Annotated in this window: 79 protein-coding genes and 3 pseudogenes (2 of these 82 cut by a window edge); 40 read left to right on the plus strand and 42 right to left on the minus strand. The window is 23.6% G+C overall.

The features are described from left to right. Positions 1-1,775, plus strand: partial view of a hypothetical protein gene (locus AACL22_RS07710; RefSeq protein ID WP_338991043.1) — the 3' portion only. 1,447 nt of this gene lie to the left of the window's left edge; only the last 1,775 of its 3,222 coding nucleotides appear in the window; its start codon lies beyond the left edge, outside the window; it ends in the stop codon at positions 1,773-1,775. A 34-nt stretch (positions 1,776-1,809) separates the two neighbouring features. On the opposite strand, the gene AACL22_RS07715 is transcribed toward AACL22_RS07710, so the two are convergent. The 4 genes from AACL22_RS07715 to AACL22_RS07730 form a co-directional block, all read right to left on the minus strand. Further along, positions 1,810-2,718 (minus strand): IS3 family transposase, encoded by a 909-nt coding sequence (locus AACL22_RS07715; RefSeq protein ID WP_338993040.1) that lies wholly within the window; start codon positions 2,716-2,718, stop codon positions 1,810-1,812. Next, positions 2,664-2,927, minus strand: a complete 264-nt coding sequence (locus AACL22_RS07720; RefSeq protein ID WP_338991045.1) for a hypothetical protein — start codon at positions 2,925-2,927, stop codon at positions 2,664-2,666. The genes AACL22_RS07715 and AACL22_RS07720 overlap by 55 nt, the downstream gene beginning before the upstream one ends. 85 nt (positions 2,928-3,012) lie before the next feature. After that, on the minus strand, positions 3,013-3,522 hold the full coding sequence (locus AACL22_RS07725; protein ID WP_338991048.1) for a lipoprotein: 510 nt from the start codon (positions 3,520-3,522) through the stop codon (positions 3,013-3,015). A 7-nt stretch (positions 3,523-3,529) separates the two neighbouring features. Beyond that, positions 3,530-4,447, minus strand: coding sequence for a hypothetical protein (locus AACL22_RS07730; protein WP_338991051.1), 918 nt, complete (start codon positions 4,445-4,447; stop codon positions 3,530-3,532). A 346-nt stretch (positions 4,448-4,793) separates the two neighbouring features. On the opposite strand from AACL22_RS07730, the gene AACL22_RS07735 reads away from it, so the two are divergent. The 7 genes from AACL22_RS07735 (at position 4,794) to AACL22_RS07765 (ending at position 9,859) form a co-directional block, all read left to right on the plus strand. Then, positions 4,794-5,123 carry a hypothetical protein gene (locus AACL22_RS07735; RefSeq protein WP_338991054.1) on the plus strand — a complete coding sequence of 110 codons (330 nt, stop codon included), beginning with the start codon at positions 4,794-4,796 and terminating at the stop codon, positions 5,121-5,123. Continuing rightward, the gene (locus AACL22_RS07740; RefSeq protein ID WP_338991056.1) at positions 5,086-5,256 is read left to right on the plus strand and encodes a hypothetical protein; all 171 of its coding nucleotides are present in this window, start codon (positions 5,086-5,088) and stop codon (positions 5,254-5,256) included. The genes AACL22_RS07735 and AACL22_RS07740 overlap by 38 nt, the downstream gene beginning before the upstream one ends. Before the next feature lie 17 nt (positions 5,257-5,273). Continuing rightward, a complete protein-coding gene (locus tag AACL22_RS07745) occupies positions 5,274-6,374 on the plus strand; it encodes a hypothetical protein (RefSeq protein ID WP_338991057.1) in 1,101 nt (366 codons plus the stop codon). A gap of 6 nt (positions 6,375-6,380) precedes the next feature. Then, positions 6,381-7,274 carry a hypothetical protein gene (locus tag AACL22_RS07750; RefSeq protein ID WP_338991059.1) on the plus strand — a complete coding sequence of 298 codons (894 nt, stop codon included), beginning with the start codon at positions 6,381-6,383 and terminating at the stop codon, positions 7,272-7,274. A 34-nt stretch (positions 7,275-7,308) separates the two neighbouring features. After that, complete coding sequence (locus AACL22_RS07755) at positions 7,309-8,769, plus strand: hypothetical protein (RefSeq protein ID WP_338991062.1); 1,461 nt, start codon at positions 7,309-7,311, stop codon at positions 8,767-8,769. Positions 8,770-8,792: 23 nt separating this feature from the next. Beyond that, a complete protein-coding gene (locus AACL22_RS07760; protein ID WP_338991064.1) occupies positions 8,793-9,428 on the plus strand; it encodes a hypothetical protein in 636 nt (211 codons plus the stop codon). Positions 9,429-9,568: 140 nt separating this feature from the next. Next, complete coding sequence (locus tag AACL22_RS07765) at positions 9,569-9,859, plus strand: hypothetical protein (RefSeq protein ID WP_338988712.1); 291 nt, start codon at positions 9,569-9,571, stop codon at positions 9,857-9,859. A gap of 25 nt (positions 9,860-9,884) precedes the next feature. Here the strand turns inward: AACL22_RS07765 and AACL22_RS07770 are convergent, their stop codons facing one another. From AACL22_RS07770 to AACL22_RS07830, 13 genes are all read right to left on the minus strand, one after another. Further along, on the minus strand, positions 9,885-10,061 hold the full coding sequence (locus tag AACL22_RS07770) for a hypothetical protein (protein ID WP_338988709.1): 177 nt from the start codon (positions 10,059-10,061) through the stop codon (positions 9,885-9,887). A gap of 6 nt (positions 10,062-10,067) precedes the next feature. Beyond that, positions 10,068-10,541, minus strand: coding sequence for a hypothetical protein (locus AACL22_RS07775; RefSeq protein WP_338988706.1), 474 nt, complete (start codon positions 10,539-10,541; stop codon positions 10,068-10,070). After that, positions 10,541-11,209 (minus strand): ERF family protein, encoded by a 669-nt coding sequence (locus AACL22_RS07780; RefSeq protein ID WP_338991067.1) that lies wholly within the window; start codon positions 11,207-11,209, stop codon positions 10,541-10,543. The genes AACL22_RS07775 and AACL22_RS07780 overlap by 1 nt, the downstream gene beginning before the upstream one ends. Next, positions 11,193-11,846, minus strand: a complete 654-nt coding sequence (locus AACL22_RS07785) for a hypothetical protein (protein ID WP_338988702.1) — start codon at positions 11,844-11,846, stop codon at positions 11,193-11,195. Before AACL22_RS07785 ends, AACL22_RS07780 begins: the two co-directional genes overlap by 17 nt. Next, positions 11,837-12,253 carry a single-stranded DNA-binding protein gene (locus tag AACL22_RS07790; protein WP_338988701.1) on the minus strand — a complete coding sequence of 139 codons (417 nt, stop codon included), beginning with the start codon at positions 12,251-12,253 and terminating at the stop codon, positions 11,837-11,839. The genes AACL22_RS07785 and AACL22_RS07790 overlap by 10 nt, the downstream gene beginning before the upstream one ends. A 2-nt stretch (positions 12,254-12,255) precedes the next feature. Next, positions 12,256-12,393: a hypothetical protein gene (locus AACL22_RS07795; protein ID WP_338988699.1), complete on the minus strand. Its 138-nt coding sequence runs from the start codon at positions 12,391-12,393 to the stop codon at positions 12,256-12,258. Between the two features lies 1 nt (position 12,394). Further along, positions 12,395-12,568, minus strand: coding sequence for a hypothetical protein (locus tag AACL22_RS07800; RefSeq protein ID WP_338988935.1), 174 nt, complete (start codon positions 12,566-12,568; stop codon positions 12,395-12,397). 13 nt (positions 12,569-12,581) lie between these two features. Beyond that, on the minus strand, positions 12,582-12,749 hold the full coding sequence (locus AACL22_RS07805) for a hypothetical protein (RefSeq protein ID WP_338991069.1): 168 nt from the start codon (positions 12,747-12,749) through the stop codon (positions 12,582-12,584). Positions 12,750-12,758: 9 nt separating this feature from the next. Beyond that, positions 12,759-13,043, minus strand: coding sequence for a hypothetical protein (locus AACL22_RS07810; RefSeq protein ID WP_338991072.1), 285 nt, complete (start codon positions 13,041-13,043; stop codon positions 12,759-12,761). A gap of 517 nt (positions 13,044-13,560) precedes the next feature. Further along, on the minus strand, positions 13,561-13,800 hold the full coding sequence (locus tag AACL22_RS07815) for a hypothetical protein (RefSeq protein WP_338991075.1): 240 nt from the start codon (positions 13,798-13,800) through the stop codon (positions 13,561-13,563). 277 nt (positions 13,801-14,077) lie between these two features. Next, positions 14,078-14,404, minus strand: coding sequence for a hypothetical protein (locus AACL22_RS07820; RefSeq protein WP_338991076.1), 327 nt, complete (start codon positions 14,402-14,404; stop codon positions 14,078-14,080). A gap of 67 nt (positions 14,405-14,471) precedes the next feature. Then, positions 14,472-14,771, minus strand: coding sequence for a hypothetical protein (locus AACL22_RS07825; RefSeq protein WP_338991078.1), 300 nt, complete (start codon positions 14,769-14,771; stop codon positions 14,472-14,474). 2 nt (positions 14,772-14,773) lie between these two features. Further along, a complete protein-coding gene (locus AACL22_RS07830; RefSeq protein ID WP_338991081.1) occupies positions 14,774-15,256 on the minus strand; it encodes a hypothetical protein in 483 nt (160 codons plus the stop codon). A 412-nt stretch (positions 15,257-15,668) separates the two neighbouring features. Between AACL22_RS07830 and AACL22_RS07835 the strand changes: the two genes are divergently transcribed. The 6 genes and pseudogenes from AACL22_RS07835 (at position 15,669) to AACL22_RS07860 (ending at position 18,596) form a co-directional block, all read left to right on the plus strand. Beyond that, a complete protein-coding gene (locus tag AACL22_RS07835) occupies positions 15,669-15,818 on the plus strand; it encodes a hypothetical protein (RefSeq protein WP_338991084.1) in 150 nt (49 codons plus the stop codon). Next, the gene (locus tag AACL22_RS07840; RefSeq protein ID WP_338991086.1) at positions 15,818-16,036 is read left to right on the plus strand and encodes a hypothetical protein; all 219 of its coding nucleotides are present in this window, start codon (positions 15,818-15,820) and stop codon (positions 16,034-16,036) included. Before AACL22_RS07835 ends, AACL22_RS07840 begins: the two co-directional genes overlap by 1 nt. A 416-nt stretch (positions 16,037-16,452) precedes the next feature. After that, the gene (locus tag AACL22_RS07845) at positions 16,453-16,887 is read left to right on the plus strand and encodes a DUF3627 domain-containing protein (protein WP_338991089.1); all 435 of its coding nucleotides are present in this window, start codon (positions 16,453-16,455) and stop codon (positions 16,885-16,887) included. Between the two features lies 1 nt (position 16,888). Continuing rightward, positions 16,889-17,242 (plus strand): hypothetical protein, encoded by a 354-nt coding sequence (locus AACL22_RS07850; protein ID WP_338991091.1) that lies wholly within the window; start codon positions 16,889-16,891, stop codon positions 17,240-17,242. A gap of 151 nt (positions 17,243-17,393) precedes the next feature. Then, positions 17,394-17,596, plus strand: a pseudogene (locus AACL22_RS07855) (DUF2649 family protein). Further along, a pseudogene (locus AACL22_RS07860) lies at positions 17,596-18,596 on the plus strand (hypothetical protein). Before AACL22_RS07855 ends, AACL22_RS07860 begins: the two co-directional pseudogenes overlap by 1 nt. Before the next feature lie 5 nt (positions 18,597-18,601). Here AACL22_RS07860 and AACL22_RS07865 read toward each other — a convergent pair. After that, a complete protein-coding gene (locus AACL22_RS07865; RefSeq protein WP_338991096.1) occupies positions 18,602-18,871 on the minus strand; it encodes a hypothetical protein in 270 nt (89 codons plus the stop codon). Between the two features lie 285 nt (positions 18,872-19,156). Between AACL22_RS07865 and AACL22_RS07870 the strand changes: the two genes are divergently transcribed. The 4 genes and pseudogenes from AACL22_RS07870 to AACL22_RS07885 form a co-directional block, all read left to right on the plus strand. Then, positions 19,157-19,591 carry a hypothetical protein gene (locus AACL22_RS07870; protein WP_338991099.1) on the plus strand — a complete coding sequence of 145 codons (435 nt, stop codon included), beginning with the start codon at positions 19,157-19,159 and terminating at the stop codon, positions 19,589-19,591. 18 nt (positions 19,592-19,609) lie between these two features. Beyond that, positions 19,610-19,873, plus strand: coding sequence for a hypothetical protein (locus AACL22_RS07875; RefSeq protein ID WP_338991102.1), 264 nt, complete (start codon positions 19,610-19,612; stop codon positions 19,871-19,873). Continuing rightward, positions 19,858-20,166, plus strand: coding sequence for a hypothetical protein (locus tag AACL22_RS07880; RefSeq protein WP_338991104.1), 309 nt, complete (start codon positions 19,858-19,860; stop codon positions 20,164-20,166). Before AACL22_RS07875 ends, AACL22_RS07880 begins: the two co-directional genes overlap by 16 nt. Before the next feature lie 130 nt (positions 20,167-20,296). Then, positions 20,297-22,378 (plus strand): annotated as a pseudogene (locus AACL22_RS07885) (spiroplasma phage ORF1-like family protein); the annotation flags it as partial. 19 nt (positions 22,379-22,397) lie between these two features. Here AACL22_RS07885 and AACL22_RS07895 read toward each other — a convergent pair. Continuing rightward, on the minus strand, positions 22,398-22,847 hold the full coding sequence (locus tag AACL22_RS07895) for a lipoprotein (protein ID WP_338991113.1): 450 nt from the start codon (positions 22,845-22,847) through the stop codon (positions 22,398-22,400). 338 nt (positions 22,848-23,185) lie between these two features. Between AACL22_RS07895 and AACL22_RS07900 the strand changes: the two genes are divergently transcribed. Then, positions 23,186-23,872 (plus strand): DDE-type integrase/transposase/recombinase, encoded by a 687-nt coding sequence (locus tag AACL22_RS07900; RefSeq protein ID WP_338991115.1) that lies wholly within the window; start codon positions 23,186-23,188, stop codon positions 23,870-23,872. Between the two features lie 66 nt (positions 23,873-23,938). After that, positions 23,939-24,115, plus strand: a complete 177-nt coding sequence (locus AACL22_RS13835; RefSeq protein WP_422397505.1) for a hypothetical protein — start codon at positions 23,939-23,941, stop codon at positions 24,113-24,115. A 132-nt stretch (positions 24,116-24,247) separates the two neighbouring features. Here AACL22_RS13835 and AACL22_RS07905 read toward each other — a convergent pair whose 3' ends face one another. From AACL22_RS07905 to AACL22_RS07920, 4 genes are all read right to left on the minus strand, one after another. Continuing rightward, positions 24,248-25,765 (minus strand): phage terminase large subunit, encoded by a 1,518-nt coding sequence (locus AACL22_RS07905; protein ID WP_338991117.1) that lies wholly within the window; start codon positions 25,763-25,765, stop codon positions 24,248-24,250. Between the two features lie 46 nt (positions 25,766-25,811). Then, positions 25,812-26,135, minus strand: coding sequence for a hypothetical protein (locus AACL22_RS07910; protein ID WP_338991120.1), 324 nt, complete (start codon positions 26,133-26,135; stop codon positions 25,812-25,814). Positions 26,136-26,226: 91 nt separating this feature from the next. Further along, positions 26,227-27,141, minus strand: a complete 915-nt coding sequence (locus AACL22_RS07915; protein WP_338993041.1) for an IS3 family transposase — start codon at positions 27,139-27,141, stop codon at positions 26,227-26,229. Further along, entirely contained in the window at positions 27,108-27,401 is a 294-nt protein-coding gene (locus AACL22_RS07920) for a hypothetical protein (RefSeq protein ID WP_338991123.1), read from the minus strand. Before AACL22_RS07920 ends, AACL22_RS07915 begins: the two co-directional genes overlap by 34 nt. A gap of 555 nt (positions 27,402-27,956) precedes the next feature. On the opposite strand from AACL22_RS07920, the gene AACL22_RS07925 reads away from it, so the two are divergent. From AACL22_RS07925 to AACL22_RS13840, 4 genes are all read left to right on the plus strand, one after another. Beyond that, complete coding sequence (locus AACL22_RS07925) at positions 27,957-28,220, plus strand: hypothetical protein (protein WP_338989576.1); 264 nt, start codon at positions 27,957-27,959, stop codon at positions 28,218-28,220. A gap of 140 nt (positions 28,221-28,360) precedes the next feature. Beyond that, a complete protein-coding gene (locus AACL22_RS07930) occupies positions 28,361-29,101 on the plus strand; it encodes an IS3 family transposase (protein WP_338993042.1) in 741 nt (246 codons plus the stop codon). A 269-nt stretch (positions 29,102-29,370) separates the two neighbouring features. Then, a complete protein-coding gene (locus AACL22_RS07935) occupies positions 29,371-30,159 on the plus strand; it encodes a hypothetical protein (protein ID WP_338991126.1) in 789 nt (262 codons plus the stop codon). 27 nt (positions 30,160-30,186) lie between these two features. Next, entirely contained in the window at positions 30,187-30,321 is a 135-nt protein-coding gene (locus AACL22_RS13840) for a hypothetical protein (RefSeq protein ID WP_422397506.1), read from the plus strand. A 425-nt stretch (positions 30,322-30,746) separates the two neighbouring features. On the opposite strand, the gene AACL22_RS07940 is transcribed toward AACL22_RS13840, so the two are convergent. Both AACL22_RS07940 and AACL22_RS07945 read right to left on the minus strand, forming a co-directional pair. Further along, positions 30,747-31,631, minus strand: a complete 885-nt coding sequence (locus AACL22_RS07940; protein ID WP_338993043.1) for an IS3 family transposase — start codon at positions 31,629-31,631, stop codon at positions 30,747-30,749. After that, on the minus strand, positions 31,598-31,861 hold the full coding sequence (locus AACL22_RS07945) for a hypothetical protein (protein WP_338989576.1): 264 nt from the start codon (positions 31,859-31,861) through the stop codon (positions 31,598-31,600). The genes AACL22_RS07940 and AACL22_RS07945 overlap by 34 nt, the downstream gene beginning before the upstream one ends. Positions 31,862-32,402: 541 nt before the next feature. On the opposite strand from AACL22_RS07945, the gene AACL22_RS07950 reads away from it, so the two are divergent. After that, positions 32,403-33,605, plus strand: coding sequence for an ETX/MTX2 family pore-forming toxin (locus AACL22_RS07950; protein ID WP_338991128.1), 1,203 nt, complete (start codon positions 32,403-32,405; stop codon positions 33,603-33,605). 237 nt (positions 33,606-33,842) lie between these two features. Further along, the gene (locus AACL22_RS07955; RefSeq protein ID WP_338991130.1) at positions 33,843-34,118 is read left to right on the plus strand and encodes a hypothetical protein; all 276 of its coding nucleotides are present in this window, start codon (positions 33,843-33,845) and stop codon (positions 34,116-34,118) included. A gap of 24 nt (positions 34,119-34,142) precedes the next feature. Here AACL22_RS07955 and AACL22_RS07960 read toward each other — a convergent pair whose 3' ends face one another. From AACL22_RS07960 to AACL22_RS07985, 6 genes are all read right to left on the minus strand, one after another. Continuing rightward, entirely contained in the window at positions 34,143-34,349 is a 207-nt protein-coding gene (locus AACL22_RS07960; RefSeq protein ID WP_338991131.1) for a hypothetical protein, read from the minus strand. Positions 34,350-34,380: 31 nt separating this feature from the next. Beyond that, entirely contained in the window at positions 34,381-35,979 is a 1,599-nt protein-coding gene (locus AACL22_RS07965; RefSeq protein WP_338991133.1) for a hypothetical protein, read from the minus strand. A 352-nt stretch (positions 35,980-36,331) separates the two neighbouring features. Further along, positions 36,332-37,339, minus strand: coding sequence for a hypothetical protein (locus AACL22_RS07970; protein WP_338991134.1), 1,008 nt, complete (start codon positions 37,337-37,339; stop codon positions 36,332-36,334). A gap of 259 nt (positions 37,340-37,598) precedes the next feature. Then, positions 37,599-37,868 carry a hypothetical protein gene (locus tag AACL22_RS07975; RefSeq protein WP_338991136.1) on the minus strand — a complete coding sequence of 90 codons (270 nt, stop codon included), beginning with the start codon at positions 37,866-37,868 and terminating at the stop codon, positions 37,599-37,601. 15 nt (positions 37,869-37,883) lie between these two features. Next, positions 37,884-38,819 carry a hypothetical protein gene (locus AACL22_RS07980; RefSeq protein ID WP_338991138.1) on the minus strand — a complete coding sequence of 312 codons (936 nt, stop codon included), beginning with the start codon at positions 38,817-38,819 and terminating at the stop codon, positions 37,884-37,886. Between the two features lie 12 nt (positions 38,820-38,831). Next, positions 38,832-39,737: a hypothetical protein gene (locus tag AACL22_RS07985; RefSeq protein WP_338991141.1), complete on the minus strand. Its 906-nt coding sequence runs from the start codon at positions 39,735-39,737 to the stop codon at positions 38,832-38,834. Between the two features lie 618 nt (positions 39,738-40,355). Here AACL22_RS07985 and AACL22_RS07990 point away from each other — a divergent pair. The 10 genes from AACL22_RS07990 to AACL22_RS08035 all read left to right on the plus strand — a co-directional run bounded on the left by AACL22_RS07990 (position 40,356) and on the right by AACL22_RS08035 (position 44,270). Beyond that, positions 40,356-40,520, plus strand: coding sequence for a hypothetical protein (locus AACL22_RS07990; RefSeq protein WP_338991144.1), 165 nt, complete (start codon positions 40,356-40,358; stop codon positions 40,518-40,520). A gap of 591 nt (positions 40,521-41,111) precedes the next feature. After that, complete coding sequence (locus tag AACL22_RS07995) at positions 41,112-41,396, plus strand: hypothetical protein (protein ID WP_338991147.1); 285 nt, start codon at positions 41,112-41,114, stop codon at positions 41,394-41,396. A gap of 9 nt (positions 41,397-41,405) precedes the next feature. Next, on the plus strand, positions 41,406-41,573 hold the full coding sequence (locus AACL22_RS08000) for a hypothetical protein (protein WP_338991069.1): 168 nt from the start codon (positions 41,406-41,408) through the stop codon (positions 41,571-41,573). Between the two features lie 13 nt (positions 41,574-41,586). Next, entirely contained in the window at positions 41,587-41,760 is a 174-nt protein-coding gene (locus tag AACL22_RS08005; RefSeq protein ID WP_338988935.1) for a hypothetical protein, read from the plus strand. Between the two features lies 1 nt (position 41,761). Further along, on the plus strand, positions 41,762-41,899 hold the full coding sequence (locus AACL22_RS08010) for a hypothetical protein (RefSeq protein ID WP_338988699.1): 138 nt from the start codon (positions 41,762-41,764) through the stop codon (positions 41,897-41,899). A 2-nt stretch (positions 41,900-41,901) separates the two neighbouring features. Then, positions 41,902-42,318: a single-stranded DNA-binding protein gene (locus AACL22_RS08015; RefSeq protein ID WP_338988701.1), complete on the plus strand. Its 417-nt coding sequence runs from the start codon at positions 41,902-41,904 to the stop codon at positions 42,316-42,318. Then, positions 42,309-42,962, plus strand: a complete 654-nt coding sequence (locus AACL22_RS08020) for a hypothetical protein (protein ID WP_338991149.1) — start codon at positions 42,309-42,311, stop codon at positions 42,960-42,962. Before AACL22_RS08015 ends, AACL22_RS08020 begins: the two co-directional genes overlap by 10 nt. Continuing rightward, the gene (locus tag AACL22_RS08025) at positions 42,946-43,614 is read left to right on the plus strand and encodes an ERF family protein (protein WP_338991151.1); all 669 of its coding nucleotides are present in this window, start codon (positions 42,946-42,948) and stop codon (positions 43,612-43,614) included. Before AACL22_RS08020 ends, AACL22_RS08025 begins: the two co-directional genes overlap by 17 nt. Then, positions 43,614-44,087, plus strand: coding sequence for a hypothetical protein (locus AACL22_RS08030; RefSeq protein WP_338991153.1), 474 nt, complete (start codon positions 43,614-43,616; stop codon positions 44,085-44,087). The genes AACL22_RS08025 and AACL22_RS08030 overlap by 1 nt, the downstream gene beginning before the upstream one ends. Before the next feature lie 6 nt (positions 44,088-44,093). Then, the gene (locus AACL22_RS08035) at positions 44,094-44,270 is read left to right on the plus strand and encodes a hypothetical protein (RefSeq protein ID WP_338988709.1); all 177 of its coding nucleotides are present in this window, start codon (positions 44,094-44,096) and stop codon (positions 44,268-44,270) included. A 25-nt stretch (positions 44,271-44,295) separates the two neighbouring features. Here AACL22_RS08035 and AACL22_RS08040 read toward each other — a convergent pair whose 3' ends face one another. The 8 genes from AACL22_RS08040 to AACL22_RS08075 form a co-directional block, all read right to left on the minus strand. Beyond that, on the minus strand, positions 44,296-44,631 hold the full coding sequence (locus AACL22_RS08040; RefSeq protein ID WP_338989736.1) for a hypothetical protein: 336 nt from the start codon (positions 44,629-44,631) through the stop codon (positions 44,296-44,298). A gap of 94 nt (positions 44,632-44,725) precedes the next feature. Next, a complete protein-coding gene (locus AACL22_RS08045) occupies positions 44,726-45,361 on the minus strand; it encodes a hypothetical protein (protein WP_338988713.1) in 636 nt (211 codons plus the stop codon). Positions 45,362-45,384: 23 nt separating this feature from the next. Next, positions 45,385-46,845, minus strand: coding sequence for a hypothetical protein (locus AACL22_RS08050; protein WP_338991155.1), 1,461 nt, complete (start codon positions 46,843-46,845; stop codon positions 45,385-45,387). 34 nt (positions 46,846-46,879) lie between these two features. Next, positions 46,880-47,773: a hypothetical protein gene (locus tag AACL22_RS08055; protein ID WP_338991059.1), complete on the minus strand. Its 894-nt coding sequence runs from the start codon at positions 47,771-47,773 to the stop codon at positions 46,880-46,882. A 6-nt stretch (positions 47,774-47,779) separates the two neighbouring features. Further along, the gene (locus tag AACL22_RS08060) at positions 47,780-48,880 is read right to left on the minus strand and encodes a hypothetical protein (RefSeq protein ID WP_338988719.1); all 1,101 of its coding nucleotides are present in this window, start codon (positions 48,878-48,880) and stop codon (positions 47,780-47,782) included. A 17-nt stretch (positions 48,881-48,897) separates the two neighbouring features. After that, entirely contained in the window at positions 48,898-49,359 is a 462-nt protein-coding gene (locus tag AACL22_RS08065) for a hypothetical protein (RefSeq protein ID WP_338991158.1), read from the minus strand. A 24-nt stretch (positions 49,360-49,383) separates the two neighbouring features. After that, positions 49,384-50,298 (minus strand): IS3 family transposase, encoded by a 915-nt coding sequence (locus AACL22_RS08070; protein WP_338993044.1) that lies wholly within the window; start codon positions 50,296-50,298, stop codon positions 49,384-49,386. After that, entirely contained in the window at positions 50,265-50,528 is a 264-nt protein-coding gene (locus AACL22_RS08075; RefSeq protein ID WP_338988774.1) for a hypothetical protein, read from the minus strand. The genes AACL22_RS08070 and AACL22_RS08075 overlap by 34 nt, the downstream gene beginning before the upstream one ends. Before the next feature lie 412 nt (positions 50,529-50,940). Between AACL22_RS08075 and AACL22_RS08080 the strand changes: the two genes are divergently transcribed. From AACL22_RS08080 to AACL22_RS08095, 4 genes are all read left to right on the plus strand, one after another. Next, entirely contained in the window at positions 50,941-51,849 is a 909-nt protein-coding gene (locus AACL22_RS08080) for a hypothetical protein (protein ID WP_338991161.1), read from the plus strand. A gap of 12 nt (positions 51,850-51,861) precedes the next feature. After that, entirely contained in the window at positions 51,862-52,353 is a 492-nt protein-coding gene (locus AACL22_RS08085; RefSeq protein ID WP_338991164.1) for a lipoprotein, read from the plus strand. A gap of 86 nt (positions 52,354-52,439) precedes the next feature. Next, positions 52,440-52,703 (plus strand): hypothetical protein, encoded by a 264-nt coding sequence (locus AACL22_RS08090; RefSeq protein WP_338991167.1) that lies wholly within the window; start codon positions 52,440-52,442, stop codon positions 52,701-52,703. Beyond that, positions 52,694-53,524: a DDE-type integrase/transposase/recombinase gene (locus AACL22_RS08095; protein ID WP_338991170.1), complete on the plus strand. Its 831-nt coding sequence runs from the start codon at positions 52,694-52,696 to the stop codon at positions 53,522-53,524. The genes AACL22_RS08090 and AACL22_RS08095 overlap by 10 nt, the downstream gene beginning before the upstream one ends. A 34-nt stretch (positions 53,525-53,558) precedes the next feature. On the opposite strand, the gene AACL22_RS08100 is transcribed toward AACL22_RS08095, so the two are convergent. The 3 genes in view from AACL22_RS08100 to AACL22_RS08110 are tightly spaced (at most 16 nt apart) and all read right to left on the minus strand, a layout consistent with a single transcriptional unit that may run on beyond the window. Then, complete coding sequence (locus AACL22_RS08100) at positions 53,559-56,768, minus strand: hypothetical protein (protein ID WP_338991173.1); 3,210 nt, start codon at positions 56,766-56,768, stop codon at positions 53,559-53,561. 3 nt (positions 56,769-56,771) lie between these two features. Then, positions 56,772-57,110 carry a hypothetical protein gene (locus AACL22_RS08105; RefSeq protein ID WP_338991175.1) on the minus strand — a complete coding sequence of 113 codons (339 nt, stop codon included), beginning with the start codon at positions 57,108-57,110 and terminating at the stop codon, positions 56,772-56,774. Positions 57,111-57,126: 16 nt separating this feature from the next. After that, on the minus strand, positions 57,127-57,671 hold the 3' portion of the coding sequence (locus AACL22_RS08110; RefSeq protein ID WP_338991178.1) for a hypothetical protein. It continues 493 nt past the right edge of the window; the window shows 545 of its 1,038 coding nt (coding positions 494-1,038); the start codon falls outside the window, past its right edge; its stop codon occupies positions 57,127-57,129.

The following is a 57,671-nucleotide window of genomic DNA, read 5'->3' on the forward strand; positions in this document are numbered from 1 at the left end:
TTATTAGTACCCACGCATCATCATATTTTAGAAGAAAAGATGAATTTGGTAATACTGTTGGTCAAGTTCAAATTGAATATAATAAAATGGGTGCATGTAATGTTTGAGATATCTTAAATATGAATAATTTTATTAATCGTCAAATTACAGTATTACCTTTAAACTATACGCAAAAATTAGTATTTAATCCTTTTACGATACCTGCTATTGGAAAGTTTTTAAACTTTGTTTCGTTTGGTATTCCTTGGGACTGAATTGGTAATTTAACAATTACACAAGATGATAAATGACCTAATTTTCCATGACTTAATGGTTTTATGAGTGCTAATGTTTATAGTTTTTATAATGATGCCTTTTGAGGTGATAAGGCTGCTGGTAAAGGTTATTTACCATTTGAAATATTTAGAGAACAAGGAAATGATAAAATTGGTGCTATGATTGGTGCTAATGCTACTAGTTTTAGTTTTACTACTTTATTAACTGATAAAATACAAGGCAATGTTTTTGAAAAAGATGGTAAACCAACAGAACGAATAACTTATTCAACTTATAATTTAAAACAATTAAACCCTAAAACTAATCGTATTTATTTAATTAATGAATTAGTAAGAGCAGTTGATGCTCAAACACCAGTTAGTGATAGTGAAAAAGATAATGATTGCGAATTTTTACAAACACCTGATGGGACAAATTGTAGTTATATAATTGATATGTTTTCTATTCAAGCTTTATATAAAGGTAATTTTGAAATTATATTTTATGCTGATAACCCATATACAAATAATGAAGAAGATTATTTAAAATTATCAGTATGAAGTTTTCGTGGAAAAACAAAAAGCGTATTAAATAATTATTTACGCGATATGACAACTAACTATAAAACTAGTTTCTTATTACCTCATGATTATGAAATACCAACATTTAATTACCCACAGTATGTATTACCGCCAGTTTCATATAACTATTCAGAATATACAAAAGATATCTGAGATGCTAATGCAATTCAACCATTAAAAACTAAAATTACAGCACCAGCACAATGTAGAAAAGTTAACACTACATTATACTCTGATGTTAATTTGTTCTATAATGAATTTAATTCTGCTTATTATGAAACTGAAATAGATTTAAAACAAATCGATCCAACAATTCAAAGTATCAGTAAATTCCAAGATTCTTATAAAACGATTGAAATAAGTAATCTAGATAATTTACAAGTTGAATGTGGGCCACCAAATATAGGAAATTTTATTCCTAATAGAAATATTAATATTACTTTTGGTGGAGTTTCTGGATGTACTAATAAAAATCCATTGTCTAGTATAAAATTACTAGAAAGTGGTCATTCACAAACCGATAAAGTTAATTTTGATAATACAATAACTTTATATACTGATAATATCAGAGTAAATGATATTCAAACATTTTCTACTGCATATACTAATGGATTACCAAGTTATGATGATTATTTTAACAAATATATATCAAAAAATGAATTAACTATTAGAGTTTCTTTTACACTTAAATCAACAAAATTATTTAATAGTGATAAAGATGAAATTAAAAAAACAGAATTACAAGCATATTATACTAATGATATGAAATTAAAAATTAGATTTACAAAATTAATTTATGCAGAATTAATTTTAGGGGCAGATAGTTATTTAAGTTTTGGTAATGATAAAGATATTGTATTAGATGTTAATAACCCTAATGTTTTAGGTATTAGAAATAAAAGTGATAATCCAGTTAAAATTACAATAAAACCAATATAAAAATAAAAAGAGATGTAAATAGAGTGCACCCATTTTAGTAAGTACTAATAAAAAAAGTATTTACTATTTTTTTAATTATATCTTTTTCTTTACGATTTGAATATCATGTATTTCATTTTATAACATCTTGTATATATTCTTTATGTGAATTATATATTTTATTATGGATTGTAGCTTTCTTAAGTAATGAATGAAAACTTTCTATAACAATATTATCTGCACAGTGGTAATTTTTTCCCATTGAAATTGTAATACCGTTAGATAAACATTTATCGTGATAAATAGTGGATGTATATTGATATCCGTGATCTGAGTGAATTATTATTCCATTCAGATCTTTTTTTATTAATTTTATTTTATTAATTGCATCATTTAAATTATCCATTACTAATTTATTGTCATTATATTTAGATCACTTTACATCAACTATTTCTTTAGTATATCCATCAATAATTGTTGATTGATAATATCTTTCTCCTTTTCAAATTAAATATGTTACATCAGTATATAGTACTGAAAACCTTGTTTTTATATCATTGAATTTACGATTAATTAAATCAGGATATTGCAATAAGCTTTTTTCTTTATTCTGTTTATATTTCATTTTTCTTCTCATTTTTCTTACATATTCAGATTGTATTTGATTATCACGCATAATTCTTAAAACTTTTTTTGAATTATATTTTATACCATAATCTTCCTTTAAATATTTAGTAATTCCTCGATAACCAAATTGTTTTAAATTTTCTTCATAGACTTTTACAATATCATTTATTGCTTTTTTATATTTATCTCAATAACTACGTTTTAACCCTGTTACTTCTAGTAATAATTTTATTGAATATTCACAAAAATTTTGTTTAATAAAAGAGACAATTCTTAGTTTGCTTAATTGTAAAAGTCATGGAGCTTTTTTAATAATTCATACCTTGTTATATAATATTCTAAATTTCTTTTGGCAAAAGAAATTTTAGGTCCTTTAGGATTGTTTAATTTTCCTTTTTTATGATTTGCTCATCAAGATTCTACTGTATTTGCATTTATATTATATTGTTTTGCTACTATTCAACAACTTTTTTGTTTAATTTCCTCAATGATTTTTGTTCTAAATTCTGATGTATATTTGTTATATTTTTGTCCTTTTTTTGCCATATAAAAATGCACCCCCTATAAAAATTTAGCAAAATCTTTTTTTATTTTACTTACTTTTTGGGGTGCACTCTAAAAATCTCTTTTTCTATTCTCCATTAACTTTTACATTACCTTTATCATCAATAATTAAGGCAGGTACATTATCGGTTAAATTTCAACGATAAACTGATTTAAAATATGAACCATCATCAGCATATAAAGTATTATTTGTATTAATAATTCCGTATTTAATTAATAAAGTATAATAACGAAATCGTGATGGTTTAAAAATAAGACTATATTTAGCATAATTATCTATTTTTTTTTCATTATCTGTATAATTTAAAAATTTAATAATTCTTCAATCATTATTTTTATTACCACGCCATACTACATAATATCATTTATTATCAACATTATTAAATGGTTTTTCTTGTGATGCTATTCATTCTAAATTGTTTTTAATAGTTTCATTAGTTGTATTTATTTGGTTTTCTTTTTTTAATTTTTCTAATTCTTCTGGTGTATATTCTTGTGGTGTATTACAGGCAACTAAACTTGTTGTACTTGTTCCAATTAAAGTAATTGTTCCCAAAAGACTTAATATTTTTTTCATATTTTAATTATATTATACTATAGCCTATAGCTGCCATTAATTCTGGTTCTGTTATTTCTCAAATTGATGAAAAAATACTAATAGCTTTTTCACAAAATAATTGAAAAACATCTTCATGTATTAATACGCTACCGTTTTCTATTTGATTAAATAAAATATTAAAAATTTGTTCCCCCGTCATTGAAATTTCTGTAGTTTGATCTAGAATAAATTCACCTTCACTGTCTCTTCATGGATCTCTAACATAATAAGTATCTTCAAGTATATTTTCTTTATTTGGCTTGATTCCAACAATTAATGCAGAATGAGAAGCGTTATTAAATATTTGGCCATAATATTCTAAATCAAAAAAACCACCAAAAATAACAGGGACTTGTCTAGAAAGAGATTCCCATATTAAATGTCTTATCCACATTCTTTTTTCTATATCATTTAATCTATTTCAAAATAATCGAGTTAAATCAATTTCCTTTAAATTATATCCCAAACTTTCCTTAATTATCGGATTTGTGTTAAATAATTCAATTACATCTGATAACGAAACACCTTCATCATTTATGCTGTCTGAAAAAAAACTTGTAATTTCTTCTTGTTCCATTTCTTTAAGATCTTTATTATTAAGAATATTATTATCAAATATATTTTTTAAAATTGCAATAACACATCATAAATTAGCTATTTGAAATTGCATTGGTTTTTTCATGCTAGTTTTTCTTAAATCAATTAACACATCTTCTAATATTGGATATGTTATTTCTTGTCTTTTAACTCTATTTAAATTTTTTAAATTATTTGTTTGTAAATAACTAATTTCATTATTTTCTAATTTAGTTTCTTCTTTTTGATAAGGACTAGCGGCAATTGTTGTTGATACAGCAGTGCCACTAATTGTTAATACACTTAATAAACTAAGTAATTTTTTCATACTTGTTTTTCTCCTTTTTTTAGTCTTGAAACATTACTCAAGATCTACCTGCATTATATATATATATATATATATATACAAGCAAAATTAGCGCTTATTTTAATAAATTTATCTTTTAAAATACTCTTAATTACGCGTTTTAAGGGCTAAATTAGCAGTAAAATATATTAAGTTATATTTTCTTCTTCTCTATATTAATAGTTGTATTATTAAAATAATAGTGTAAAATAATATTAATGGTTTATCCTTTTAACAAAAAAGTAATTTACGGTTTATGCTTTCCGCCTTAAAAAGACTTATGCTGACTTGTTATTCGAACAAGAATAAAAAAAGAGAGGTTTATAAAATGGCACTTACAAAAGAACAATTAATCGAACAAGGTTTAAGTGAAGAAATTGTAGATAATATTTTAAATGAATTTCATAATGAAACAAAACAAATTATTGAAGGTATACAAAAACGAAAAGATACTATTTCAAAAGAAGATTATTTAAAAGTTGCTAATGAATTAGATGAATTAAAAGCATTTAAAGATGTTCCATCTACTAAAATTGAAGATATTAAAACTAATTTAGAAAAAGTTAGTGGTAGTTCTTTATCTGAAAAAAATGCAAACTTTAAAAGAATTAAAACCTGATTTGTTTGTACAAGAACAACCAGCAGTTTCACCAACTAATTTTATTAAAGATATGATTGAAAAGTCTACTGAAAATAAGAATGATGAAATTGAAACTATTAAAGAAAAAGGAGCATATACTCCTGATGAAATTAAAAAAATAACTGATTATACACTTAAAAACCTTAGATAATAAGGGAGTGAAATATTATGGCAACAATTAATTTGCCACAAGTACCTTTTATATTACAAGGTAATACAACAGACCAAAAAGCGTATGTTGATATGGTTAATGCTTTATTGCGTGGACCTTTATATAATGAATATGCAAGTATTATGCAGTATGCTACTGCAACCGCAGAACAAGTTGCTTGATTACCAAATGCTGGTCAAGCACTATATAATTTAACTCATCGTGTGGTATGACAAGATGATTATTCATTACCAAATGGTGGGACAACTCAAACAATGGGATTAACAAGAATTCCAGTTCCTATTGATAAAAGATTTAATTTAAAATTAATGAATGAAGCTTTTGACTTAGCATTAATAGAACAAAATATTAAAAATGGCGTTATTGCTGATGCTATTTCTAGTGTTGTACAGAATAAATTTGTTAATTTAGAATGTGAATTAATTCAGGCTATTTATGATTATTGTTTAGCAGATGGTCAATATGAAGTAATTCCATTTTGTAGTTATACAGCTGAAAATGCTGATGATGCAAATAGAGCATTCTTTACATTAAATGAAACTTTGATTGAATTAACAAATCAAATTAGTAATTTATATTTTGGTTTGCCAACTGATAAAATGTTTATGGTTTTAGGTCGTAGGGCGTATTTAGGATTAACACCTGCTTATTTAAAAGTAATTGGTTCACAAGCTCAATTAAAAGCAATGGTTAATGGTGAATTATATGAAAATACTGCAATGGGTATTCCTGTATCAAAAAGTTTTCATTTAGAAAAAACATATACAAAAGGACAAGTTAACCGTGATAAAGGTTATAATTTTACTAATGTAAATGGTTTATTTTTAAATAAACAAGTATGAGCATATCCAATTAATATGGATACTATTCAACAAGTTTTAGATAATGATACTGCTAACCCTAAATGAATTGGTAAAGTTCAATATGCAACACCAACTATTTTATATCCAAAAACATGTAAAATTATTTTGGAAAAACAACCAAGCCAAGATGAAATTACTGCCGCTAAAAGTAATCTAAATAAAACTTTTAGAGTTCCAGTTGATTATCTAATTTCAGCAACAAAACCAGAATCAAAACCAAATAATCAAGGTTAATATAAAATGAATTTACTAATATTACGCGTTTTAACTTTATTAGTATCTAATTTAGAAAATAAACCTTTAATAAGTAAATTTGTAAATTTAATTAATAGAGTTAATCAAGTTAAAAATAAAATATTAAAGCCAATTAATTATATTAGTGATAAATATAATAAAATTACAAATAAAGTTGAAGATATTTATCAGTGATTAAATCCATTTACTTATTTAGATTTAATTAAAAAAGGTCATAAAAAAGAAATACAACAAATATTAAGTCAATTAGAAAAAGATAATAATATTAAAAATAGAGAACAATTTAAAAATGAAAATTATTTAAATACTAATTGACAACCTTTAAATAGTAGTTGGCTTGATAGTGGTATGTTTAATATTACAAATAAGTTAACTTTAACAGGTAATTTAACTATTTTAATATATACAAAAACAGCAAAACATCCGAAATTTTATGGTCCATATGTTTATCCTAGTGTTCCAGTTGAAATTTGAAAATTATTAAGTAATGCTGTATCTAATGCAGGAACTTTATTTTGGCGTTATTGATTAAGAAAATGATTACCTAGTCATTTAAGAAATTATATTAAAAAACGATTACCACAAGCATTAAAAGAAAAATATCCCAAAGGAACTACTAAATTAACATTACCAACAGTTCAAAAATTACAACAAATTAAAAAGTTTATTAATAATTTTAAAATTGGACATTTTAATTTTAATTTTGCTGGTGAAATTAATAATAAAAAATGATATTGTGAACGCCGAAGTGATGTTAAAAATATTAAGAATTTATATAAAACACCAGTTAAAAATATGTTTTACAAAACTAATCAAACTATTAAAACAATTAAGAAAACAAAAACAAGAGTTAATAGTTATAAGCCAAGTAATTTTTAAAAAAAATATCGTAATCAATTAAGAGGTGTTTTATATGGAAAATAATTTAAGTAATTTGTTATTTATAACAGTTGAAGATGTTAAAGAAAGTAAACTTTGACAGCCTATTAATGATAGAAAACAATCTGCTTATAATGATAATTTAATTTATAATGCTATTTTAAAAACTAGTTTATGAATGGATAGATTATCAGGTGGGACAATTTCCAATAAAATAAATAAAAAAGATTTATTTCCATGAGTAAAAAAAGATAATACTGGTTTAATTGAAAATGATAAATGATTAAGTTATATTCAATCTGCTTGTTTATTAGCAGTTATAAATTGATATTTACCAAAAGGAGTTAATGATTTAACTGGTAGTGCTTCATTTTCACAAGGTGGTGTTGCTTATTCACAAACTAATGATCCTGAGGCAAATGAAAATATTACTCGTGATGTTAAAAATGCTTTAAAATTAGCCGGTGAAATAATTGATATTATATCTAGTAAAACAGTATCTAGACCTTATAATTATAGTTTAGATAATTATGCTCATCCATGAGAAGAAGAATATAAACATATTAGTAAAAAAACTTTTTATCCAACATTATTATTTTGATTAAAAGATAGAATTGTTAAAGATAATAGTATTAATATTAGTTATCCTACAAAAAATGATTTTAGTAAAATTGATTATAATGAATATATTAAATTAGTCGTTCCGTTTGATAATGATACTATTTATGAAGAAAATGGTGTTTGAAAAGCAAAACAAAGTAATGAAATTCCATCGGATGTTATTAAAGATAGTTATTTAAATAAAAATTATATTGAAAAAGTTGATGATAAATATATTGTAAAAACATCACAAGATATTAATACTAAACAAGATAAATTAGTAAGCGGTACAAATATTAAAACTATTAATGGTTCTTCATTATTAGGCAGTGGTGATATATCTATTAGTGGTGGCAATGATTGAGAATTAATTAATTATCCAGAAGCAAACGAAAAATTAACATTTAAAATTCCAGATTATGATTTAACAAAATATTACTATAAAATATCAATTTCAATAACAGATTATGCATCTGCTAATAAATTTGTAACACATTATTTTGAAACAATATCACAAAAATCAATTTTTTCATTTTTAGCAGCTAATTCTTATGAAAGCATAATAATTAAGCAAGATGGATCAATTAAAAATGAAACAAATAATATTGTTATTAAAGATTTAACAATTAAAAGAAAATTAATAAATAATAGCGAATTAATGTCAAATGAACCACATTCTATTTATAATCGTGATATGGATATTGATTTACTTAAGTATCAAGAAGAAACATCGGACTCTTATGATATAGTGATAAGAAAAATAAATAGTGCAACAACTATTAATGAATTAAATTTATTTGAAAAACATCCAATATGAAGAATTATTTCAAATAATAGAAATGATATTAAAGAATTATTCAATAAAAAATGATTAGAATTAAATAAAAATGAATAAAAAATTAAATGAGGTAAATAATTATGAAACAAGATAAAACAACTTGATTAAAGGGTGCCTTACCTTGAAATTGATTTAAAAAAGACCCTATTCCGACTTATAATTGAACTCATAAAGATATTAGAGAATGAGAAAGAAAATATAAAATTCGTAGTTGAGTAGTTAGTTTTTATACATTGATATTTTTAGCATTAAATTGTTGATTAGAGTATGGGATGATTAATGGCATTAAAGACCAAATTAATTGGTATAATTATGGACAATATTGAGGTAATGGAATTGCTATTTTGATAACACCTTTATTTACACACGGAATTCAAGGTATATTTGTTGCTAGTAGTAAACTAAAAGTAGATATGAAAATTGATATACCAAGATTAAAAATATCTAAAATGGGATTAGTATTTACAATATTACCTTTAATTACTTTAATAATTTCTTTAATTATTATTTGAATTGATAAATCAAAATGAAAAAAAGACCATTTAAGACATTGTTTTGACTGCCGTATTAATCCGCGTGTCGTTCAACCACGAATAGCTAAACAATGAAATAATTTAGATGGCATAACAGAAGAAAAATTAAAAAATATACAAAATGAAAATATTAAAAAACAAAAACAAGAAGAAAATAAACAAGAATTAAATATAAACAAATAATTAAATTTTATTAAAATAGACTATATTTATAGGGGTGGTTGATATTTTTGGGTGGTTATATAGTTTAATTTATAAATTATTTTGTTCTGAAAGGATGGATGGCCACTGTTTGAGTAAGGATGAGAAAGGAAGTAAAAAAAATGTTAAATGATACATTAATGATTGCTTTACTTGTATTAGCGGGTGCTGGTGGAATGGGTAGTCTTGGTATTCTTGGATTATCTGCTAAGAAAATTAAAAAATATAAAGCAGAAATTAGAGAATTAAGAACAGCTGTTATTGCACACGAAAAACATTTACGAGGACCTGAATATGCAACAGAATTAGCACTTAAAACAGGTCAAATTAAAAATGTTAAAAAACAAGTTAAGGTAAACAACAAAAAACAAGAACAAAAAGATGCTATTAGACAACTAACAAATAGTATTTAAAAAAATAACCTTAATTGGTTATTTTTTATTTTTCTTTATTGTGTTTTATATAAAAATTAATAAGATGTTCTATTCGTTGTGAATAAGTATCAAAATTTAATTTATTTCAAACTTTTTCTTCATTTTCATTTAAGTAAACATTTATATTACGAATTTTACAAGAATAATATTTTCTTGTTTTTTGATTGTATGATTGTTTCATAATATATTACCTCTCATAATGAGCAATAATAATTGCATCGCGTAAATGATTACTTATTTTATCATTATTATAAAATCAACCCTTACCATATTGATAAGTTAAATTAGTATCTTTATCAAATTTTCATAAATAACTATCATTATATTTACTTAAATTTTCCATATTTTTAACCACTGATTTAGTATAACGGGGTGATATTCAATTAACATTATTTAATTCGTGTGTATCATATTTAATTACTCCAATTATTTTTAATAAATCATCACGGTCTTTTGAACCATTAGCATTTGTATATAAGCAATTTTCAATGTTTACAAGACAAACACTATTGCAGTGTTTAAATAATATATCTTTAATAAAATCAACTTGTTTTATTCATAAATAATTAGTAAATTCTAATTTTTCCTTTAATTTATTATCTTCATAAACAACAATAGCGGTAGTACCAGTTCCTGATGGGTCAATACCTATTTTTATCATTATCTTAAAAATCTTTCTTTAAATTGATAATAAAAATCTTCGCTTTGTTTTCTAATCAGAACTGGTGATAATTTTTCAACATTTAATTCTTCTTTTAATCAATTTTTACCTTTTGAAATAATATCTTGTTCTATTTTTGTATTTGTAATAAAATTTTTAATATTATTGAAATGCTGTTCACTCATTCAATTTGGATTTGAGTTGTTAATAATTTCTGTTTGTTCTTTTTCTTGTTTAGAATTAATTTTACTTATTTCACTATTATCGGGGTCTAATTCTTCGGTTGGTAAACCTAATAGTTTGCTTAAAACATATTTAACTCCATAAGTTAATGCTGACCCAATACTTTTAGCGGGGTCAGTATTTTTCCCTGTAAAAGGTCAATAAGTTTTAATTTCTTCTGTTTCTTTACATAAAGTTAATTCCATTTCAAAATATGGTATATCATTAATTACTTTTAAAGTATCTTTCACATAACTCCAAATATATGTAATATGATGCTTTTTAAATTCTTTTTTAACTAATTCTAATACTTGTGCTTCACCAAAATAGTTATAAATTGTTCTACCATTCATTTGCATTGTTTGGTTTTTTTCTAAATATAATGATAAATCGTGTTGTATTTCACCAATACTTACTATTAATGTTTTTTTAGTTTCTTGTGGCATTTTCTCATTCCTCTCTTTCTTGTCATATTAAAATTGCTTCTTTAATTTGTTCTAAATTTTGTTTAGTAATATCAACTTTTTCTTTAATTACTATTTTTAATTTTGGATTTATAATTATCATTAATATTTTTTTATTATCTATACAAAAGTCTTTTTCTAATAAATAATAAAGTTTTAATTGCCAAATATAGCGTTCAATATCTGTTTTCTCATTAGAACTAGTAATTTTTCAATCACATATTATATATTCATTATCAGTTGTTATTCCAATAAAATCAGTTGTCCCACACATTAAAGGACTATAAAGTGTTTTTTCAGTTTCATAATATTTAAATTTAATATCTTTAAAAGTTTCTTGATATAGTTTTGTAAAATTTTTAAATAATTCACGATGTGATTTTATTTCACAATCAATAAATTCAATTAATTCATCATCAAAATTATTTTTTATTCAAACATCAATCATATTATGTAAACATATTCCACGATTTTGTGCTAATTTTAAAATATTCTCATCAATTTGTGAAAAATCTTTTGGCACTAAAATATTAACAATTTTACTTACACTAGGTATTAAAATACTATACTTATGTAATTCATCATTAAAAATATATAAAGGTTTTAAATCTAATCTCATAAAATTGTTTCATCATTACCAATATTTTGATTATCATTATTAAATAATTCTTTTGTCTCAGATGAATTAAATTCTATTTTTTCTTGTGGTTTATCAGATTTTTTTAAATCATTATTTGTATGTAAAAATTCATAATTAGATACTTGAACTATTCATTCAGTTTTATTATCTTTATTTTTAAAAGATTTTAAAACACCAGTAATTGCTATTTGACTACCTTTTTGACAATATTTTTGTAAAGTAATTGCTTGTTTATTTCAAACTTGACAAGGAATAAAATCAGTTTCTTTTTGTTTTGAATATGGGCGAGTAATTGCTAAATTAAAAATAGTATATTCTTTTCCATTACTTGTTTTCTTAATTTCAATATCTTTTGTTGTTATACCAATTCCAATAAATTTATTCATTATTAAATTTCCTCCAAATTCTTTTCCATAATTAAAGTATCAATATATTCATAAGCACTTTCTTCTGAATGACATTCTTCTAATGCTTCATTAAATAAATCTTCTTCGGTATAAACTTTGCCATTTTCATCTTTTCACATATTATTCACATCCTTGTCATTTAATATTTTCATTTTCTAAATCAATAATAGTTGTTAATCATTCTTGTTGATTTTCAACATTAGCAGTAGTTTTTGCTTCTTCTAATGTATAAAAACAGCTCGTTTTAAAATCACTATATTTACTTTTCATTACCAATAAGTATCTTTTATTCATAATTTAATTCCTCCTAATTCTTTTTAGTATTTAATGCTCAATGTTCATCTGCAATATCTTCAAATGATACTGAATAACTTTTAAGCATTAATTCACTTAATTTATTTTCTTGATTGCATTCTTTATGAAAACAATAACCTCAATATCTTTTTTTAATACAAGTTTTATTTAACTTTTTCATATATACCTCCTAAATTATTCCTATGATTTTTGGGTCAATTTGCAATATTTTTCAACCATCAGAAGCTAAATCTAAAATATCGTTAATTTTGTAATATTGCATATAAGAAGCAATAACATCTCATTTATCTTTAAATAAATTTAAGTACATTTTGGCTCATTCTAAACATTGCAAATCATAATGTTTTTTATGATGTGAAATACGACAATTAATAGGTTGACAATTAACTCAATAAAATGATGTTGTTATTTCATTTCAAGTTTTATTAATATATTTACTTTTATATTCTGTCATTTATTTTTTCCTCCTAGTTTTAACTCGCTGGCACTCACTCCCAAGTGAAAGTGCCAAGCGAGAATTAGTTATATAAGTATTTATCTATTTACTTACTACGCCATCCGCCTCACTGGGGTGAGCGGTGGCGATATGTTAATTGTTTGAATGTTTAATAATCCACAGTTGTTTTTTAATATTGACGCCAGACATATATATGTCTTCCTTTATCCGTGCCCATTTGTGCTTTTGCTCTGGGATTTGACGTTCAGTTTTTAAATTAAAAATTCACTCGCATTTTAAAGGATTAAATGCTATAAAACTCCAACCAACCACACTTTTCGCAAATTTAATTGTAAAGTCACTATCTCTATTTTTATTGTCGTTTGATATTAACCTTGGACTTATTACGACTATCGCTTAGTTCTAATGAACCAGCGCCGATTTACATTTTTCCTCATACACTATTTCAGTACTTGCCTCGGCCGGCGGTGGAATAAAAACACTTAGTTATTTAAAATAACCGTTCCGCTCTGCATTAAGTTGTTTTATAAAATTTAAGTTTTAATAAACCAGTTTCATAATCAAAGATAATTTTTGAATTTTCTAAGCGTTTATAAAACCGCTTTTGTGTTTTATCTTTTACTTTATTCAATAAATCTTTATGTTTTTCACAAGTTCATAAAACTTTATTTGATAAAAATTCTTCGATAATGAATGATATTGCTTTATAGCAATTATCAACATCACATATTGTTTGTTGCTTATTAATTTTCATTACCTACTCCTTCCTTTATTAAGTTTTTTTATTAGCAAATTAATTAACTGAAACAGAGAAAGGACAACACCTTAAAATTGGAGAAAAAACAGGTACACTTTATAAAGATTTCTAAGATATTTAATAAATGTGTAAACAACTTAAAGAGGGTATCAAAAAGTTGTAATAAAAGTTTCTATTTTAAGAATTTAAGATGCTGTCCTTTCTCTGAATCAATTAATAATTTTGGTTTAACAAATAAAAAAACCATTTTAGTAAATGGTTTAATTTATTATTTCTATTCAATTTCTATGTATTTGTTAAAACCCTTCTTTTTTCCATGCGACCTTAAATTAGTTTTAATATATTCCATATCTTTACCACTATTTAATAGTTCTTCAACTAATTTACGATTTTCTTGTGGTATTTGTGATAACTCATATTCTTTTATTTTTGACTGATAATTATTAATTTGTTCTAAATATTCTTTTTCAGTTTCTGATTTAATACGAGTTTCTGCGCTTGGTAAGACACTAGATAATACTTGTTTTTCTTTTTGTTCTAATAAAGCATTAATTTCATCTTGTGTCATATTTTCTTTATATTCATATTTAAAGTTTGACATAACTTTAATCCCTCCATTATTTTTTATAGAAAATTTCAAAAACTATCGTCACCATCTTACCATCATTTTAATTTTTGTAAACTTGTGGATATTTTTTCTTAATTTCAGTTCTAGTTTCTTCAATACCTTTTTTAAAACCTTTTTCATATTGATCTAAATATTCTTTTTGATTATTAACGCCATAATCATAAGTTTCTTTCATTAATTCTTGGAATATTTTAGTATGTTCTTCACACACAGGAACACCAATACCATTTCAATTTTTACTTACTTTTTTAAAACACTCTTTGCCATCAATTATCATTCAACAAATATTTTTATCTATTCGCATTTTTTCAATATTTCTTTTAATTTGTTTCTTTGCCATAATTAATCTTTTCCTTTCAATATTTTTTCTGCAAACTGTGAAACAGTTTCTATTGCTGTATCTTTATCTACTTTTTTAATTTCTAAATCTTTAATAAATTTATTTTCAGTTCTTTCATAACTACCATTTGCTTTTAAATATGCTTTACACAAAAACATAATAATTAATCTACCAATAGATCAAATAATTAAAGGCATTAAACCTAAAATAATAAATATAATACCTAATTTTCTTTTACGAATTAAATGATTACCTTGTGATTTAATATTTTTATCTATTTTAGGTTTACGACCAATTCACATTAAAATACCTTGAATACCTAATAAAGTAATATGGCCAAATCCTAAACCAATAATATTACTTGATGACATAATACTATCTCAACTAAAACCATTAAATTGACCACTTTTAAATGCTCAGGTTCAACCTAATGCAAAAAATGTATTATAAATTAATGCTCATCATAAATGAGTAAATCCACTCATAAATCTATCTCACTTAAATAATATATATTCTTTATAATTCTTTTATCTAAATCAATTACATAGTTATTTTTATTTCAAAATTGTAGAAACCACACACATTTTGTACTTTTGTGGTATTTACATTTTTAGAAACAAATTTTATTAATATTTTAAATAAGGAGTTGAAATTATGCAAACAAAGCAATATTTTATTTTGCGGTCGTTAGTGAAAAAGTGTGGTAAAGATATTGTTATTAATACTGTCAATAAGATTGCAAAAGATATTGAAATTAAAAAGTAAAAGAATAAATTATTCCGCGTAATTTATTAGCGGATAATTTATTCAATAATGTTTTTTAAGTGGAGCAAAGCGACAACGAGCGGAGCGAGTTTACAAATTTCAATTTTTTAATTTATTGAAAGGAGTTATATAATGCCAGTATGATTAACATGGATATTTAGTATTTTGATTTTGTTAGGTATTTTTGCGTGAATTGGTTTATCAATTTATCAAAAAATTCGACAAATTCAAGGAAAGAAAAAAGAAAAAAAAGAATTTGAAAAAAAGGAGGATAGAAAATAATGAATTTTTTAGCAGATGCAGTTACTTTTGGGACTGGAATGAATTCCATTTGAACTGGGTTAGGTAATGCAATGGGTAAAGTAAAAGATGCCGTATATGGTATTTTACCGCAATTAATGACCTTTTTAGGTGATGCGTGAATTATTTTAATTCCATTTGGATTATTTATTATCATTAAAATATTAAACTTTTTCCGTCATATGGTTAAAGGATTTTAATAGAATATAACATTATATTCTAAGTTATTTTAAACAAAACTAAGGCACACTAGTTTATTTATTTTTTATTAATTTATTTTATATAACTATTACTTTAAAACTTAATAGTATTTTTCAGTGTGCTAATTTTTACTATTTTATATATTTAACATTGTTAATAACATTGTTTATTAAACATTAAATAAACAATATATTAGCATTATGTATAACATTGTTAATAATCAATGTTTTTATCAATAAATAAACAATATATAAACATTAAATATAACATTGTTTATTAAACAAACATTTAGTTAGGAGATGATAAGTAATGATTAATTATTTTGAATATAAATGTAAAACTTGTTTTAATGATATGAAAAGATTACGATTTTATGAATTTTATTGTTTAAATTGTTATGAAGGAGTTGAAAAAATTGAGTAGTTTTGTTAAGAAAAATCAAAATATAGAAAATTATTTTATTAGCAAGGAACTTATCCCTTTTGAAACAGATAAAGCAAGTTTTATAAATTTACCTAATCATAATCGCCACATTGGTTTTTGATTGAGTAATAAGTTTATTTATCCTAGTCAAAAACATTCTAAACAAGTAGCAATCGGTTTAATTTATGATAATTCTTATTCTATTGTAAAATATGATGAAAATTTAAAACGACATGTTTGGAAATATTCAACTGGAACACAAATAATTAATTTCTATAATCAATATAAACAAAATTATTTTATACAAATGAAAAAATCATTATTCCCTGGTGAACCTCAAAAAGTAAAAACAAATAACAACAATAATTTAATAAATTGAAATGATGAAAAAGTAGAACAATTAATTCGTGATTTGGAGGAATTATAAAATGGAAGTTAAATCAATAAAAGAAGAACAAAGAGAAGATAGAATAAAGTACGAAAAAAATAAAGGTTATAAATTATGTGATAATGGTTATATTATTTATAATTCAAATGAACATTATTTTAAATTATTTGGTTGTTCTAACAAATTTATAAAAGCAAAAGTTTATTTTATAAAGTTTGGTGGCGAATATGAGATTGCATTTTTATGTAAAAAATGTTATAAAAAATGTAAAAAATTCTTATCTTATCAGTTTTTAGAAATTTTAGATGAGGAATGTTACAAAAAACCCGTGGAATTTAGTATGTTTAGTTTTGATTATGAAAATGAATATAAATATGATAGAGGTTTTTTATAATGAGTTTATATAATTATTGAGTTCAATTTGTTAGTTATATTATTGGTTCAAATGCCCCTGAATTTTTATATGTTATATCATTTGTATTATTTATTGTTTTATTTTTTGGAATGTTTTTTAAACTTATTCAAAAAATGTGGAGTTTTTAAAAATGCAAAATGATTGAGAAAAATTAAAAGAGTTTTTATTCATGTCTTTTTGTTTATAGATAAAACAAATGTTGAAAAAATAACAACTTGAAATTTAACTCAAAATGAATATTTAACTTTGATGGTTGGTGTTTGAATTGTAATTTTGTTTTTAACTTGATTTTTGTTGTGAATGATTTTTAAAATAGTTGGGTATTTTAAGTAATGAAAAAGTTTGTATTTTTTCTAATAAATTTTTGTTATATTAGTGGTTCAATGGTTTTTTTAGTTTAATTGATTTGTTACTTTGAATAATTTCATTAAATTATACTGGTTTAGTATTTTGATTATTATTTGTTTTACAATGTGTTTATTTTGTGTGATGAGTTTGAAAAAATGTTTTTTATCAGTTAAATGTCTTTCGTTTAGTTTACTTTATTTGAGATAATCCATTATTTGTAATTATTGGTAAATTAGGAACTGGTAAAACATTGCTTTTAACTTTTCTATCACAAGTTATGAAACTTTTAACGAATAAAATTTATAGTAATTATCCAATCGAAGATGATGCAATAAAACTTTTAACTTTTAATAATTTAGATTTTACTGATAGAACTAAATTAGTCCCACCTGATGATAGTTTAATTTTGTTTGATGAGAGTTTTTTATATATTGATGGAACTAGTCCCCACGAAGTTAAAAAAGTTCATGGTGGTAAAAGTGTGTGAATTGTTTTAGCAAGACATTTTAAAAATAGATCGATTTTTACTGTACAGCGTGAAGGTATGATGTGAAATAATATTCGTCATTTAGCAAGTGGTATTATTATTCCTATTTCATTGAAAAAACCCGTTAAGTCAAAATTAGGTAATATTTTTAATCGTAGTTTTGTTATGCGAATTGGTATTTTCCAAGATATTACAGATTATGAAATTTGAAAAACAAAATCAGTAGAACGAACAGCAGAAGGTAAAAGAGCAAAACATAAGTCGGATGTTGGATTAGGAATTCGGTTTTTTAAGATAATTATTCCGCTTGAATTTGCTAATAAATATGATAGTCATTGATTATCATTTGTCCGTGATTTAAAAAATGATGAAGTTGTTAATAAAAAAGAATATTTTTGAAAAGATATATCAAAATTAAATAATAAACAACGCTTAGAATTGTTTGATATTGATATTTTGAAAGAAAATTTAAAAGCAAAAAAACATAATAAAAAATAATTAAATTATTTATTTCAATTATATATTCTTATTAATGCTCATATAATTACATATAAAATTTGAATAATTAAAAGTATTATTTGATGTTTAATTATTATTGCTGCTTTTAAATCTTGGAATTGTATTCCTCAATTTAAAATTTGTAAAATAAAATGTATTAATGATTCTATTTTATTGTTTTCATTAGGTACTCAATTTATTACTATTGCATTAATAATTCATGCAACAATAATTTCTATTCAAATAATGTCAAATATATGTATTAATTTTTGCAAAATAGATTTTCTCCAATTCGTATAGAAAGGTTTTTAATATGAAAAATAAATTTAAATTTTTAAAATTAAATTGATGAAAAATAATTATTTATATTTTAATAAATTTATTAGGATTATTTTTATTATACTTTATAAATATAAATGAATTAAAATTTTTGATAAAAAATTTAGGTTTTATTGGAAATTTAATTTGTATTGGTTATTTATTAATATGAAATGTTTTATTTAATTTTTTAATTTATATAATTGAGTTTTTTATAAAAATGAAGAAAGGAAAGATAAAAAATGAGTAATTTATTAAGTGAAAGCGTTAATAATGATAATTGAAATAAGATTTTTAGTTTTATTTTTGATACTTTTTTATTTGTTTTTGATGTGATTTGAAATACTAAATTACCAATGACAAATATAACGATTGCTTATTTTTTAATCTTTTTTATGGTTATTAAGCTATCAATTTATGCAATTCACGGAACATCAACTAATTATAACGATTTAGGTTCAACAGTTAAAAGCGGTGTTATTAATAGTTCTAAACTATATGGTGCTACTGTTCGGAGTGTTTCTAGTACTAAACAAGGTTTACAAAAACATATTAAAGAACGAAAACAATTTAAAGTTAGTCGCAATAAACAACAATTATCAAGTTTAGCAAGACAAGCAAAAACAAGAGAATTAGGTTTTAAAAGAATTCATACCACTAAAAGAATAAAAAAATAAGTAAGGAGTTGATTTTATATGATTAAGTTAGTTTTATTGGTAGCGGCAATCGCTATATTTGGAACTGGTTTTATTACAGTTATTATTAATCAGTTGACATCAGCAAAAAATATTATTATGGATTTATATAATTCTGATACTTGGTTGTTATCTATTTTTGGTAAAATGGCGATTTTATTTAGTCATCCGTTAATGTTAACAATATCAAGTTTATATATTATTGGTTTTATTATTTCAAAAACATTGTATAATTTAGGAGTAAATTTATGAAAAGTAATGTAGAAAATAAAAAAGAAAAGAAACAAAATGGTTTATTTATTTCTTGGGTTGATTTAATTTTATATTTTATTATTAGTTGTTTATTAGCGTTTGTATGTATTTTAGATACAGTTTCAACGATTGATGAATTAAAAGAGAAATATGTTGGTATAAATGGTTATATATTTTATGGTTTATGATTTGATATATTATGAGATATTTTAATAATCCATTATTTTTATGGTTATTTATTTAATGAAATTATTAAATTAATAAAAGAACATCGTAAAAATAAGTTGGTAAAAAATAATGCGTAAGTTTTTAGTATTATTTTCGTTTATACCAATTTTATTGATTTCTTTTTTCTCATTAGGGGCGATGACATTACAACAAAACCATCAATCATAACAAACAGCAGAAAAAGCAAGAACAAAGCGAAGTGTAGAAACTGGTATAAATGAAACTGATTTTATTAATACGATGTTTTTACGCAGTACTTTTTTGAAAATTGAAGCGATACCAATTACTTTATTAATCCGACTTTAAAAACATCAAAATTATTAACTTATAATGATAAATGATACTTAGATTTTTTAAAGGATAGTTATTCAACTGGTGTTTCTTACGATAAACCTAGTGATAAATTTATGGATTTATATAAAAATTGAGATAATTATGCTAGACAATATAACATTAACAAATTTTATGATGTTGATAAAAAACAATTTTTAAAAGAATTGACCAATTTTATTTATTCTTTTACAAATAAATATAATTTAACGCAAATGTTAAATAAATTAAAAACAAATATAAATAATTTACAATCGGTTAATTTAATTGAAGATAATTGAAAATTAGTTAAAGATATTAAAAACGAATTTAAAGAAAAAAATAATAAATGATATTTCTTTTGTATTGAACGAACTGATTTCACATTAAAGAAATATTATTCTACTTCATTATGAGAAAATAACGGTATTAATATAGAATATAATAATGCAAAAAATATTAAAATAGGATTTGAAACTATTAAAATTATTGATATTAAATCAATCTATCGTTGAGATGGTAATGGTGAACCACAAACACCCCAAATTGATACAAATACAGGTAAAATTACAGATTGAAGTGTTAAAAATCAAAATAAAGTTAAAGATTTTTTAAATAAGTACTTAGATGTTATTATTAAAGAAAATATTAGAGTTCAGCAAGGTGGTAATCCTAATTATGAGAGTTCTATTGTTGGAACACAACGAATAATTTTTGATTTTGAAATTATTAATAATTTGGACAAGTCTAGTACTGGTACTATTTTAACTAAAAAATCAATTTATCGGATGGTTTTAACAATTGATAAAGATAATAATATTATTGCTGGTAGTTTAGAATTAATACATCTTAAACAATATTGGAATGGTTATGATTATAATAGTTATCGGTATACTGATGATTTAGGGTTTTTATTTTCTTTTATAAAAGATAAAGAAAATATCTTTAATTTTAGTGCTGAAACTTATAATTATTATCAGGGTAATAGTCCTAATACTGGTAAAGAAGTTTTTGAACAGATGAAAGGACAAATTGACATTAATAAATTTTTAAAAGCCTTTTTTGCATATGCTTTGGTACCTGTGTTTCAAAATCGGAGTAATTTTATAGAAAGTGGTTATATTGATAATTTACAATATGATACTGTTTTAATTAATTTTTTTGGTTTAAAATTAGTTAATTTTAGAGATGTTTTAATTGATGAAAAAAATACTAATAAAAATCAATTTGAAAAATTATTAAATAGTATGTTTACAGTTTCACAAAATTTTTATAAGGATTATTTACGAACAATTTTTGATTTAGAAAATAATACTTATACACAAGGATATAATAAAAAATATGGTTTATTATCCAATAATGGTTTTAAAATTTATCCGCGTTATTTTTATTTTTCAGATAAATATAAATCATTAGATTTTAAGATGTATTCTGCTTATAAAAATCGGTTTTATAATACAAATTATGGAGATGTATTTAATTATAATTTTTCAGTTGCAAATAATTATAATATTAATCAAAATGAAGGTTATGTTTTTGAAGGTGCTTTAAAAAAAATATGGTTTAAAATATAAAAAAATGGAAAAACAAAAAATCGGTTATAATGTTTTTGAATTACAAGCCCAAAAAGAAAATGACATGTATCGTTATTATGATTTTAATTTTGGAATTTATAACTGACAAGAAATAAATAACGGTGGATTATTCCCTGATAGTCAGTGATGACAAGCACAATATGAAAGTTGTAGTTGATATAATTTGGCGTGTCATATTCGTAATGCGGCAATTTGAATTGTGAATAATATTCCAGGTATAAAACAAGTAAACGAATTAGCGAGTGGTGTTGGGAAGATTTTTCAAACAATTTATAGTTTTTTTAGTTAAACATTCGAAGTATGAAAATTTAGTCCTGCATTATATAGTACAATAACTAATTTATTCTTATTAATTATATTTATGAAATTTGTGCGATTAATATAAAAAAGGACTATAAGTCCTTTTATTCTTTTCAATCTGTAATTTTACCTGTATTTGTATCAATTTGGGGTGTTTGTGGTTCACCTTTACCATCTCAACGATAGATTGATTTAATATCAATAATTTTAATAGTTTCAAATCCTATTTTAATATTTTTTGCATTATTATATTCTATATTAATACCGTTATTTTCTCATAATGAAGTAGAATAATATTTCTTTAATGTGAAATCAGTTCGTTCAATACAAAAGAAATATCATTTATTATTTTTTTCTTTGAATTCATTTTTTATATCAGTAACTAATTTTCAATTACTATTTTCTGGTGGTTGTTGTGGTTCTGGTGTGGGTTCTGGTTTATTACCTCCGCCGTTTTCATTATTATTTGGTTTAGGTTTATCACAAGCAACTAAACTCGTTGTATTTGTTGCTGTTAATCCAATTGCTCCTAAAATACTAAGTATTTTTTTCATATTTGTTTCTCCTTTTTTATCAAATTCTATTGACATTATATATATAAGTATTTTTAAATATGTTTTAGAAACGATACTTACTTATTATGGTTATGATTGTTTAAAAAAGTTTGAAGTTTTATAAAAATTATTTTAAATGATATAACTATACTATATTATTTTTAAAAAATGAGGTGAATTAATGAAATATATTATTAATAACTCTAATTTAGGCGATTTACAAGCAAAATTGCAAGATTTTTTAAGTAAAAACCATCAAAATAAATATTATAAAAGAATAAAAAAAGAAAATATTTGCATATATTAATTTATGTAAGGAGTTTTTTCTTAAAACTAAATTGTTATTAAAAGACTTGATTAAAAAATATTTTAAAAATAAATTTTCAACTTTTTATTATTGATCGAATAAAATTTTAGTTGCATATGCAAATAATAATTTTGAAGATTTATTATTAAAATCAACAGTTCCTAATAATATTAATTATCAATATAGTAATGATGTTCGCGAGAATATTTGTGATTTATATTTTGAATATTGTGATAAACACGCTGGGGGTGTTTTATCATTGTTTTATAATTTAAAAAAAGAAATTCATGGCGAAGAATTAAAAAATAAAGCACCTAAAAATTTAAAAACATTTTTTCGTTGACTTAAAAAAGATAAGCGTTGATTAAAAATAAAAAATAAAATTAAAGAAATTAAAAGACAACATCCAAGATATGAAGTTAAAGAATTAGGATTATTACAAATGGATGCGAAATATTTTATGCCAAGTAAATTTCCAGTTGATAAAAAGTATTATGTTTATGATTTTATTGATGAAAGAATTAGAGGAGTATTCGGTTATATTTATGATAAATTATGCACCGAGAATGCTATTGATGCTGTTAAAAGAGCAATCAGTGATTTTAAAAAAATATTTGGTATTAAAATAACACGAATTAGAACTGATAATGGTTCTGAATTTATTAATAGTCATCGGAATAATCAAAAAAGTACTGTTAAAGAAACTACTTTTACTTAATTTTTAACAGATAAAAATATTTTACATCAAACAACACCTGTTCGTTCTCCGCAGTCAAACGGTAAAATTGAAAGATTTTATCAAAATTATACTAAGTTATTTGTATTTGATGAAAAAATATTGGATGCAGCTAGTTTACAAAATAAATTAAATGATTATTATTACTTTTATAATTTTGAAAGAGTGCATAAATCTTTAAATTTTCAGACACCATTTGAATTTTTAACTAATTTAACTAAATAATTTTAAATTTATAAAGTTTTATTTAAACTTTTTTTTAGTTTGTCAATGTTATAATTTTATTTATATATTTATTTCTTGCAATCTCCAAAATGTCTGTGGTATACTACATTTTTATTTCAAAATGCCATAATTTTAACCTCGCTTTCCGAATTGTTTACTTATTAAAAATGGATTATCTAATGTTTTTATAAAATATTCCATAATATCCATAACAGCATAAGTCATAGCATCAAAACCATCATCAAATAATTTATTATCTTCTAATTTATAAGTAGATTTATTTGCAGGTGGTTTTCTTCATTCCATTTTTAACATATCCTTAAATAACTCTGGTGTTAATCGTTGACTAATTTGTAAATAATTCTTATTTAGCAGGATGATTATAGCATCAATTCTATCAGTTCTATATCAAACATCTTTTACTACTGGTTTAAATCTTAATCAATTAGCCTCAGGAAAATATTGTCGCCTAATATTATTTAATGTATCAATAGAAACTAAACCACCATTTCCATAGTCAACATTTACATCTAAACCATCTTGTAAATAATCTCATTTTATAGAAGCAGTTATAAAAAAGTGTACTATTTCAAATAAAATATTAGTTGTATCTTTATGTATCATTTCAGCATTACTATGTTTATATTCCATTAATGGTGTCATTTTTTTATATTCTCTATCTAATCCCATTAAAATAGCATGAGTTGCATGTCCCAATGGACTATCTGCATAACCTAAATCTAAACCTGCTCTAAAATTAACTGGTTCAAAATCGTATAATTTACTAAATAAATAATTAGCAAAAATACTACCATCTAATGCTCCAGGCATTCCAATTCCTCAAACCTCATATTTTTTAGGTCATTCTGCTTTTAATTCATATAATTTCATTAATTCATCATAATTTAAATTATCTTTATTAATTAAATAATTAGTATAATGATTAATTACTTTTTTATTATATGCTTTATGACCTGTTTTAGGATCTAATACTGGAACTATTAATTTAGATATTTGTTCACCATTACTTTCTAATTCTTTACGATTAAAAAGTAATAATTTATTTAAATAATCTATATGATCTTGATAAATACTATCAGGGTTAGTACTTGTAATTAATATTAATTTTTTATAATCACGAACTGCTTGCATAATTGCTTCTTTTTCTGATTTACTAAATTCATTAGCTTCTTCTAATCAAATAATACATAAATCAGCACCATTTGCTCTTGCTGTTCCTTTCCCTAATACTTGCGATGAATTACTTTTTCTTGCTCCTTGTAATTTAATAAAACTACCATTAGGGAATAATCAAGTGGGTTTATTAAATCTAGCATTATATTGATAATGTCCACCACGCCATTTTTTAGTATTGTTAAGTATTAAACCAACTTTATCTAAGGCATCTTGAATATCTTGTTGCATTTCAGCAGTATCTGCACTATTTAATCTAAAACCATATATTGCTATTTTTTTATCTTTATGTGCTAATACTACACAACTTAATAATGCTATTAATTCATCAATAGAATATGTTTTACCTGCTTTACGACTACCTGCTAAATTAATCTCATCAGCAATATATTCAGTATTATTTAGTAAACTAACTACTATTTCATTAAGATAACTATATTCATATAACATTGCCATTATATTTTTCTCCTATCTGTTATGTTAATTACTGGAGGAGCATAATTTATTTCAGTTTCATTTTCACGGCCATAATACTGTGCATATACCGATACACCCCCTTAGTTTCGTTTAAGAGATGTAATTTTATATTATTTTCTAATATTCTTATTTTCATTTTAAGTTCATTAAATGCTAATAAATTAGTATCTTTTAAGGCATTATATTCATCTTCTTCTAAATTACAAAAGATTAATAAGGTTTCTTTTGTGGCAAGTTTGATATTATTTTCTTTACAATATTCATCAAATTTTGTTAATTTATCTTTAATCTGACGCTCTTTTACACTATTTCATCATTCTTTTGCCGTCTTTTTTACCTTTTTTTGCATCTTTTTTACCTCTTTTTGTCATCACCATTCTACAAAAAAATATAAAAAAGTAAAATAAATAAAAAAAGACTTTTTCTAGAGTGCACCCATTTTAGTAAGTACTAATAAAAAAAGTATTTACTATTTTTTTAATTATATCTTTTTCTTTACGATTTGAATATCATGTATTTCATTTTATAACATCTTGTATATATTCTTCATGTGAATTATATATTTTATTATGGATTGTAGCTTTCTTAAGTAATGAATGAAAACTTTCTATAACAATATTATCTGCACAGTGGTAATTTTTTCCCATTGAAATTGTAATACCGTTAGATAAACATTTATCGTGATAAATAGTGAATGTATATTGATATCCGTGATCTGAGTGAATTATTATTCCATTCAGATCTTTTTTTATTAATTTTATTTTATTAATTGCATCATTTAAATTATCCATTACTAATTTATTGTCATTATATTTAAATCACTTTACATCAACTATTTCTTTAGTATATCCATCAATAATTGTTGATTGATAATATCTTTCTCCTTTTCAAATTAAATATGTTACATCAGTATATAGTACTGAAAACCTTGTTTTTATATCATTGAATTTACGATTAATTAAATCAGGATATTGCAATAAGCTTTTTTCTTTATTCTGTTTATATTTCATTTTTCTTCTCATTTTTCTTACATATTCAGGTTGTATTTGATTATCACGCATAATTCTTAAAACTTTTTTTGAATTATATTTTATACCATAATCTTCCTTTAAATATTTAGTAATTCTTCGATAACCAAATTGTTTTAAATTTTCTTCATAGACTTTTACAATATCATTTATTGCTTTTTTATCTTTTTTGCTACTGTCATAATTTTTATATTTATTTCAATAACTACGTTTTAACCCTGTTACTTCTAGTAATAATTTTATTGAATATTCACAAAAATTTTGTTTAATAAAAGAGACAATTCTTAGTTTGCTTAATTGTAAAAGTCATGGAGCTTTTTTAATAATTCATACCTTGTTTTATAATATTCTAAATTTCTTTTGGCAAAAGAAATTTTAGGTCCTTTAGGATTGTTTAATTTTCCTTTTTTATGATTTGCTCATCAAGATTCTACTGTATTTGCATTTATATTATATTGTTTTGCTACTATTCAACAACTTTTTTGTTTAATTTCCTCAATGATTTTTGTTCTAAATTCTGATGTATATTTGTTATATTTTTGACCTTTTTTGCCATATAAAAATGCACCCCTATAAAAATTTAGCAAAATCTTTTTTTATTTTACTTACTTTTTGGGGTGCACTCTACATTAAGTCTTTTTAAGGTGGAAAGCATAAACCGTAAATTACTTTTTTGTTAAAAGGATAAACCGTTAACTTTATTCTACACTATTATTTTAGTAATACAACTATTAATATAAAAAAATATAACTTAATATATTTTATTACTAATTTAGATCTTAAAACGCGTAATAAAGGTATTTACAAATAATTACATTTATATATAATTAATTTACATAGAGTTGGTACCTATTTTAAAAGTAATAGGTTCAGTGGTTTACAGCCTACTTCTATATATGGATATCCAAATAAATTGTCGGTCAGAGTCTAGTCGGTAAATACTTCTAGAAACAAAATTGCTGGTATGTTCTTAGAGAACAGGTAAGCTGTCCGACAAAGATGAGCCACATGGACTTGTCCGCTTATTGGTAAGAGCGTAGTCGCTTGCTCATCTAAAAAGAGGTTAAATTTAGAGTGCACCCAAAAAAGTAAGTAAAATAAAAAAAGATTTTGCTAAATTTTTATAGGGGGTGCATTTTTATATGGCAAAAAAAGGTCAAAAATATAACAAATATACATCAGAATTTAGAACAAAAATCATTGAGGAAATTAAACAAAAAAGTTGTTGAATAGTAGCAAAACAATATAATATAAATGCAAATACAGTAGAATCTTGATGAGAAAATCATAAAAAAGGAAAATTAAACAATCCTAAAGGACCTAAAATTTCTTTTGGCAAAAGAAATTTAGAATATTATAAAACAAGGTATGAATTATTAAAAAAGCTCCATGACTTTTACAATTAAGCAAACTAAGAATTGTCTCTTTTATTAAACAAAATTTTTGTGAATATTCAATAAAATTATTACTAGAAGTAACAGGGTTAAAACGTAGTTATTGAAATAAATATAAAAATTATGACAGTAGCAAAAAAGATAAAAAAGCAATAAATGATATTGTAAAAGTCTATGAAGAAAATTTAAAACAATTTGGTTATCGAAGAATTACTAAATATTTAAAGGAAGATTATGGTATAAAATATAATTCAAAAAAAGTTTTAAGAATTATGCGTGATAATCAAATACAACCTGAATATGTAAGAAAAATGAGAAGAAAAATGAAATATAAACAGAATAAAGAAAAAAGCTTATTGCAATATCCTGATTTAATTAATCGTAAATTCAATGATATAAAAACAAGGTTTTCAGTACTATATACTGATGTAACATATTTAATTTGAAAAGGAGAAAGATATTATCAATCAACAATTATTGATGGATATACTAAAGAAATAGTTAATGTAAAGTGATTTAAATATAATGACAATAAATTAGTAATGGATAATTTAAATGATGCAATTAATAAAATAAAATTAATAAAAAAAGATCTGAATGGAATAATAATTCACTCAGATCACGGATATCAATATACATCCACTATTTATCACGATAAATGTTTATCTAACGGTATTACAATTTCAATGGGAAAAAATTACCACTGTGCAGATAATATTGTTATAGAAAGTTTTCATTCATTACTTAAGAAAGCTACAATCCATAATAAAATATATAATTCACATGAAGAATATATACAAGATGTTATAAAATGAAATACATGATATTCAAATCGTAAAGAAAAAGATATAATTAAAAAAAATAGTAAATACTTTTTTATTAGTACTTACTAAAATGGGTGCACTCTAAATTATCTCTTTTTTATTGTATAATTCATCTAAGTAATTTATTAAATTAAATAAATTACTTATCCATCTTGTAAAATATTTGTAGTAATCTTTTCTATGAATAATTATTTATCAAAATATCAACAAAAGTGTTTATTATTGGCACTTTTTTATTTTTATTAACTAATTTAGCCTTGATTATATATATATATATATATATAATGCAAGTAAATCTTGAAAAAAAGTTTCAAGATATGAAAAGGAGAAATACAAGTATGAAAAAATTAGTAAGTTTATTAAGTTTGTTAACAATTAGTGGGGGTGCACCTTTGATTGAAAGTTCTTGTTCTTGTACTAATAAAAATAATGAAAAAAAAATAAAAAAAGATGATGAAAATGATATTAATAAATTAAATTGAGGAAATTTAGGTATAGAAAAAATAAATAGAGTAAGAAGAAATGCAATAAATAATAAATCTCAACATATATTTAAAACTAATAATGGATTAAACAAGCCAACAGAACAACAAATTAAAGAAGCAATAATAGAGTTAAATCCACAGTTAGATACAAAAAACATCAATGTTACAAATATTACTGAAAATAGTGCAGTAATTACTATAGTCAATTTTAGTGGCCAAAAAACAATTCATTTTAAAGTTGAAACAAATACTAGCAATAATGAACCTTTTGTAAGTAGTCCTAGTCCTAATGCCAGTTCTGATGGTGTTTCATTAAATTTTAAAGTAGAAAAAATTAATACACCAGAAAAAATAATTGCTAAAGATGTTAAAAATGTTACAGAAGAAGAATTAATTACAGCATTATTACCAAAAATTTATGAAGAATATGATAGATTAAATCCTAATTTTAATAATAACAGTAAATATCTTTTAAAATACGAAATGGTAAAAATAAAAAATATGAACTTTCCTGTTGATTTATCATCTGAAAAAATAATTAATAATTTTTCTATTAGTGGAAAATTTTATTATTGATTTTTCTATCCTGTTTTTGATTTAGAAATACCTAATTTTAAATTGCCTGCTGCACAATTTATTTAAATAGAAAGAAGTAAAAAAAAGAAAAGATTATTAAGTTTATTAGGAGCAATTTCATTAGTAGGAACAAGTACAACAAGTTTAGTTGTTTGTAATACAACACAAGATAAATATTCACCAGAAAAATTAAAAGAACTTAAAGAAAAAAAAAAAAAAAGATACTAAAAACCAAAAAATCAGAGATAACCTAGAATGAATAACACCACAAGAAAAACCATTTAATAATGTAGATAATAAATATTATTATGTAGTATGGCGTGGTGATAAAAGAGATAATTGAAAAATTGTTAAATTTAAGCATTCTGATTACTTACATAATACTAAATATATTGAAAATAATATAAGTTTAAAAATAGGAAAAAGGGGGGTAAGTGAAAGTATATCAATTTTTCCATATGATTTAGTTGTTTTTAAACCAGCTTTTTATTACTATTGATTAGAAGATAATGGCACTTATTTTAAATCAGTTTATCGTTGAAATGGTGAAGAACAGAAATTACCTAATTTAAATATTGATGAAGATGGTAATATAAAAAGAGATTTTTAATAGAGTACACCCATTTTAGTAAGTACTAATAAAAAAGTATTTACTATTTTTTAATTATATCTTTTTCTTTACGATTTGAATATCATGTATTTCATTTTATAACATCTTGTATATATTCTTCATGTGAATTATATATTTTATTATGGATTGTAGCTTTCTTAAGTAATGAATGAAAACTTTCTATAACAATATTATCTGCACAGTGGTAATTTTTTCCCATTGAAATTGTAATATTGTTAGATAAACATTTATCGTGATAAATAGTGGATGTATATTGATATCCGTGATCTGAGTGAATTATTATTCCATTCAGATCTTTTTTTATTAATTTTATTTTATTAATTGCATCATTTAAATTATCCATTACTAATTTATTGTCATTATATTTAGATCACTTTACATCAACTATTTCTTTAGTATATCCATCAATAATTGTTGATTGATAATATCTTTCTCCTTTTCAAATTAAATATGTTACATCAGTATATAGTACTGAAAACCTTGTTTTTATATCATTGAATTTACGATTAATTAAATCAGGATATTGCAATAAGCTTTTTTCTTTATTCTGTTTATATTTCATTTTTCTTCTCATTTTTCTTACATATTCAGGTTGTATTTGATTATCACGCATAATTCTTAAAACTTTTTTTGAATTATATTTTATACCATAATCTTCCTTTAAATATTTAGTAATTCTTCGATAACCAAATTGTTTTAAATTTTCTTCATAGACTTTTACAATATCATTTATTGCTTTTTTATCTTTTTTGCTACTGTCATAATTTTTATATTTATTTCAATAACTACGTTTTAACCCTGTTACTTCTAGTAATAATTTTATTGAATATTCACAAAAATTTTGTTTAATAAAAGAGACAATTCTTAGTTTGCTTAATTGTAAAAGTCATGGAGCTTTTTTAATAATTCATACCTTGTTTTATAATATTCTAAATTTCTTTTGCCAAAAGAAATTTTAGGTCCTTTAGGATTGTTTAATTTTCCTTTTTTATGATTTTCTCATCAAGATTCTACTGTATTTGCATTTATATTATATTGTTTTGCTACTATTCAACAACTTTTTTGTTTAATTTCCTCAATGATTTTTGTTCTAAATTCTGATGTATATTTGTTATATTTTTGACCTTTTTTTGCCATATAAAAATGCACCCCCTATAAAAATTTAGCAAAATCTTTTTTTATTTTACTTACTTTTTTGGGTGCACTCTACATTACTCTTTCTTTAAAAGTAAAATGATGCTTTGTTTTATCCATTTTAAAAAACCCTTTCTTTTATATACAAAGCTAATTATATAGTTTTTTGAGGTTTTGGGCGAGCGGTTGATTTTCTTAAATTTTTGTGATAAAATAACTGACAAGTTAAAAAAGATTTTGAGGTTCTTTCAAACAAATTTGGGAACCTTTATAAAATTCTTCGCTTAACGCTTAGAATTTTTCCCAAGTATTTTGAAAAGCGCGGCAAAAGTTTTTTTAAACTTTAAGGCATTTTTCATAAAATTATGAAAATCACCGCGAGCCCAGATTAGTAATAAAATATAATTACAATAACAATCATTCTAAACAATCTCCTTTCTAAAACATATTTAAAAATGCTTGACTTGCATATATATATATATATATATAATGTCAATAGATCTTGGTAAAAAGTTTCAAGATGAAAGAAAGGAAATTATATAAATTGAAAAAACTTTTAAGTTTATTAAGTGTATTAACAATTAGTGGAACTGCTGTACCAACAACGGTTGCCGCTAGTTCTTATCAACAAAAAGAAAATAATTTAGAAAATTTGATAATTAGAAATAAAAGACAAAATAATAAACAAAATATTACTGAAATTTCACAGGTTGTTATTACTACAGGTGGAGACATTAAAGATTCAGGAGTTGTGTTAAATAACAAGCTATATTTTGGTTCAGATGATAATAATGTTTATGAGTATGATCCTTTAGAATTAATTGAATCTGAAATCATTAATATTCAAGAACAAATAAAAAGAGGATTATATTTATACTATAAAAAACAAAATCCTAGTTATAAAATTAAAAAAATTTACAATATTAATTTAAAAAATTTAACATTATCTGATGTTACTTTAAAACAAACACAAAAAAATAAATCATCTAACTTAGAACAAGATATTAATGATTTTTGTAAAGATTCTGACTCAACATTTATAAATAATAGTAGTATCGAACAAACACAAAATACAGTTTCTTGTTCTAAACAATTAACAGAAACAAATACATTTCAAAAAATGAATGGATTTTCTAAATCAGAATTAACATCAAATACTGAAAATTGAAATTGAAATGTAAATGGTAAAGTTACAGTAAAAACTAGTAGTAATGCTGGTGTTCCACTTGTTTTTGGTGCAAAACTTGAAGTTTCGGTTGAAGTTGTAGCGGGTAAAACATGAGGGGGATCAAAAAATTATACTATAGGAGAAGTTACAAATTCTTCTAATACAGAAATTAAAACAACTACTGAAACTATGACAATAAATGTCCCTTCTCAACCAGTAAAAATACCACCACATAGTAAAATTTCAATTTCTGTTAATGCATGAAAGAATAATATAGTACTTATTTTAAGTTATTATCAAAAAGTTCAAGGTATGGTTAGTGCCGATTTCCTTGATAAAAACAATAATAGAACAACAGTTTCTATTTCAATAAAAGATGCTATGTCTAGCTTACTAGAAAATAATATTTTACCTTCAAAAATTATAATAAATAATGATAATAGCATAAAATTTTCTTATGATATTAAAAGTCAAAAAGAAATAATTATGCATCAGACTGAAATTGGAGAAGCTATTCCATTAAATTCATATGAACAAAATGAAACATTTAAAGATAACACAATGGGCGTAGGGTTATAAAAAATTAATTATAAACATAGTATAAAAAAAATATTAAATCTTTTAGGAATAATAACTTTAATTGAAACAAGTACAACAAGTTTAGTTGCTTGTAACACATCACAATATACTTATACTGAAAAAGAATTAACAGATTTAAAAGAAAAAAATAATATAAATACAAAAGACGGTATTTTAGAATGAATAGCACCACAAGAAAAACCATTTAATACAGTTGATAATAAATATTATTTTGTAGTGTGGCGTGGTGAAAAAACTGATGATTGAAGAATTATTAAATTTAAACACTCTGATTTTCAAGAAAAGATTTTAGATAGTTATAAAAGATTTAAACTTAAACTAAAAATAGGTCTACATCCTTACCCAGATTTAGTTATTGATGTAAATATTTTTAATCATGAGTGATGAGAATTTAATATCAATATTTATTTTAAATCTGTTTATCGATGAAATTCATATTCACAAGAACCTAATTTAATAGCTAATAAAGGTGGTGTAATCCAAGTTAGTTAAAAAGTCATTTATTAAAATGACTTTTTATATTTCTAATGTAATAAATGACAATTTTTCATTGTTCTTATTAAATAATTTTAACTTATTAATATTAATTTGTTCTTTTTCAGTAAAAATTGTAATATCATAATTTCCATAACCCCATATCCCAGATATTTCAATTTGATTTAAAATAAATAGTTTAACATCATAAGTTATTTTAATACTATTTTCAACTAAATTTTTAGTCATACTTGTCCAAACCGCCTTAGAATAAATTAATCTATATCGTTGTGAAAAAATAGTTTAAATATTCTTCTATTTTGTAGTTAGAAGCAATTAAATTAGTTAAATATTTGCCATATTCTCCATCTGATAATTTAATTTCAGCAGGAATAAGAGAAGGAATGTTATTTGTTTCTAATTCATTTGTTATTGATAGTCAATTAAAATAATTTGCTTCTAATTGATAAATGGGGTTTTCTGAAATATCATTATTTTTAACATTTACTTTAATTTCATTATTTTTGTTGTTATTAATATTAACTTGTTGCTTTAAATTTCAATCTGTAATTTGTCCAGTTTTAGGTGAAATAAATGGTGTGTTTGGTTCACTATCATTATTTCATCGATAAACAGATTTAAAATAAATATTGATATTAAATTCTCATCACTCATGATTAAAAATATTTACATCAATAACTAAATCTGGGTAAGGATGTAGACCTATTTTTAATTTAAGTTTAAATCTTTTATAACTATCTAAAATCTTTTCTTGAAAATCAGAGTGTTTAAATTTAATAATTCTTCAATCATCAGTTTTTTCACCACGCCACACTACAAAATAATATTTATTATCAACTGTATTAAATGGTTGGTCATCAGGATGAACTTCTTCTCAATAATTTATTGATGTTGGTGGAGTAGAGCCACCACTAAAATTAAAATATGATGAATTTAATTTAACTTTACAATGTTCAAATTCTCAATATCCAGTTTCTACCTCTCTTGGATTAGATATTAATTCAAAATAATAAGGGACAAATAATTTATCATCATCATTATAGCCTTTATTAATTGCATATTTACTATATGTATAATTTGATAACATATAGATAATTTGTTTAAATTTTTTAACAGCACTGTCATTAAGCGATGTAGGATTATCTAGTTTTCAGTTCTCAAATAAACCATCAATAACATCTTCGGGTTTTTGTCCTTCGAATTTTTGGCGTAATATAGCTGATTTATTTGTAGGGTTACCTTTTTCATCATATTTTGCTCCTTGAAATTTTCTATCATAGTTATAGCGATAAGTTAAATAATTTAATAAAACAATATTTAATTCTTTAATATCTAATAAACCTAATATATCTTTTCCTTGAATATAATTTTTTGCAATATTTCATGGTAAAAAACTTTCAGTAAATCAATACTGAAATACTCTTAAATTGGGGTTTGTTTCAATTGGCATTGATAACAATGGTACTAAACTAGCATTTTCAATATTTGATGATGGATAAGAATAAACACCATTGACATTGCCTCAACACTTAATATTGCCAAATAACATTGATTTAGGATATTTAATTTCAATTCCAGTAAATACTGTATCTTCGGGCAATGATTTTTGTAAAACTAAATGAATACTATTTTGGTTTTTTCATTTAAAGTCAGTTATTTTAACTAAATGAGTAGATTTAATAATATCAACACCATCAGGTGAATAAGGTCTTTTATATTCTTCGATAATATAACATTCATTTTTATTGTCTTCACTAATTGGTTCATTAATAGATACTATTTTTAAGTCATAAGATTCTAAAAATTCTTTGTCTTTTTTTGAAATATCATTAATTAAAATATCTTTTTCATCAATCATTACATAACTTGTGCTATTATCTTGGACTGTGGTGTTTTGTTGAATTTGTAATTTAAAATTAAAGTCACTAATTTCATAATTAGTTATTTTAATATATTCATCTTTATCAATAAAACCTATTTTAACACTATTTTGAGAGTAGTTTAAGGTTGGTTTTTGTTTTGTCTTAACAAGATTATTAATTTTATAAATATATAAGATTCTTGCACGGTCTTCTGTAAATAATTGTTCTAAATCAGGGTCACTGTACTGCGATTGATTAGCAAAATCTAGGGGATACTATCAATTGAATAGTCAATTGGTTCATCATTTTCTGCTAATTGTGCTAGCGTTTTTTCTGATGGTTTTAACATTATTCTTGTTCTCCTTTTTCATTAGACATATTGATAATAGTTTCGTTATTTTTTAATTGTCTGTTTAAAGTAGCATTTACTGGTAAGCGAACATCAACAATTAACTCGTCAATATTTTTAATATTGAATGTTCTACTGTTTAAAATCGCATTATCATATTTAATTAACTTAATAATAAATTCAGTTAATTTAATTTCTCTAATATATATCATTTGTTCGTATGATGCGTTTGTTTGAATATTTACACCAGCAACTTCGGCTTGCGTTTGTTGTGCTCCCTTAGCGATTGCGGGAACATGATGGCGATTTATTTTATAGTAATTAGTTAATAATCAATCATATATTTTGGTTAATTGCTCACCTTTTAAATTACCAGCAATATAGTCTACTGGTTGAAAATTACTATCAGGGTCTCCTTCAACTAATAACAAGTCATTTTCAATAAATGAAGCCAACATTTTACTAATTTCTTGGTCAACAACACCAGTAACACCATTAGTATTAATAATAAATTTACCACTATTTAACAATGGGTCTAACATTATCTTTTCAGCAATAATATCTAAAATACTAGCAAATTGTTTACCATAACGAGCAGAAGGCTCAAAATTAGGGTTATTAGGAATAATTTCAATTGGAATAAAATTAAGTGGTAATATTTCTTCTTTTTGTAAAGTTGTATAGTTATTTCATTTAGCATCATCAATATATAAGTCGGTAATAGTACTATATAATCGTGTTTTTAACTTTCTAATAACTTTAACTTGTTTAATTACAGCATCAATCTCTAATTTTTCAGTAATAAAAATACTCTGATCATTTTTAATATAAGAGTCATAATCAAAAGTACAAGATACTAAATTACCTAATTCATCATATTGGTCATTGTAAAAATCAATAGTAATAAAATTAAGTTTTGAATTATTAGCAAAAATAAAGTATGCACCTTTACCATTCTTATTAATTTTATATTCGTTATATCAATTCTTATTGGTAAAGTCCTGCATTTTTAAAAAGCTATTAATTAATTTAGTATCTAATTGTTGATTAGTAAGTGGATTATAAATGCTAATTTATAAATTTCGCGGATTTAAAAAATTAGCATTATCTTCACAAATTCTTTTTTCTAAAATCTCATTATGTTTTTGAACAGTAACATTTTTACGATTAGTAATCGTTGATGCTAAATTAAGATAATAACTATCAATATCATATTCTTTTTTTAATTTCTTTTTTGCTGGTAATAATCCTATTTATAACACCTTTTTATTTTGTATCTTCTTTTTTAATAACATCTTCAATACTATCTTGTTTTTGTTGTTTGTTATGTGTTTTGATAAATCTAATTGTTTCAATAATCAAAACTATAATTCCAGCTCCGATAAGCATTGCTGAAACAATAACATATGCTGGTCAAGAAATACCTAATGTTTTTTCTCCTATAAAACAAATAATAATTCCTGCAATAAAAAACAATGATGAAACTCCAAATATTTTCAAAAACATAATTACATCTTTAATTTCTACTTTTGGCATAATAACATCTACTTTCTAATTTACCTTTTTTCTTTCAATAAACACAAATCCCAAAGGTCTAAATGTTGCTGGACCATTAACTCCAATATTAATCAATCCATTAGGATTAATAGATAATGCTAAACATGCACTATTAACACCTATTTGATCATATATAACACCTATTGTTTGTCTAAAACTATGCCTTGTTTGCAACATCCCTTGACTTTTTAAATCTCCTTTGATATTTTTTCCTGAGGCTCAAATTCTATAAATATAATTTTCTTTATCAAAATTAGGAATATTATATCCAGTTTGACCAACTATAAAATCACTAGTATCAACAATTTCTCAATCTGGAACTTTTGGTATAACAATTGATTTTTTTAATTCATCTAAAATTTCTTCTTTTATTTTTGCAAGTTTTTCATCTTTAATTTTTTCTATAACAAGTTTATCTAATAAAGCATCAACTTCTAATTGAGTATAATATGCTTCTAAATCAATCATTGTTAAATCAATACCTTCTTCTTGAAAAGTACGAAACAGTTTCTTTAAAGTTGTTAAATTAGCCAATGATTTTGCATAGGTAGGCAATAGACCTTGTCAAGTAATCATAGGGTCATTTTGCGATAAATAATTAATATCACCAACACTCATATTTGTCGAAGTAAAAAATTCAATTGGAATGCGGTTAAATTTTCAATGCTCAATCGTAATAAACACCATATTAATACAAATTTTCTTTAATAATGGATCTTTAAATGTTTCAAACTTTAGTTTTGAAAATGGATAGTTTAAGTAAGAATTAATCATATTTTGGGCTCTTAAAGCAAATGTTTTAAATCATAATTCTACATCACCTTTAAAAAACTTATTATAACGAACTGGAACTTGTGTAATTTTACCTGTCATTGGAATAAAATTATTATAATTTTCCAAAGTAACATTTTGTCATAATTCATTTAACATTTAATCATCTCCTTATCATTTACTTTTTTTAGAATATATTTTCTTTAATATAAATTTTTTACTATTTAGTAATGTTTTTGTTTTAATTGTTTTGTTTAAATCTTGTTTTGTTCTGAGTTGTTTATATGCTTGAAATACTAGTCCATTACCTAACAAACTAGTAACCGCACTATCTTCTAGCGTATTTAACAATTTATCTTTATTAAAGTTATTTTTAAATTGTTCTTGCATTTTTAATATCTTAGCAATTGTCCGATATATTTTAAAACTATCTTTTACTACTTGCTGATAAACAAGTGGGGCAAAAGAAACTAAATTAAACAAACTTGTTTTTTTAAATCCCCAACCAATAAACCACTCACTGTTCATATAGAATTTAAACGGTTCAGGAGCTAAAACAAACTGTTCTGCTTTGATTAAAGTTGTCATAACGACAATAGGGGCATATTTAGGATTTTTATAATATATTGTTAAAGCAACTTCGCCCGCAACTGATAATGGAACAATTTTAACTGCTAAAAAAACATCAGAACCATAAGCAAAAGGTAATAATTGACCTTTTTTAATAGTCTTAGTTTCAAATTTAGATAATATTTTTTTAGTTTTATCAGTAATTTTACTAATTACTTTTTGTTTAATAGTAATTATTTGTTTTTCAATTGGGGCTAATAATTTTTTAGTTACTTTTTGAATATAAAAATTTGGGTTTAAATGATTTAAAATTTTATTTAATTTAATTGGTGTTTGATGAAAAATATTTAATAATTTATTATTATATATTTTACTGCCCCGCATTAAATTAGCATTTAATATTAGGTTTTTACCAACACCTTTTTTATGAAGATTAGTCATTATGTTATATCACTCATTAGTATTAATTTTGCTTATTTTATCAATATTTAATCCATATTCAGACAATCATTTATTAGCATTTATTTCATTTATGCGTGGTATTTTTTGAACTAATGTAGGACTTATTTTTTGAATATTTTTTTCAATTTTTAATAAATTATTAATTGTTTCTAATTTAGAAACTTTAAAACCCTTATAAAAATCATTTCGGGCTAATTTTCCAATTGTATATAATAAAGTTTCATTATTAGCTTGTTTTGTAAAATCAAATATTAATTTATCAGATAAAATCTTTTTACCTCTAACTTGTCTTACAACATCTTCTAAATTATTAGCAGTTATTACACCTAATTTTTCGGTCGCATGGAAAAAAGAAGGGTTTTAACAAATACATAGAAATTGAATAGAAATAATAAATTAAACCATTTACTAAAATGGTTTTTTTATTTGTTAAACCAAAATTATTAATTGATTCAGAGAAAGGACAGCATCTTAAATTCTTAAAATAGAAACTTTTATTACAACTTTTTGATACCCTCTTTAAGTTGTTTACACATTTATTAAATATCTTAGAAATCTTTATAAAGTGTACCTGTTTTTTCTCCAATTTTAAGGTGTTGTCCTTTCTCTGTTTCAGTTAATTAATTTGCTAATAAAAAAACTTAATAAAGGAAGGAGTAGGTAATGAAAATTAATAAGCAACAAACAATATGTGATGTTGATAATTGCTATAAAGCAATATCATTCATTATCGAAGAATTTTTATCAAATAAAGTTTTATGAACTTGTGAAAAACATAAAGATTTATTGAATAAAGTAAAAGATAAAACACAAAAGCGGTTTTATTAACGCTTAGAAAATTCAAAAATTATCTTTGATTATGAAACTGGTTTATTAAAACTTAAATTTTATAAAACAACTTAATGCAGAGCGGAACGGTTATTTTAAATAACTAAGTGTTTTTATTCCACCGCCGGCCGAGGCAAGTACTGAAATAGTGTATGAGGAAAAATGTAAATCGGCGCTGGTTCATTAGAACTAAGCGATAGTCGTGATAAGTCCAAGGTTAATATCAAACGACAATAAAAATAGAGATAGTGACTTTACAATTAAATTTGCGAAAAGTGTGGTTGGTTGGAGTTTTATAGCATTTGGTCCTTTAAAATGCGAGTGAATTTTTAATTTAAAAACTGAACGTCAAATCCCAGAGCAAAAGCACAAATGGGCACGGATAAAGGAAGACATATATATGTCTGGCGTCAATATTAAAAAACAACTGTGGATTATTAAACATTCAAACAATTAACATATCGCCACCGCTCACCCCCAGTGAGGCGGATGGCGTAGTAAGTAAATAGATAAATACTTATATAACTAATTCTCGCTTGGCACTTTCACTTGGGAGTGAGTGCCAGCAAGTTAAAACTAGGAGGAATTATAATGACAGAATATAAAAGTAAATATATTAATAAAACTTGAAATGAAATAACAACATCATTTTATTGAGTTAATTGTCAACCTATTAATTGTCGTATTTCACATCATAAAAAACATTATGATTTGCAATGTTTAGAATGAGCCAAAATGTACTTAAATTTATTTAAAGATAAATGAGATGTTATTGCTTCTTATATGCAATATTACAAAATTAACGATATTTTAGATTTAGCTTCTGATGGTTGAAAAATATTGCAAATTGACCAAAAAATCAAAGGAATAATTTAGGAGGTATATATGAAAAAGTTAAATAAAACTTGTATTAAAAAAAGATATTGAGGTTATTGTTTTCATAAAGAATGCAATCAAGAAAATAAATTAAGTGAATTAATGCTTAAAAGTTATTCAGTATCATTTGAAGATATTGCAGATGAACATTGAGCATTAAATACTAAAAAGAATTAGGAGGAATTAAATTATGAATAAAAGATACTTATTGGTAATGAAAAGTAAATATAGTGATTTTAAAACGAGCTGTTTTTATACATTAGAAGAAGCAAAAACTACTGCTAATGTTGAAAATCAACAAGAATGATTAACAACTATTATTGATTTAGAAAATGAAAATATTAAATGACAAGGATGTGAATAATATGTGAAAAGATGAAAATGGCAAAGTTTATACCGAAGAAGATTTATTTAATGAAGCATTAGAAGAATGTCATTCAGAAGAAAGTGCTTATGAATATATTGATACTTTAATTATGGAAAAGAATTTGGAGGAAATTTAATAATGAATAAATTTATTGGAATTGGTATAACAACAAAAGATATTGAAATTAAGAAAACAAGTAATGGAAAAGAATATACTATTTTTAATTTAGCAATTACTCGCCCATATTCAAAACAAAAAGAAACTGATTTTATTCCTTGTCAAGTTTGAAATAAACAAGCAATTACTTTACAAAAATATTGTCAAAAAGGTAGTCAAATAGCAATTACTGGTGTTTTAAAATCTTTTAAAAATAAAGATAATAAAACTGAATGAATAGTTCAAGTATCTAATTATGAATTTTTACATACAAATAATGATTTAAAAAAATCTGATAAACCACAAGAAAAAATAGAATTTAATTCATCTGAGACAAAAGAATTATTTAATAATGATAATCAAAATATTGGTAATGATGAAACAATTTTATGAGATTAGATTTAAAACCTTTATATATTTTTAATGATGAATTACATAAGTATAGTATTTTAATACCTAGTGTAAGTAAAATTGTTAATATTTTAGTGCCAAAAGATTTTTCACAAATTGATGAGAATATTTTAAAATTAGCACAAAATCGTGGAATATGTTTACATAATATGATTGATGTTTGAATAAAAAATAATTTTGATGATGAATTAATTGAATTTATTGATTGTGAAATAAAATCACATCGTGAATTATTTAAAAATTTTACAAAACTATATCAAGAAACTTTAAAAGATATTAAATTTAAATATTATGAAACTGAAAAAACACTTTATAGTCCTTTAATGTGTGGGACAACTGATTTTATTGGAATAACAACTGATAATGAATATATAATATGTGATTGAAAAATTACTAGTTCTAATGAGAAAACAGATATTGAACGCTATATTTGGCAATTAAAACTTTATTATTTATTAGAAAAAGACTTTTGTATAGATAATAAAAAAATATTAATGATAATTATAAATCCAAAATTAAAAATAGTAATTAAAGAAAAAGTTGATATTACTAAACAAAATTTAGAACAAATTAAAGAAGCAATTTTAATATGACAAGAAAGAGAGGAATGAGAAAATGCCACAAGAAACTAAAAAAACATTAATAGCAAGTATTGGTGAAATACAACACGATTTATCATTATATTTAGAAAAAAACCAAACAATGCAAATGAATGGTAGAACAATTTATAACTATTTTGGTGAAGCACAAGTATTAGAATTAGTTAAAAAAGAATTTAAAAAGCATCATATTACATATATTTGGAGTTATGTGAAAGATACTTTAAAAGTAATTAATGATATACCATATTTTGAAATGGAATTAACTTTATGTAAAGAAACAGAAGAAATTAAAACTTATTGACCTTTTACAGGGAAAAATACTGACCCCGCTAAAAGTATTGGGTCAGCATTAACTTATGGAGTTAAATATGTTTTAAGCAAACTATTAGGTTTACCAACCGAAGAATTAGACCCCGATAATAGTGAAATAAGTAAAATTAATTCTAAACAAGAAAAAGAACAAACAGAAATTATTAACAACTCAAATCCAAATTGAATGAGTGAACAGCATTTCAATAATATTAAAAATTTTATTACAAATACAAAAATAGAACAAGATATTATTTCAAAAGGTAAAAATTGATTAAAAGAAGAATTAAATGTTGAAAAATTATCACCAGTTCTGATTAGAAAACAAAGCGAAGATTTTTATTATCAATTTAAAGAAAGATTTTTAAGATAATGATAAAAATAGGTATTGACCCATCAGGAACTGGTACTACCGCTATTGTTGTTTATGAAGATAATAAATTAAAGGAAAAATTAGAATTTACTAATTATTTATGAATAAAACAAGTTGATTTTATTAAAGATATATTATTTAAACACTGCAATAGTGTTTGTCTTGTAAACATTGAAAATTGCTTATATACAAATGCTAATGGTTCAAAAGACCGTGATGATTTATTAAAAATAATTGGAGTAATTAAATATGATACACACGAATTAAATAATGTTAATTGAATATCACCCCGTTATACTAAATCAGTGGTTAAAAATATGGAAAATTTAAGTAAATATAATGATAGTTATTTATGAAAATTTGATAAAGATACTAATTTAATTTATCAATATGGTAAGGGTTGATTTTATAATAATAATAAAATAAGTAATCATTTACGCGATGCAATTATTATTGCTCATTATGAGAGGTAATATATTATGAAACAATCATACAATCAAAAAACAAGAAAATATTATTCTTGTAAAATTCGTAATATAAATGTTTACTTAAATGAAAATGAAGAAAAAGTTTGAAATAAATTAAATTTTGATACTTATTCACAACGAATAGAACATCTTATTAATTTTTATATAAAACACAATAAAGAAAAATAAAAAATAACCAATTAAGGTTATTTTTTTAAATACTATTTGTTAGTTGTCTAATAGCATCTTTTTGTTCTTGTTTTTTGTTGTTTACTTTAACTTGTTTTTTAACATTTTTAATTTGACCTGTTTTAAGTGCTAATTCTGTTGCATATTCAGGTCCTCGTAAATGTTTTTCGTGTGCAATAACAGCTGTTCTTAATTCTCTAATTTCTGCTTTATATTTTTTAATTTTCTTAGCAGATAATCCAAGAATACCAAGACTACCCATTCCACCAGCACCCGCTAATACAAGTAAAGCAATCATTAATGTATCATTTAACATTTTTTTACTTCCTTTCTCATCCTTACTCAAACAGTGGCCATCCATCCTTTCAGAACAAAATAATTTATAAATTAAACTATATAACCACCCAAAAATATCAACCACCCCTATAAATATAGTCTATTTTAATAAAATTTAATTATTTGTTTATATTTAATTCTTGTTTATTTTCTTCTTGTTTTTGTTTTTTAATATTTTCATTTTGTATATTTTTTAATTTTTCTTCTGTTATGCCATCTAAATTATTTCATTGTTTAGCTATTCGTGGTTGAACGACACGCGGATTAATACGGCAGTCAAAACAATGTCTTAAATGGTCTTTTTTTCATTTTGATTTATCAATTCAAATAATAATTAAAGAAATTATTAAAGTAATTAAAGGTAATATTGTAAATACTAATCCCATTTTAGATATTTTTAATCTTGGTATATCAATTTTCATATCTACTTTTGGTTTACTACTAGCAACAAATATACCTTGAATTCCGTGTGTAAATAAAGGTGTTATCAAAATAGCAATTCCATTACCTCAATATTGTCCATAATTATACCAATTAATTTGGTCTTTAATGCCATTAATCATCCCATACTCTAATCAACAATTTAATGCTAAAAATATCAATGTATAAAAACTAACTACTCAACTACGAATTTTATATTTTCTTTCTCATTCTCTAATATCTTTATGAGTTCAATTATAAGTCGGAATAGGGTCTTTTTTAAATCAATTTCAAGGTAAGGCACCCTTTAATCAAGTTGTTTTATCTTGTTTCATAATTATTTACCTCATTTAATTTTTTATTCATTTTTATTTAATTCTAATCATTTTTTATTGAATAATTCTTTAATATCATTTCTATTATTTGAAATAATTCTTCATATTGGATGTTTTTCAAATAAATTTAATTCATTAATAGTTGTTGCACTATTTATTTTTCTTATCACTATATCATAAGAGTCCGATGTTTCTTCTTGATACTTGGGTAAATCAATATCCATATCACGATTATAAATAGAATGTGGTTCATTTGACATTAATTCGCTATTATTTATTAATTTTCTTTTAATTGTTAAATCTTTAATAACAATATTATTTGTTTCATTTTTAATTGATCCATCTTGCTTAATTATTATGCTTTCATAAGAATTAGCTGCTAAAAATGAAAAAATTGATTTTTGTGATATTGTTTCAAAATAATGTGGTACAAATTTATTAGCAGATGCATAATCTGTTATTGAAATTGATATTTTATAGTAATATTTTGTTAAATCATAATCTGGAATTTTAAATGTTAATTTTTCGTTTGCTTCTGGATAATTAATTAATTCTCAATCATTGCCACCACTAATAGATATATCACCACTGCCTAATAATAAAGAACCATTAATAGTTTTAATATTTGTACCGCTTACTAATTTATCTTGTTTAGTATTAATATCTTGTGATGTTTTTACAATATATTTATCATCAACTTTTTCAATATAATTTTTATTTAAATAACTATCTTTAATAACATCCGATGGAATTTCATTACTTTGTTTTGCTTTTCAAACACCATTTTCTTCATAAATAGTATCATTATCAAACGGAACGACTAATTTAATATATTCATTATAATCAATTTTACTAAAATCATTTTTTGTAGGATAACTAATATTAATACTATTATCTTTAACAATTCTATCTTTTAATCAAAATAATAATGTTAAATAAAAAGTTTTTTTACTAATATGTTTATATTCTTCTTCTCATGGATGAGCATAATTATCTAAACTATAATTATAAGGTCTAGATACTGTTTTACTAGATATAATATCAATTATTTCACCGGCTAATTTTAAAGCATTTTTAACATCACGAGTAATATTTTCATTTGCCTCAGGATCATTAGTTTGTGAATAAGCAACACCACCTTGTGAAAATGAAGCACTACCAGTTAAATCATTAACTCCTTTTGGTAAATATCAATTTATAACTGCTAATAAACAAGCAGATTGAATATAACTTAATCATTTATCATTTTCAATTAAACCAGTATTATCTTTTTTTACTCATGGAAATAAATCTTTTTTATTTATTTTATTGGAAATTGTCCCACCTGATAATCTATCCATTCATAAACTAGTTTTTAAAATAGCATTATAAATTAAATTATCATTATAAGCAGATTGTTTTCTATCATTAATAGGCTGTCGAAGTTTACTTTCTTTAACATCTTCAACTGTTATAAATAACAAATTACTTAAATTATTTTCCATATAAAACACCTCTTAATTGATTACGATATTTTTTTTAAAAATTACTTGGCTTATAACTATTAACTCTTGTTTTTGTTTTCTTAATTGTTTTAATAGTTTGATTAGTTTTGTAAAACATATTTTTAACTGGTGTTTTATATAAATTCTTAATATTTTTAACATCACTTCGGCGTTCACAATATCATTTTTTATTATTAATTTCACCAGCAAAATTAAAATTAAAATGTCCAATTTTAAAATTATTAATAAACTTTTTAATTTGTTGTAATTTTTGAACTGTTGGTAATGTTAATTTAGTAGTTCCTTTGGGATATTTTTCTTTTAATGCTTGTGGTAATCGTTTTTTAATATAATTTCTTAAATGACTAGGTAATCATTTTCTTAATCAATAACGCCAAAATAAAGTTCCTGCATTAGATACAGCATTACTTAATAATTTTCAAATTTCAACTGGAACACTAGGATAAACATATGGACCATAAAATTTCGGATGTTTTGCTGTTTTTGTATATATTAAAATAGTTAAATTACCTGTTAAAGTTAACTTATTTGTAATATTAAACATACCACTATCAAGCCAACTACTATTTAAAGGTTGTCAATTAGTATTTAAATAATTTTCATTTTTAAATTGTTCTCTATTTTTAATATTATTATCTTTTTCTAATTGACTTAATATTTGTTGTATTTCTTTTTTATGACCTTTTTTAATTAAATCTAAATAAGTAAATGGATTTAATCACTGATAAATATCTTCAACTTTATTTGTAATTTTATTATATTTATCACTAATATAATTAATTGGCTTTAATATTTTATTTTTAACTTGATTAACTCTATTAATTAAATTTACAAATTTACTTATTAAAGGTTTATTTTCTAAATTAGATACTAATAAAGTTAAAACGCGTAATATTAGTAAATTCATTTTATATTAACCTTGATTATTTGGTTTTGATTCTGGTTTTGTTGCTGAAATTAGATAATCAACTGGAACTCTAAAAGTTTTATTTAGATTACTTTTAGCGGCAGTAATTTCATCTTGGCTTGGTTGTTTTTCCAAAATAATTTTACATGTTTTTGGATATAAAATAGTTGGTGTTGCATATTGAACTTTACCAATTCATTTAGGGTTAGCAGTATCATTATCTAAAACTTGTTGAATAGTATCCATATTAATTGGATATGCTCATACTTGTTTATTTAAAAATAAACCATTTACATTAGTAAAATTATAACCTTTATCACGGTTAACTTGTCCTTTTGTATATGTTTTTTCTAAATGAAAACTTTTTGATACAGGAATACCCATTGCAGTATTTTCATATAATTCACCATTAACCATTGCTTTTAATTGAGCTTGTGAACCAATTACTTTTAAATAAGCAGGTGTTAATCCTAAATACGCCCTACGACCTAAAACCATAAACATTTTATCAGTTGGCAAACCAAAATATAAATTACTAATTTGATTTGTTAATTCAATCAAAGTTTCATTTAATGTAAAGAATGCTCTATTTGCATCATCAGCATTTTCAGCTGTATAACTACGAAATGGAATTACTTCATATTGACCATCTGCTAAACAATAATCATAAATAGCCTGAATTAATTCACATTCTAAATTAACAAATTTATTCTGTACAACACTAGAAATAGCATCAGCAATAACGCCATTTTTAATATTTTGTTCTATTAATGCTAAGTCAAAAGCTTCATTCATTAATTTTAAATTAAATCTTTTATCAATAGGAACTGGAATTCTTGTTAATCCCATTGTTTGAGTTGTCCCACCATTTGGTAATGAATAATCATCTTGTCATACCACACGATGAGTTAAATTATATAGTGCTTGACCAGCATTTGGTAATCAAGCAACTTGTTCTGCGGTTGCAGTAGCATACTGCATAATACTTGCATATTCATTATATAAAGGTCCACGCAATAAAGCATTAACCATATCAACATACGCTTTTTGGTCTGTTGTATTACCTTGTAATATAAAAGGTACTTGTGGCAAATTAATTGTTGCCATAATATTTCACTCCCTTATTATCTAAGGTTTTTAAGTGTATAATCAGTTATTTTTTTAATTTCATCAGGAGTATATGCTCCTTTTTCTTTAATAGTTTCAATTTCATCATTCTTATTTTCAGTAGACTTTTCAATCATATCTTTAATAAAATTAGTTGGTGAAACTGCTGGTTGTTCTTGTACAAACAAATCAGGTTTTAATTCTTTTAAAGTTTGCATTTTTTCAGATAAAGAACTACCACTAACTTTTTCTAAATTAGTTTTAATATCTTCAATTTTAGTAGATGGAACATCTTTAAATGCTTTTAATTCATCTAATTCATTAGCAACTTTTAAATAATCTTCTTTTGAAATAGTATCTTTTCGTTTTTGTATACCTTCAATAATTTGTTTTGTTTCATTATGAAATTCATTTAAAATATTATCTACAATTTCTTCACTTAAACCTTGTTCGATTAATTGTTCTTTTGTAAGTGCCATTTTATAAACTAGAGTGCACCCATTTTAGTAAGTACTAATAAAAAAAGTATTTACTATTTTTTTAATTATATCTTTTTCTTTACGATTTGAATATCATGTATTTCATTTTATAACATCTTGTATATATTCTTCATGTGAATTATATATTTTATTATGGATTGTAGCTTTCTTAAGTAATGAATGAAAACTTTCTATAACAATATTATCTACACAGTGGTAATTTTTTCCCATTGAAATTGTAATACCGTTAGATAAACATTTATCGTGATAAATAGTGGATGTATATTGATATCCGTGATCTGAGTGAATTATTATTCCATTCAGATCTTTTTTTATTAATTTTATTTTATTAATTGCATCATTTAAATTATCCATTACTAATTTATTGTCATTATATTTAGATCACTTTACATCAACTATTTCTTTAGTATATCCATCAATAATTGTTGATTGATAATATCTTTCTCCTTTTCAAATTAAATATGTTACATCAGTATATAGTACTGAAAACCTTGTTTTTATATCATTGAATTTACAATTAATTAAATCAGGATATTGCAATAAGCTTTTTTCTTTATTCTGTTTATATTTCATTTTTCTTCTCATTTTTCTTACATATTCAGGTTGTATTTGATTATCACGCATAATTCTTAAAACTTTTTTTGAATTATATTTTATACCATAATCTTCCTTTAAATATTTAGTAATTCTTCGATAACCAAATTGTTTTAAATTTTCTTCATAGACTTTTACAATATCATTTATTGCTTTTTTATCTTTTTTGCTACTGTCATAATTTTTATATTTATCTCAATAACTACGTTTTAACCCTGTTACTTCTAGTAATAATTTTATTGAATATTCACAAAAATTTTGTTTAATAAAAGAGACAATTCTTAGTTTGCTTAATTGTAAAAGTCATGGAGCTTTTTTAATAATTCATACCTTGTTTTATAATATTCTAAATTTCTTTTGGCAAAAGAAATTTTAGGTCCTTTAGGATTGTTTAATTTTCCTTTTTTATGATTTGCTCATCAAGATTCTACTGTATTTGCATTTATATTATATTGTTTTGCTACTATTCAACAACTTTTTTGTTTAATTTCCTCAATGATTTTTGTTCTAAATTCTGATGTATATTTGTTATATTTTTGTCCTTTTTTTGCCATATAAAAATGCACCCCCTATAAAAATTTAGCAAAATCTTTTTTTATTTTACTTACTTTTTGGGGTGCACTCTAAACCTCTCTTTTTTTATTCTTGTTCGAATAACAAGTCAGCATAAGTCTTTTTAAGGCGGAAAGCATAAACCGTAAATTACTTTTTTGTTAAAAGGATAAACCATTAATATTATTTTACACTATTATTTTAATAATACAACTATTAATATAGAGAAGAAGAAAATATAACTTAATATATTTTACTGCTAATTTAGCCCTTAAAACGCGTAATTAAGAGTATTTTAAAAGATAAATTTATTAAAATAAGCGCTAATTTTGCTTGTATATATATATATATATATATATAATACTGGTAAATCTTGATAAAAGGTTTCAAGATAAAAAAAGGAGAAAAACAAGTATGAAAAAATTACTTAGTTTATTAAGTGTATTAACAATTAGTGGAACTGCTGTACCAACAACAATTGCCGCTAGTCCTTATCAAAAAGAAGAAACTAAATTAGAAAATAATGAAATTAGTTATTTACAAACAAATAATTTAAAAAATTTAAATAGAGTTAAAAGACAAGAAATAACATATCCAATATTAGAAGATGTGTTAATTGATTTAAGAAAAACTAGCATGAAAAAACCAATGCAATTTCAAATAACTGATTCATGGTGTGTTATGGCAATTTTAAAAAATATATTTGATAATAATATTCTTAATAATAAAGATCTTAAAGAAACGGAACAAGAAGAAATTGCAAGTTTTTTTCAAAAAAATGAAAATGATGGTATTTCATTATCAAATGTAATTGAAATGTTAAAAATAAACCCGATAATTGAGAAAAGTTTGGGATTTAATTTAAATAAAATTGATTTAAAACAATTATTTTGAAATAGATTAAATGATATAGAAAAAAGAATGTGGATAAGACATTTAATATGGGAATCTCTTTCTAGACAAACTCCTGTTATATTTGGTGGTTTATTTGATGAAGAATATGATGAAGAAGAAGAAGCATATAATAGCAACCCTCATGCTGCATTAATTGTTGGAATCAAACCAAATAAAGAAAATATACTTGAAGATACTTATTATGTTAGAGATCCATGAAGAGACAGTGAAGCTGAATTTATTATAGATCAAACTACAGAAATTTCAATGACAGGGGAACAAATTTTTAATATTTTATTTAATCAAATAGAAAACGGTAGCGTATTAATACATGAAGATGTTTTTCAATTATTTTGTGAAAAAGCTATTAGTATTTTTTCATCAATTTGAGAAATGGCAGAACCAGAATTAATAGCAGCTATAGTATAGTGGAATTAAAATATGAAAAAATTATTAAGTATCATTAGTACAATATCATTAGTAGGAACAAGTACCACAAGTTTAGTTGCTTGTAATACACAACAAGAATATACACCCGAAGAATTAGCAAAAGAAAAAGAAAAGAATAAAATAACTACAAAAGATGGTATTTTAGAATGAATAGTGCCCAAAGAAAAACCATTTAAAGAAATTGGCAATAATAAATATTATTTTATTATATGAAAAGGCCTAAAATTAGATAAATGAACATTAAAAAAATATAAAGATGTTGGTTTAGACAGAACCAATAGTTTAATAGATAAATCATATAGTAATGCAGAATTACACAGAGTAAGTAATGATTTACATACAATTGCAAATAAAGAATATAGTAGTTGAAATAAAGACGATGAAACTTACTTTAAATCAATCTATCGTTGAAATGGTGAAGAACAAAAATTACCCGACTTAATAATTGATAATGATGGTAATGTAAAAGTTAACGGAGAATAGAAAAAGAGATTTTTTAGAGTGCACCCCAAAAAGTAAGTAAAATAAAAAAAGATTTTGCTAAATTTTTATAGGGGGTGCATTTTTATATGGCAAAAAAAGGACAAAAATATAACAAATATACATCAGAATTTAGAACAAAAATCATTGAGGAAATTAAACAAAAAAGTTGTTGAATAGTAGCAAAACAATATAATATAAATGCAAATACAGTAGAATCTTGATGAGCAAATCATAAAAAAGGAAAATTAAACAATCCTAAAGGACCTAAAATTTCTTTTGGCAAAAGAAAATTAGAATATTATAAAACAAGGTATGAATTATTAAAAAAGCTCCATGACTTTTGCAATTAAGCAAACTAAGAATTGTCTTTTTTATTAAACAAAATTTTTGTGAATATTCAATAAAATTATTACTAGAAGTAACAGGGTTAAAACGTAGTTATTGAGATAAATATAAAAATTATGAAAGTAGCAAAAAAGATAAAAAAGCAATAAATGATATTGTAAAAGTCTATGAAGAAAATTTAAAACAATTTGGTTATCGAAGAATTACTAAATATTTAAAGGAAGATTATGGTATAAAATATAATTCAAAAAAAGTTTTAAGAATTATGCGTGATAATCAAATACAACCTGAATATGTAAGAAAAATGAGAAGAAAAATGAAATATAAACAGAATAAAGAAAAAAGCTTATTGCAATATCCTGATTTAATTAATCGTAAATTCAATGATATAAAAACAAGGTTTTCAGTACTATATACTGATGTAACATATTTAATTTGAAAAGGAGAAAGATATTATCAATCAACAATTATTGATGGATATACTAAAGAAATAGTTGATGTAAAGTGATCTAAATATAATGACAATAAATTAGTAATGGATAATTTAAATGATGCAATTAATAAAATAAAATTAATAAAAAAAGATCTGAATGGAATAATAATTCACTCAGATCACGGATATCAATATACATCTACTATTTATCACGATAAATGTTTATCTAACGGTATTACAATTTCAATGGGAAAAAATTACCACTGTAAAATATATAATTCACATGAAGAATATATACAAGATGTTATAAAATGAAATACATGATATTCAAATCGTAAAGAAAAAGATATAATTAAAAAAATAGTAAATACTTTTTTTATTAGTACTTACTAAAATGGGTGCACTCTATATTAAATCTCTTTTATTTTTATCTTGGTTTTATTGTAATTTTAACTGGATTATCACTTTTATTTTTAATTCCCAAAACATTTGGATTAGAAACATCTATTGTTATATTTTTATTATTACCCCAATAATCTCAATAGGTTTTTGAAGTACCTGCTAATTTGGCAAGTATGGTTTTTGATATTCTAATTTTTAATTTTAAATCATTAGTATAATATGCTTGTAGTTTTGTTTTTTTAATTTCATCCTTATCAGTATTAGATAATTTTGTTATTTGAAGTAAAAAATTAAAGAATATATTTTCTCCCAAAGGCTTGTTTGTTGAATATATATTTTGATAATTTCCACTTGGTAAACCATTAGTATACGCAGTAATAAATGTTTGAATTTCATTAGTTATATTATCAGTATATAAAGTTATTGTATTATCAAAATTAACTTTATCAATTTGTGAACGGCCACTTTCTTGTAAAGTTATATTGGATAATGACCCCAAATCATCACTACAAATACCTATACCACCTAAAATATTAATATTTCTATCAGGAATAAAATTCTCTATATCGGGTTGTCCACATTCAACTTGTAAATTACCTAAATTACTTATTTCAATCGTTTTATATGCATCTTGAAATTTACTGATACTTTGAATTGTTGGGTCAATTTGTTTTAAATCAATTTCTATTTCATAATAAACATCATAAAATTCATCAGAAAATAAATTATTAAATGAATCTTGTTTACATTGTGCAGGTGCAATAATTTTAGTTATTAATGGTAGTACTACACCAGAAGGCATAATATCTTTTGTATAAGGTTTATAGTTATATGGTACTGGTGGTAATACATATTGTGGGTAATTAAATGTTGGTATTTCATAGTCATGGGGTAATAAGAAACTAGTTTTATAATTCGTTGTCATATCTCGTAAATAATTATTTAAAACACTTTTTGTTTTACCTCTGAAACTCCATACAGATAAGCGTAAATAATCTTCTTCATTATTAGTATATGGGTTATCAGCATAAAAGATAATTTCAAAATTACCTTTATATAAGGCTTGAATTGAAAACATATCAATTATATAACTACAATTTGTACCATCTGGTGTTTGTAAGAATTCGCAATCATTATCTTTTTCACTATCACTAACTGGTGTTTGAGCATCAACTGCTCTTACTAATTCATTAATTAAATATATGCGATTAGTTTTAGGATTTAATTGTTTTAAATTATAAGTTGAATAAATTATTCGTTCTGTTGGTTTACCATCTTTTTCAAAAACATTGCCTTGTATTTTATCAGTTAATAAAGTAGTAAAACTAAAACTAGTAGCATTAGCACCAATCATAGCACCAATTTTATCATTTCCTTGTTCTCTAAATATTTCAAATGGTAAATAACCTTTACCAGCAGCCTTATCACCTCAAAAGGCATCATTATAAAAACTATAAACATTAGCACTCATAAAACCATTAAGTCATGGAAAATTAGGTCATTTATCATCTTGTGTAATTGTTAAATTACCAATTCAGTCCCAAGGAATACCAAACGAAACAAAGTTTAAAAACTTTCCAATAGCAGGTATCGTAAAAGGATTAAATACTAATTTTTGCGTATAGTTTAAAGGTAATACTGTAATTTGACGATTAATAAAATTATTCATATTTAAGATATCTCAAACATTACATGCACCCATTTTATTATATTCAATTTGAACTTGACCAACAGTATTACCAAATTCATCTTTTCTTCTAAAATATGATGATGCTTGGGTACTAATAATGTTATTAATAGTTCCACTATTTACTTTTACTTTATCTGGTGGAGTAATCATTCAATTTTTAGACCAATAAGGCTTAGAATTTGAATTTTCTTCCTTAATAGTTGTTCCAACAGTTGGATTAGTTGCTGTTGAACTTGCTTTATCTGTTATTATCATACCCTCATTATTTTTTTCAATTCAAAAATCAGACATTGATTGAATATGTTCTTTTCAATCTTTATATCCAGTAATAATAGTTGGTTGTATTCCTTGAATGTTATATCAACTTACTTCGGGTGAAGCATAAGTATTTATTTTATCAGGTGGTGCAGGAAACATGTTATACATTAATAAATCTCTTGAATTCATTACTTTTTTATTAAATTCACCTTTAATAATTGGTCGCCCAATAACAGGCATATCAAAAAAGATAGGATTACCATAAAATTTAACTGCCATTGCTCTAACACCTGGGTCTTTTAATAAAATTTCATCTAATTCAACAATACCTTTATTTAGTTTTTCATCATAAGTTATTTTAGGAAAACAATAGCCTTCACCTGGGGCACTTGTTTGAATAAATTGTCGTACTGATAAACCACTATTACTAATTTTGTCATTAATACTTGAAAAGGTAATTTCTTGTCATAAAAAACTACCATCATATGGTGAATAATAATTAATCACATTTGATGGATATAATCATTGTCTATCTTGGGGAGCAGAATTAATATCACCACCACCAATATTTAAACCACGGTCATTAAATACAGTATAAAAATTATAATAATCATTAATATTTAATTTTTCAGCATCTTCATCTAAAATTAATAAAGTATATTGTCTTTCTGTTGATTGCTGAGTAAATACTTGTTCAAATTTAGCATCACCAAATTGAATTGAACTTCTATCATCAATCATATAAGCATCTCAATATTTACCAACTTTAACTTCTTTTGTATAAAAATTATCGGCTTTATTATCATTATTAATAAAATAACTTAATTTATATTGTTTTAAGTATTCTAACATTCTATTAATATCATAAATGTTTTCACCATCAATTAATTTTCAATAAACATTATTATTTTCATCTTTTAATTTTATCGCAAAAGGTGTTTCATTATTGGCTCATATAGTTGAGTTAATTGGTTGTTTATTAAAATCATCAATTGTTAAAATATTAATTTCTTCACCTTTATATTTTTGAACTATTTTTAAACTACCTTGTCATTGTGCAATAGTACTTTCCATGTTATCAAATATTCGTGAATAGCTACCATAATCACTAGGTTTTGCATTATTAGGTTTTCAACCAGTTTCAGTATCAGGTATATATGAACTATAAACATTAAAAGGAAATACCATTCAATGTCTATTATCTCTTATATTTTCTCTAATATCTATTAAAGTATCATGGGCTTGTCTTCTTAATTCTTCCATAACCCCTGGGTTAATTCTACTCATTTTTTAATTCTCCTTAATTTCTGTTCTACCTTGTAAGGCATTTTGATTATTACCAGTTTCATCATATTCCATTAATTTATTATTATGGTCTATTTCTTTGGCTTGCATTTTATCTTGTCATTTTTCTATTTTTTCAAAATATTTGGTTGCTTCTAATTCATCAATATTATCATATTCAGTAATTGCTCTTATTGGTTCCATTGTGCCATTATCTAATCTAGCAGTAATTAATTCATTTTGTCGCATTTGGTCAACTAAACTAGCACTAACAAAATCAAAACCATAAGGTCGTTCACCAACACCATCTCATAAACCATAATATTTTAAAACAGTATCAAACATCTTAGTATAATATTGTTTACGATATGCTTGTAAATATGCTTGTTTTTCTAAGTCTTTTGTTTTTTTTTATTAATGATTGGGTTTTATTTTCTTCACTATCTGAGGCATCACCAAAAGGACTAGAAAAATTACATGCTATATATACTTGTTCAATAATTGCTTTTTGGTCTTGTGTATATGTTTCTAAGGTTGGTGTCCCTTGTACTACTTGTAAAGATTGAGATAATTGACCATCTACTGTTGATGAACTTGATTGAACAAAAATATCATCGAATACATCTTGCAGTACTTTTTTATTACCTTTGTTATAAGCAGTCATTAAATCATCACTTAGTATTCCATATCAATGTGTATGATTTGCATATCTTTCTTTTGATTTAATATTAAAACTATCTTCTAAATCAAATTGTAATTTATAACAATTTGCCATTGTAGGTCATGGGTTTAATGTAGTTGATGTTGATAAAAATAAAGGATTAGGTTCATTTATCATTTCTCAAAAAGGTACTATACCTAATTTATTTTTAAATTCTTGTACTAAAACAGGTTTAACATCATCTT

The sequence above is a fragment of the Spiroplasma endosymbiont of Seladonia tumulorum genome, from assembly GCF_964020235.1.
GTDB lineage: Bacteria > Bacillota_I > Bacilli_A > Mycoplasmatales > Mycoplasmataceae > Spiroplasma.